At 43.7% G+C, this 57,671-nt stretch carries 41 protein-coding genes and 2 pseudogenes (2 of these 43 cut by a window edge); 23 read left to right on the top strand and 20 right to left on the bottom strand.

Going from position 1 to position 57,671, the window contains the following annotated elements:
• Both PHF18_RS02500 and PHF18_RS02495 read right to left on the bottom strand, forming a co-directional pair.
• Positions 1 to 567, bottom strand: the 5' portion of a protein-coding gene (locus tag PHF18_RS02500; protein ID WP_300097869.1) for a 2,3-diphosphoglycerate-dependent phosphoglycerate mutase. Its footprint begins 180 nt before the window's first position; the window shows 567 of its 747 coding nt (coding positions 1–567); its start codon is at positions 565 to 567; the stop codon falls past the left edge of the window.
• Between the two features lie 268 nt (positions 568 to 835).
• Positions 836 to 1,480, bottom strand: a complete 645-nt coding sequence (locus PHF18_RS02495) for an HD domain-containing protein (RefSeq protein WP_300097867.1) — start codon at positions 1,478 to 1,480, stop codon at positions 836 to 838.
• 410 nt (positions 1,481 to 1,890) lie between these two features.
• Here PHF18_RS02495 and PHF18_RS02490 point away from each other — a divergent pair, with 410 nt between their 5' ends.
• Both PHF18_RS02490 and PHF18_RS02485 read left to right on the top strand, forming a co-directional pair.
• Positions 1,891 to 3,300, top strand: a complete 1,410-nt coding sequence (locus PHF18_RS02490) for a DEAD/DEAH box helicase family protein (protein ID WP_300097864.1) — start codon at positions 1,891 to 1,893, stop codon at positions 3,298 to 3,300.
• Positions 3,287 to 5,203, top strand: a complete 1,917-nt coding sequence (locus PHF18_RS02485; protein WP_300097861.1) for a DUF790 family protein — start codon at positions 3,287 to 3,289, stop codon at positions 5,201 to 5,203. Before PHF18_RS02490 ends, PHF18_RS02485 begins: the two co-directional genes overlap by 14 nt.
• 249 nt (positions 5,204 to 5,452) lie before the next feature.
• On the opposite strand, the gene PHF18_RS02480 is transcribed toward PHF18_RS02485, so the two are convergent.
• The 3 genes from PHF18_RS02480 to PHF18_RS02470 all read right to left on the bottom strand — a co-directional run bounded on the left by PHF18_RS02480 (position 5,453) and on the right by PHF18_RS02470 (position 7,802).
• Positions 5,453 to 5,647, bottom strand: coding sequence for a hypothetical protein (locus PHF18_RS02480; protein WP_300097857.1), 195 nt, complete (start codon positions 5,645 to 5,647; stop codon positions 5,453 to 5,455).
• Positions 5,648 to 5,979: 332 nt separating this feature from the next.
• On the bottom strand, positions 5,980 to 6,171 hold the full coding sequence (locus tag PHF18_RS02475; RefSeq protein WP_300097854.1) for a hypothetical protein: 192 nt from the start codon (positions 6,169 to 6,171) through the stop codon (positions 5,980 to 5,982).
• Positions 6,172 to 6,995: 824 nt separating this feature from the next.
• Entirely contained in the window at positions 6,996 to 7,802 is an 807-nt protein-coding gene (locus tag PHF18_RS02470) for a hypothetical protein (RefSeq protein WP_300097851.1), read from the bottom strand.
• A 364-nt stretch (positions 7,803 to 8,166) separates the two neighbouring features.
• On the opposite strand from PHF18_RS02470, the gene PHF18_RS02465 reads away from it, so the two are divergent.
• The 17 genes and pseudogenes from PHF18_RS02465 to PHF18_RS02385 all read left to right on the top strand — a co-directional run bounded on the left by PHF18_RS02465 (position 8,167) and on the right by PHF18_RS02385 (position 32,863).
• Positions 8,167 to 9,252 (top strand): radical SAM protein, encoded by a 1,086-nt coding sequence (locus PHF18_RS02465; RefSeq protein ID WP_300097848.1) that lies wholly within the window; start codon positions 8,167 to 8,169, stop codon positions 9,250 to 9,252.
• Between the two features lie 150 nt (positions 9,253 to 9,402).
• Positions 9,403 to 11,076: a hypothetical protein gene (locus tag PHF18_RS02460; RefSeq protein ID WP_300097845.1), complete on the top strand. Its 1,674-nt coding sequence runs from the start codon at positions 9,403 to 9,405 to the stop codon at positions 11,074 to 11,076.
• Between the two features lie 989 nt (positions 11,077 to 12,065).
• A complete protein-coding gene (locus PHF18_RS02455; protein WP_300097842.1) occupies positions 12,066 to 13,505 on the top strand; it encodes a hypothetical protein in 1,440 nt (479 codons plus the stop codon).
• A gap of 686 nt (positions 13,506 to 14,191) precedes the next feature.
• A pseudogene (locus PHF18_RS02450) lies at positions 14,192 to 14,539 on the top strand (type I restriction-modification system subunit M N-terminal domain-containing protein); the annotation flags it as partial.
• Entirely contained in the window at positions 14,540 to 15,730 is a 1,191-nt protein-coding gene (locus tag PHF18_RS02445; protein WP_300098005.1) for a class I SAM-dependent DNA methyltransferase, read from the top strand.
• Entirely contained in the window at positions 15,727 to 16,920 is a 1,194-nt protein-coding gene (locus PHF18_RS02440; protein ID WP_300097839.1) for a restriction endonuclease subunit S, read from the top strand. The genes PHF18_RS02445 and PHF18_RS02440 overlap by 4 nt, the downstream gene beginning before the upstream one ends.
• Before the next feature lies 1 nt (position 16,921).
• Positions 16,922 to 17,725, top strand: a complete 804-nt coding sequence (locus tag PHF18_RS02435; protein ID WP_300097836.1) for a TIGR02391 family protein — start codon at positions 16,922 to 16,924, stop codon at positions 17,723 to 17,725.
• Between the two features lie 5 nt (positions 17,726 to 17,730).
• A complete protein-coding gene (locus tag PHF18_RS02430) occupies positions 17,731 to 19,839 on the top strand; it encodes a DUF262 domain-containing protein (protein ID WP_300097833.1) in 2,109 nt (702 codons plus the stop codon).
• The gene (locus PHF18_RS02425; protein ID WP_300097830.1) at positions 19,839 to 23,279 is read left to right on the top strand and encodes a DEAD/DEAH box helicase family protein; all 3,441 of its coding nucleotides are present in this window, start codon (positions 19,839 to 19,841) and stop codon (positions 23,277 to 23,279) included. The genes PHF18_RS02430 and PHF18_RS02425 overlap by 1 nt, the downstream gene beginning before the upstream one ends.
• A 628-nt stretch (positions 23,280 to 23,907) precedes the next feature.
• Positions 23,908 to 24,804 (top strand): hypothetical protein, encoded by an 897-nt coding sequence (locus tag PHF18_RS02420; protein ID WP_300097828.1) that lies wholly within the window; start codon positions 23,908 to 23,910, stop codon positions 24,802 to 24,804.
• The gene (locus PHF18_RS02415; protein ID WP_300097825.1) at positions 24,804 to 25,475 is read left to right on the top strand and encodes a nucleotidyltransferase; all 672 of its coding nucleotides are present in this window, start codon (positions 24,804 to 24,806) and stop codon (positions 25,473 to 25,475) included. The genes PHF18_RS02420 and PHF18_RS02415 overlap by 1 nt, the downstream gene beginning before the upstream one ends.
• An 861-nt stretch (positions 25,476 to 26,336) precedes the next feature.
• The gene (locus tag PHF18_RS02410; RefSeq protein ID WP_300097822.1) at positions 26,337 to 27,107 is read left to right on the top strand and encodes a hypothetical protein; all 771 of its coding nucleotides are present in this window, start codon (positions 26,337 to 26,339) and stop codon (positions 27,105 to 27,107) included.
• A gap of 178 nt (positions 27,108 to 27,285) precedes the next feature.
• Positions 27,286 to 28,653 (top strand): hypothetical protein, encoded by a 1,368-nt coding sequence (locus tag PHF18_RS02405; RefSeq protein WP_300097819.1) that lies wholly within the window; start codon positions 27,286 to 27,288, stop codon positions 28,651 to 28,653.
• Positions 28,654 to 28,986: 333 nt separating this feature from the next.
• Positions 28,987 to 29,631: a dimethylamine corrinoid protein MtbC gene (gene mtbC, locus PHF18_RS02400; protein ID WP_300097816.1), complete on the top strand. Its 645-nt coding sequence runs from the start codon at positions 28,987 to 28,989 to the stop codon at positions 29,629 to 29,631.
• A gap of 56 nt (positions 29,632 to 29,687) precedes the next feature.
• Positions 29,688 to 31,091: pseudogene (mtbB, locus tag PHF18_RS02395) on the top strand ([dimethylamine--corrinoid protein] Co-methyltransferase).
• 41 nt (positions 31,092 to 31,132) lie between these two features.
• Positions 31,133 to 32,665, top strand: coding sequence for an APC family permease (locus PHF18_RS02390; RefSeq protein WP_300097813.1), 1,533 nt, complete (start codon positions 31,133 to 31,135; stop codon positions 32,663 to 32,665).
• Between the two features lie 39 nt (positions 32,666 to 32,704).
• Entirely contained in the window at positions 32,705 to 32,863 is a 159-nt protein-coding gene (locus tag PHF18_RS02385) for a hypothetical protein (protein WP_300097810.1), read from the top strand.
• Between the two features lie 54 nt (positions 32,864 to 32,917).
• Here the strand turns inward: PHF18_RS02385 and PHF18_RS02380 are convergent, their stop codons facing one another.
• The 3 genes from PHF18_RS02380 to PHF18_RS02370 form a co-directional block, all read right to left on the bottom strand.
• Positions 32,918 to 33,079 carry a hypothetical protein gene (locus tag PHF18_RS02380; protein ID WP_300097806.1) on the bottom strand — a complete coding sequence of 54 codons (162 nt, stop codon included), beginning with the start codon at positions 33,077 to 33,079 and terminating at the stop codon, positions 32,918 to 32,920.
• A 967-nt stretch (positions 33,080 to 34,046) separates the two neighbouring features.
• Positions 34,047 to 35,375, bottom strand: coding sequence for an ATP-binding protein (locus tag PHF18_RS02375; RefSeq protein ID WP_300097803.1), 1,329 nt, complete (start codon positions 35,373 to 35,375; stop codon positions 34,047 to 34,049).
• Positions 35,376 to 36,260: 885 nt separating this feature from the next.
• The gene (locus PHF18_RS02370; protein ID WP_300097800.1) at positions 36,261 to 36,461 is read right to left on the bottom strand and encodes a hypothetical protein; all 201 of its coding nucleotides are present in this window, start codon (positions 36,459 to 36,461) and stop codon (positions 36,261 to 36,263) included.
• 708 nt (positions 36,462 to 37,169) lie between these two features.
• On the opposite strand from PHF18_RS02370, the gene PHF18_RS02365 reads away from it, so the two are divergent.
• Positions 37,170 to 37,637, top strand: coding sequence for a hypothetical protein (locus PHF18_RS02365; RefSeq protein WP_300097798.1), 468 nt, complete (start codon positions 37,170 to 37,172; stop codon positions 37,635 to 37,637).
• A gap of 3,422 nt (positions 37,638 to 41,059) precedes the next feature.
• On the opposite strand, the gene PHF18_RS02360 is transcribed toward PHF18_RS02365, so the two are convergent.
• The 4 genes from PHF18_RS02360 to PHF18_RS02345 all read right to left on the bottom strand — a co-directional run bounded on the left by PHF18_RS02360 (position 41,060) and on the right by PHF18_RS02345 (position 47,713).
• Entirely contained in the window at positions 41,060 to 41,710 is a 651-nt protein-coding gene (locus PHF18_RS02360; RefSeq protein ID WP_300097795.1) for a 6-hydroxymethylpterin diphosphokinase MptE-like protein, read from the bottom strand.
• Between the two features lie 70 nt (positions 41,711 to 41,780).
• Positions 41,781 to 44,957, bottom strand: coding sequence for an isoleucine--tRNA ligase (ileS, locus tag PHF18_RS02355; protein WP_300097793.1), 3,177 nt, complete (start codon positions 44,955 to 44,957; stop codon positions 41,781 to 41,783).
• A gap of 1,025 nt (positions 44,958 to 45,982) precedes the next feature.
• On the bottom strand, positions 45,983 to 46,177 hold the full coding sequence (locus tag PHF18_RS02350) for an MM0924 family protein (RefSeq protein WP_300097790.1): 195 nt from the start codon (positions 46,175 to 46,177) through the stop codon (positions 45,983 to 45,985).
• A 177-nt stretch (positions 46,178 to 46,354) separates the two neighbouring features.
• Complete coding sequence (locus PHF18_RS02345; protein ID WP_300097787.1) at positions 46,355 to 47,713, bottom strand: hypothetical protein; 1,359 nt, start codon at positions 47,711 to 47,713, stop codon at positions 46,355 to 46,357.
• Between the two features lie 453 nt (positions 47,714 to 48,166).
• Between PHF18_RS02345 and PHF18_RS02340 the strand changes: the two genes are divergently transcribed.
• From PHF18_RS02340 to PHF18_RS02330, 3 genes are read left to right on the top strand one after another with little or no spacing between them, the layout of a single operon-like run.
• On the top strand, positions 48,167 to 51,070 hold the full coding sequence (locus tag PHF18_RS02340; RefSeq protein ID WP_300097784.1) for a CHAT domain-containing protein: 2,904 nt from the start codon (positions 48,167 to 48,169) through the stop codon (positions 51,068 to 51,070).
• Positions 51,071 to 51,074: 4 nt separating this feature from the next.
• Positions 51,075 to 51,518: a hypothetical protein gene (locus PHF18_RS02335; protein ID WP_300097781.1), complete on the top strand. Its 444-nt coding sequence runs from the start codon at positions 51,075 to 51,077 to the stop codon at positions 51,516 to 51,518.
• Positions 51,519 to 51,546: 28 nt separating this feature from the next.
• Positions 51,547 to 52,167, top strand: coding sequence for an NUDIX domain-containing protein (locus PHF18_RS02330; protein WP_300097778.1), 621 nt, complete (start codon positions 51,547 to 51,549; stop codon positions 52,165 to 52,167).
• A gap of 127 nt (positions 52,168 to 52,294) precedes the next feature.
• Here PHF18_RS02330 and PHF18_RS02325 read toward each other — a convergent pair whose 3' ends face one another.
• The 8 genes in view from PHF18_RS02325 to PHF18_RS02290 are tightly spaced (at most 38 nt apart) and all read right to left on the bottom strand, a layout consistent with a single transcriptional unit that may run on beyond the window.
• Entirely contained in the window at positions 52,295 to 53,212 is a 918-nt protein-coding gene (locus PHF18_RS02325) for a F0F1 ATP synthase subunit gamma (RefSeq protein ID WP_300097775.1), read from the bottom strand.
• A gap of 9 nt (positions 53,213 to 53,221) precedes the next feature.
• Positions 53,222 to 54,778 (bottom strand): alternate F1F0 ATPase, F1 subunit alpha, encoded by a 1,557-nt coding sequence (locus tag PHF18_RS02320; protein WP_300097773.1) that lies wholly within the window; start codon positions 54,776 to 54,778, stop codon positions 53,222 to 53,224.
• A gap of 13 nt (positions 54,779 to 54,791) precedes the next feature.
• On the bottom strand, positions 54,792 to 55,760 hold the full coding sequence (locus PHF18_RS02315) for a F0F1 ATP synthase subunit B (protein ID WP_300097770.1): 969 nt from the start codon (positions 55,758 to 55,760) through the stop codon (positions 54,792 to 54,794).
• Between the two features lie 20 nt (positions 55,761 to 55,780).
• Complete coding sequence (locus PHF18_RS02310) at positions 55,781 to 56,056, bottom strand: F0F1 ATP synthase subunit C (protein ID WP_197074038.1); 276 nt, start codon at positions 56,054 to 56,056, stop codon at positions 55,781 to 55,783.
• 38 nt (positions 56,057 to 56,094) lie between these two features.
• The gene (locus PHF18_RS02305) at positions 56,095 to 56,784 is read right to left on the bottom strand and encodes a F0F1 ATP synthase subunit A (protein ID WP_300097758.1); all 690 of its coding nucleotides are present in this window, start codon (positions 56,782 to 56,784) and stop codon (positions 56,095 to 56,097) included.
• The gene (locus tag PHF18_RS02300; RefSeq protein WP_300097755.1) at positions 56,774 to 57,088 is read right to left on the bottom strand and encodes an ATP synthase subunit I; all 315 of its coding nucleotides are present in this window, start codon (positions 57,086 to 57,088) and stop codon (positions 56,774 to 56,776) included. The genes PHF18_RS02305 and PHF18_RS02300 overlap by 11 nt, the downstream gene beginning before the upstream one ends.
• Positions 57,081 to 57,419 (bottom strand): AtpZ/AtpI family protein, encoded by a 339-nt coding sequence (locus tag PHF18_RS02295; RefSeq protein ID WP_300097753.1) that lies wholly within the window; start codon positions 57,417 to 57,419, stop codon positions 57,081 to 57,083. The genes PHF18_RS02300 and PHF18_RS02295 overlap by 8 nt, the downstream gene beginning before the upstream one ends.
• A protein-coding gene (locus tag PHF18_RS02290) for a F0F1 ATP synthase subunit epsilon (protein ID WP_300097750.1) crosses the window boundary here: on the bottom strand, positions 57,412 to 57,671 show its 3' portion. Its footprint extends 145 nt past the window's final position; only the last 260 of its 405 coding nucleotides appear in the window; its start codon lies off the right edge, out of view; the stop codon is at positions 57,412 to 57,414. Before PHF18_RS02290 ends, PHF18_RS02295 begins: the two co-directional genes overlap by 8 nt.

Genomic DNA, 57,671 nt, shown 5'->3' with positions numbered 1-57,671 from the left:
TACATTTTTTCCATCCTGAAGAGCAGGGACAATCTCCTTTTCGAGATATGGAACTGAACGTCTATAAATATCTTTGAGGCTTTCCCCTTCAGGAGGCCCTTCGTCAAAGCTCCGACACCAGTGAAGAATCTGTTCTTCCCCGTATTTCTCTTTCATTTTGTCCTTTTTCCTGCCCTGCAATATCCCGTAATAGCGCTCGTTTAAGGCTTCACTGGAATAGATAGGGATAAGGCTCTTTTCGATTTTTGGGGGATATGAATACCGGTTTTCTTTATTGTCCGACCCGACTTCATCTCCGCTTTCGGTCCCGCTTTCCCCTGAACCGGCTGCTTCGTGGACAAAGACCCCTATCTTTTTCTGCTTAGAAAGGATCAGAAAAAGGGTTTCCTGCGCCCGGACTAGCTTTGAAGTAAAAGCAAGGTCCAACCCGATCCCCTCAAGTTCGGAAGCACAGAACAGGGCTTCTTCGACCCCCTTCCCAGTCAGCGGGACGTCCACCCAGCCTCCAAATCTGCCGTCAACGTTCCAGCCGGATTCCCCGTGTCGTACAAGTATCAGATAGCTCATCCAGATCTTCCAATCCCAAGCCTTAATGCTTGTTTTTTAAAAAGTGGTTTTAAAGTATGTTTAAATGATGGTTTATAAAGTGTGGGTTTAAAGTGTGGGTTTAAAGTGTAACTTCAAAGTATAACCATAAATTATGGCTTTAAGTATGGCTTTAAAACATGACTTTAAGTAACCATAAATTATGGCTTTAAAGTATGGCTTTAAGTATGGCTTTAAGTATGGCTTTAAGACATGACTTTAAGATATATTTTTTTGATTTAAACCTTCATTATTTTTGCAATTGCGGCTTAAACTCAAGTTCCGTATCGTAGAGCAGGTGCCAGAGGTCACCTTTTTTGTACATCCTTTCCGCATCAACTGCAGCCCCCTGCCCTATTATTTCAAACCTGATTTGCCGGGCTTTGAAAGTGACCTTTCCGAGCCTGCTTCCCATCCGGCTGTAGTCGAGGGCATCGGCAAGCCGGATAAGGGCAGCCACTTTCAGGGTTACATCCTGAAGGTCTTCGGGCATGTTCCCGAAAGCCTTTCCTTTAAGTCCCTCAATTTTCTTATTTCCTACCTTTTTTTTGTGCAGGAAAGCCGTCCAGGCAACAACCGGCCACAGCCTTTCAGGCAATTCGGAAGGCGGGTGGCGGAGCAGGATATCCCTCCCTGCTCTGTGGTGGTTCTCAAAGTCCGTAGCTACCCCGGCATCATGCACAAGGGCAGCCATTTCCACAAGTTGTTGGAACTCGGAGCCCAGCCCGTGGACAGGAGCAAGGATCTCAAAAAGTTCGAGGGCATTCCGGGCCACATTATCGGCATGGCTGCGTTCAATTCCGTATTTGTGGAAAAGGTCTTCAAGGGACAGAGGTTCGGGCGAGAAATCTCCCCCCGATCCGTCATCCCTCAATGGTCTGGCATTAGAGCTCATGCAAAATTTCCTTCTTTTAATTTCCTTTCTATTATTGAAATTGACCTGAAGTTATTTCCCAGTTTTCTTTCTGCTTTTTTCTTCTTTTATTGCAGGACCGCCAGAAAAACCGTTGGAGGCACTTATATTTACTTATTAATAGAAAATTGGTTTTCGAGGAAAAGGAAAGTATTCTCTCAGGGGGATATTTTTTCAGTTTATTGTCTCTCTCAATTGTGGTGTCGGTTTGAAAGTTAATTTTTCTTACATGACGGGGTGGCCCCGTTCTCGCGCGGCGCAGGGAGTGGAAACTGAAAAATTCCCCCCCTCGAGCGGAAAAGATATAAAAGAATTAACTCATGCAATAAACTCCAGCCTTAGTCTGCTGATAACTTAATTATTATATATCATGTCCCGACTCTTAGTAAACAATGATCAAAATCAGCTTCAAGCAGGGAACTCTCCTCATACAGGGCAACGTCCGGGTCCCCAATTCAACCTGGGACGAAAGAAGCGGGAGCTTCAGGGCCCTTGCCATGTATTACAGGGATATCATCAGTTACCTGGAAAATTCCGGAATTGAGTTTGAAGACAGCGTCCTTGACCTCCTTCCCTGTCCGGACCTTGCAGAAGCTTATGAGGCTTCGGGAAATAAGCTGAATTTAAGGGACTACCAGGCCGAAGCTCTTGTTTCCTGGAGTGAGAATGAAAAATGGGGAGTCCTGGTCCTGCCGACAGGAAGCGGAAAAACCCTTGCCGGTATCCGGGCAATTGCAGGGTGCAACATCCCGGCTCTTATAATTGTCCCGACCCTTGACCTGCTGGAACAGTGGAAAACCCAGCTTGAAGCAGCCTTTTCCATGGAAATAGGAAAGCTTGGGGGCGGCGAGAAAAAAATCCTTCCCATAACCGTTTCCACATATGACTCTGCCTATATTCATGCCGAAACCCTGGGGAACAGGTTCGAGCTCCTGATTTTTGACGAAGTGCACCACCTGCCTGCAGCAGGGTACAGGAGCATTGCCGAATTTTCCGCAGCCTCATGCAGGCTCGGACTGACTGCCACATACGAAAGGGAAGATGGGCTGCATACGGAACTCAACCGGCTTGTAGGGGGAAAAGTCTACGAGAAAAAGGTCTCGGAACTTGCCGGCGGGCACCTTGCCCCTTATACGATAAAACGGGTTTCTGTGACGCTCACTACCGGGGAGCAGAAAGAATACGACCAGAAATATTCTGTATTCCTTAATTACCTCAAAAAAACAGGGCTGGTAATGAGGGGAGCACAGGACTTCCAGAAACTGGTCATGAAAAGCGGCAGAGACCCTGAAGCCAGAAAAGCCCTCCTTGCAAGAAATGCAGCAAGAGACCTTGCCTTCAATAGTGATTCAAAAATTGAAAAACTGAGGGAAATCCTGGAGCAGCACAGAGGGGACAGGGTGTTCATCTTCACGGAACATAACCGGCTTGTGCACCGGATTTCCAATACATTCTTTATCCCGGCGATCACCTACAGAACTCCTTCAAAAGAAAGGAACTCCATCCTCGAAAAGTTCAGGGCAGGCAGTTACAGGGCTGTTGTTACCTCAAAGGTCCTGGATGAGGGAATTGACGTCCCTGAAGCAAACATAGGGATCATAGCAAGCGGGACAGGCAGCAAGCGGGCATATGTCCAGCGCCTTGGAAGGATCCTCAGGAAAAAAGAAGGAAAAGAAGCCGTGCTCTACGAAATCATAGCCTCGGAAACCTCGGAGACCGGAACCGCACAAAGGAGAAAAGGGGCTTTATCTTCCGAAAAAAACCCTGAAAACCAGAAAGGTGGTTCTCATGCTAACTTCTGACCTGCTTGTAACCCGCATTTCAAAGGGAAAGATCAAACCGGCATATGCAGCTTTTAATTCCGAAAACCTTGAGCTTGCAGGGCTACTTATAGAGACCTTCGAGCAGCATGTCGGAAAAACATACGGCGACCTCCTTTCCGAACTTGAAGGTTATGAAGAGATGAATTACCGCTTTATCCGGGGGCTTTCCCAGCTCCTTGGAAGACGGGCTGTGGTTGAAACCTCTTCGGCTGTTGACCCTTCTAAAGCAAGGGAAGCGGTTTTTGAAGCCTGTGCCGGGATGGCGCTTTCTCCTGCCGAAAGAAAAGAGGCACTTCAAAAAGCCGCAAAAAAACTCTCGAATTCAATTCCCGAGCTTGAAAAATCTCTCTGGGCAGACCTTGAGGAAAACCAGATCTTAAAAGAATTCAACCCCCTTTCCCCTGCAGAACTCCTCAGGCAGTACAACATATCCCTGACACAAACCCTCCTTTTCCGGGCTGTTGACCTGAACATATGGATAACAGGGGATTTCCAGCAAGTCCTCTGGAAGATTGTCAGATCCGGGCTTATGTATTCCCTGGAAGACACCGAGGAGAAAGCAGGCGAAAAAGAAGAAACTGAAGGGTTAAAAAGCGTTCACCTCCACCTTGATGGACCGGCATCTCTGTTCAGGATGTCGGAACGATATGGAAATTCTTTTGCAAAACTCTTCCCTATCCTCCTGAAATCAAAGGGCTGGAGCCTGAAGGCAGGAATTCTCCATAAAGGCTACCAGGGGAAACGCATCCTTGATTTTGCCCTTGACAGCTCGGAAGAGGCTTTCAAACCCATACCGGAAGCAGCCAGATATTCTGAAAGAATACCAGAAAGAGTCTCTTCCAACTTACAGCTTGCGGAAGGACAGGAAAGATACGGAACAGGAGCCGGGAATGAAACCGGGGTTGAGGGAGAGGAAAACGAAATTAAGGAAACTGGAATTAAGGAAACTGGAATTAAAGGAACTGGAATTAAGGAATCAGAAGCAGATACTGAAAGTGCAGCCTATGACAGCACTTATGAACAACAGTTTGCCAGCTTAAGTTTAGGAGGTTGGAAAGCAAAAAGAGAACCAACGATCCTGAAAGCAGGCAGGTACGCATTTATTCCGGATTTTTCCCTTCAGAAAGACGGAATGAAAGTGTACGTCGAGGTTGTCGGTTTCTGGACACCGGAATACCTTAAAAAGAAGACCGAGAAACTGAAGGAAGTAAAGGAACCTGTTATTCTCCTGATTAATAGGAAACTAAAGTGCTCAGAAAAAGATTTCCCTGCACAGGACGTGATTTTCTTTGACAGGAAGATTCCGGCAAATGAAGTAACGCAGGTGCTTAGAAAATATGAAAGAATAAGGCTTGAAGAAGACCTGTCAAAACTTCAGGAAACGGAGATTCCTCTTTCCGGGGAACTGATCAGCCTTGAAGAAATCGCAACTGAGAAGGGAGTCGTGCTTGATGCTTTAAAAAATGAGATTGCAGGCAGACTTACAAACTCAAGGGAAGCCGCAGAAGCCAAAAAATCCGGAGAATCTGGAGAATCTGAAAAATCCGGAGAATCTGAAAAATCCGGAGAATCTGAAGAATCCGGAAAATCTGGAGAATCTGAAGAATCCGGAAAATCTGGAGAATCTGAAGAATTCGAGAAGTACAGGAACTATGTGCTCCTTGAGAATTATGTGCTCCACAGGCAGTTCCTTGAGAGGATCGAACTTGAACTTGAAAAACCAGGAACTGCAGAGACATATGCAGACGCAGTAAAGGTGTTTGAAGGCTTTGGGCTTGACAGCAGCCTCTATTACCCTGTACTCGAACACCTTGGGTATAAAGTTAGCTGGACCGGGCTCAGTGAAGAGAACGCAAAGGTTAAAAAAATGAGCTTTGCCTAAAATATATTTTTACCCAAAAAAATACTCCCATACCCAACAAATATTCGTTTTTGGTCGATTTTTCAGGCAAAGCGTTCTGGTAGAAGTTTTATGGGAAGATATTGGTTTCTTGTTTCCATTGCTCGGGAGTTCAGACTTAAAATATGCAGCAAAATAACACAGGCAAAATTTAGGAATAATTAAATAACTTTCAATATCGAAATGGCTGATTTAGCTTCAAATTAATTATTCTTTGCCGAAGTTATTTCGTTACAAATACTTAGAGTCTACCCCAAGAGTTCTCGATTCTACATATCTTTTGTAATATCTTTTGTATATACCCGGATCTGTGATCGTAAGCCCGAGCAGAACTACCCAACCCACAGGAAACATTATCAACAGCAGGCAATAAACTGCGATGGCTGCTATCACAGATTCACCTACAAACTGTTTCATATTTTTCATTGGCATTCCACCCCTTGATGTGGTTGTCTGGTTTTGCTTGCGTTATTTTTACAATTTAACAATAATACCAGTCTGACCAATGTTTTTGAGATTGTGTATATTACACAATAGCATACAATAATATGCATTTAATAACTTATATAGCTATTCTGAAAATTCGCTTTGCCTGCAAAAAGATTTTCCTTTAAAAATACACTGTGAACCTGAAAAATAGAGGTATACCTAAGAGATCCATATTATATCCAAAAAATACACATTTTATCCATAAAATGGGCATCTATAAATAAAATTGAGAAGGTAATAAACCTTCCATATCTACAATTAAATAAACTTTATACTTCAATTCCATCCATTTTTACTATAAAGTTTATCTCAACTTTCGAAATATTAAGGTTAGATTCAAGATCCCTCTCATATTCTGCGAGTAAATTTTTAATGACTACTTCTAAAGAATGTTTAAAATCCGAAACGGTTTCATCCTTTAATATTGTTTTTTCAGCCTCAGTCAGGTTAGAAAAAATCATTTAGCACCACTCCCCAAAAATATATTTTTTTAGACTGATTTCAACGTTGTCTCAATCTCAACACTATTTTCAGCACTATTTTCAGCACTTTTTCAGCACTATTACATAGTCGCTCTTGTCTTAATTTAGACCGGATTTTTTATGAATTCGTTAGGAGATTCAAATATTTATCTCAATCATGAACAGGTATAAATTTCGTGACCTGCGACCTGTGTCCTTTTTCCCCATACGATCGTATCCAGTACTTGCTGCGAAAGCTGTACTATCAATTGAAATTTTCTTTTGATTCTAAATATCATATTACCCCACAATAACCATTGTTCCAGTTTTCCAATGGTATTATATTTTACCAATAGTATAACCGATATAATTGTATAAATAATTAATCTGTCTAAAAAAAGGAATCAAATGCCCTTATTTAAATAGAATTTGCGGTATATGTTTAAATATTAGTATTTTTTTGAAATTTATAATGTAATAAAAAATATAGATTAGTAGAGAGGTTCACTATTTTAAAAAAATGTGAATAAAAAATGGAAAACGGGGTATCTTAAAACTCAACAATTTTTTACTTTTGAATAAAATATTTTAGAAACTATTGGTTATGCTTTTAGATCCTGGAAATACTTCAAAAAGGTGTTCTGTGTGATTATACCGTAAAAAGAACCGAAAAACACAGGCTTCATTTGCCTGCCTTGCATGTGGACATACTGAAAATACCGATTTTAATACTGCAAAAAATGTTGCTTTTAGGGTAGTTGTCAACCTGCCTGTTGTGTGTTCTGCGAAGGAAAATATGACCTGGAAACGCAAGCTACGGTGCTTTAGCGAGGAGAGGTTGACTCCACGTATTCCACATTCCTTTTCACAGGCCGGAAGAGTTTCATGAACTCATGCACGTCTTCAGGAAACTCCGTGCTTACCGAAAGCCCGATCTCTTTAGCTTCTGCGGCTGAAAGGGGAGTGCTGTGGATCATTTCTCCACTGACCAGCTTTTCGACCACTTCATCGAGCCGGTCTTCACCGCCGGGCCCAGGTGCGATTTTGCCTTCTAGAAGTTCCTTTGCAACGTTTCTGGTAAGTTTGAGGGCTTTTCTGGAAATGTCGCTTATGACAAGAGTGACGTCTCCTGCATTTTCTTTTTTCGTTTCTGCAGCATAGATCCAGGAAGGGGCAGGGAAGAGCCCGCGCACGAAATCTCCTATCTGGGGGTCGATGGGCCCGATTACAGCATCTTTGTCCATAAAGATTTCATCTGCTGCAAGGGCGATAATTGTGCCTCCTGACATGGAGTAGTGGGGAATGAACACGCGGGTCTTTTTGGGGTGCTTCCTGAGGGCACGGGCGATCTGGATGCTGGCATGGAGCTGTCCGCCAGGCGTGTGCAGGATCAGATCAAGGGGATAGTCCCCGTATTTCCTTATCCAGCGCAAAATCTGTTCGGCATCCTCCTCGTCTATGAACTGGTAGGCAGGCAGCCCGAAAAGCGAAATTCCCTCCCGCCTGTGGATCATGGTGAGCACCTTGCAGCCCCGGCGCTTTTCCATAGCTTTCAGTTTTGCTATGCGCTTCATCCGGACCCTTTTAAGTTGCGACTGCGGGTAAATTACGGTGTAAAGAAAGAAAACCACGAAAAACAGAAAAGCAAAATCCCAGAGACTGATTGTTGTGCTGTCAACGGTAGCCAGAAAAACTGCCCCCTTAAACTTCCCGCGGGCACAGATAAATCTAACCAGAAGATGCGATTCAAACCCCCGGGATTAATCCCTTTATAACATTGTCCTGCCAGCTATTAATTATTAGCCCATTTGAAAGATTAGAAATAAAAATCAGAAGTAAAAATTAGAAGTAAAGATTAGAAGTAAAGGTTAGAAGTAAAGTTTAGAAGTAAAAATTAGAAGTAAAGGTTAGAAGTAAAGGTTAGAAGTAAAGATTAGAAGTAAAACCCACTCCAGTTAACATAAGCCTATAACCAATGCAGGCGAATAGTTCAATATGGCAGCCCCAAAGTACCTGAAACGCTATCTTATGGTGCAGGGAGATGAAATGCCTGCCCTCTCCAGGATAACAGAGAGAATTTCAGTAGAATTTAACCCGGAAATGGAACTTGAAGAGCTCCGGAATATCCATAAAACAAGCATTAAAGAATACAGGAAATTGCGGGAAAGCCTTGAAATCGAAGCTGCAGAAGCCCTTGCTTTCTCAGATAGTTCGGAAATTTTGAGGCTGTATACTGAAAGCTTCCTGGAAATCCCGAAAGCCAGCCCTTCCCTTCTTGACCTCAAAGTTGCAATTGTGGACCGGATACTTGAAAACTGCCACTGCTGCGAACGTCGATGCGGGATTAACCGAAAAGAAGGCGAGAAAGGTTTCTGCAAGCTGACCGACGTCTCACGTTATGCTTCGGAGTTCCTGCACATGGGAGAAGAGCCCGAACTCATCCCTTCCCATACAATCTTTTTTACGGGCTGTGTTTTTGCCTGCGTCTACTGCCAGAACTGGGACATCTCCTGCCCGGAAGGCGGCACTGAAGTCGATCCCCGAAAACTTGCAAAGCTTGTAGACATCAGGAGGCTCCACGGCGCAAAGAACGTAAACTTCGTAACTCCGACCCCGCACCCGCACACCGTCCTGAAAATCGTGCGGGAAATGTCGGTAAACACCCCTGTGGTCTGGAACTCGAACATGTATCACTCAAGGGAAATCGCCGAAATCCTGGAAGGCGTTGTTGACGTCTACCTTGGGGACTTCAAGTACGGAAACAACGAATGCGCCCTCAAGTACTCCAAAGTGGAAAACTACCTGGAAGTCGTTCAGCCCAATTTTGAATTCGCCTACGAGACCGCCGAAATCCTTCTCCGCCACCTCGTCCTCCCCGGCCACCTGGAGTGCTGCACACGTCCAATTGCCGAATGGGTTGCAGGACACATCCCGCAAATCAGGTTAAACCTGATGTTTCAGTACAGGCCCTGCTACCGGGCAATGGAATACCCTGACCTCGGCAGGCACCTGACTCTTGAAGAAGAGACTGATGCGATAGATATCGTGAGAAGGGCGGGGATTGAAGATTTGCTGATCTGAGTATTACACTGGTTTGAGTATTAAACGCAAAAAATGCAAAAGGACCGGGCTACTGCTGATAAGGTAGGGCAAAGAATTTTTTTAAAAATAATATTTAACCATTGATATATAAAATTGGGTTTATATAATATGGTCGCAAAATAATTATTTATGGGGAGGGTAAGCGGAGTCTGCAAATTTTTGGGAATGGTCTTTATTCTTAGCCTGCTAATTCAGGGGAGTTATGCAGCAGAAGAAAGTAATGAAACAGATGCGAATTTGAATTACACAATAAACGATACGCTAAACGGAACAATAATTGGAACCATAAACGGCACGATAAATGATGCCGATAATGGAACAGTGATTGGCACCATAAATAGCACATTGAATGGCACAGTAAATGGAACAATAAGCAGTACGAGAAGCAAAATAGATCCGTTTCAATGGGTTCTTTTGTTACCAGTTTTTATTGGATCTCTCCTTTTTTTATGCTGGATGTGCCGGTTTTTTGATAGAATGAACTTTTGTTTTGTTAGCTTGATACTTGCAACATTATTATTGTGGCTTCTCTCATTCGATTTGTTCCTGAAAGAAATCCGTTATCTGTTTGCTTTTGTATTATTTTCCATCCTAGTTTACATCATTTATTATGAGGTGTTTTCTAAAAGGAAAAAAGAGAATGAAAGCAATCCAATAATGAATCTTCACGATATAATAAGAAATTTTATTGTGATTTCTGCAATTTTAATCTGGCCCCTGATGCTCCTTTATTTTTATAAGAATGATATCGAAAGTGTTACATTTTATGGGATAGAGGAAGTGGAGTTTCCAGTTATAATAGCTGCATCGTCTATTGGAGTTCTTTCTTACCTCCTGTTAAGTATTGAAGAAATTTTTGGCCAGCTTATTCCTGAATATAAAAAGATGAGCATTGCCTGGTCATATATCAGGAGAATTCTTATTGCACCCTTTATCGCGTTAATAGTTGTTTATATTCTTCCATTCACTAATTCAGATACTCTGACATATGAAATTTCCGTCTTCTTTTTTTCCTTTATTGCGGGTTTCTTTACGAAAGCAACAGAAGAATGGGTTTACGTAGGGGTTCAAAAATTGTTACCCGATGCATCCAAGGAGGAGTTCAAATCCAGGAATGAAAAATATGGTGTTGAAAAAGCGTACTTTATCACAAAACTTGGGATGCATGAAGATCTGGCATATATGCTGTACAATGCAAAGATAAGGACAATAGAAGAACTGGCAGGCTGCAGTGCTGAGGAAATTAGAAAGAAAATAAACCTTGATACTCGAAACCTGGGAGAAGAAATGGGATGCCCGGTCAAAAAGCAGGAAGAAAGACTTGGTGACTATTCCATAGATCAAATTCAAAGATATATAAATAAAGCCCAGGAGTATTTGGGCATCGATAAATCCGAATTGATCACAATATTGAAAATGGACAAAGAGCTGGCCTCCAAAATTTACAATTTTGCCAATATAAGAACTATTGAAGATCTAAGTACCCGCAATGAGAAGTATATTCATAACAGATTGAAGACCTGCAATGAAGAGGTCGCAGAAAAAACAATTAAAGAGTTTATAGATATGGCCATGGAATACATGGACATTGATAAATCAGAACTGGTCACAAAACTCAATATGACCAGAGAGCTGGCATTCAAAATATTCCACTTTGCCGATATAAAATCGGTTAAAGATCTGAGTACCAGCGAGGTTGAGGATGTCTATAACAAATTGGGAGTCTGCAAAGAAGATGTTTCCAAAGATACAATTAAAAAATACATAGATGAAGCTAGGAAAATCGTGACAACTCCCTCATAAATTACTCTGTTTAATTTTACCACCCCAAATTTTTTTTGGATTGGATTTTCTTATTTTCCGGCACCTCGAGTTGTTTTTCACGTCATCGAAACCGGGGCTTCCACCGGGTGCGAAGCAGCCGGCCTTCCCAAAATGAAAAAGAAAAAGAGATAGGCTAAAAGCGAAAGCCGTATTAATATTTACATTATTCAATACTGTGATTCTGGGTTATGCATATTTAATTTATCACTTGTCTCTCACCAAAACGCTCTAATCTATCACCTCAGCTCCAACTTTCTTCGGATTTATTTTCTTAAATTTTATGATTCTTTTGATTTCCTTCCAGATCTTTTTGAGATCGGGAAAACCGATCTGCAAAAAAGACAGAAGTAGACATGAGGAATTAATCTATCACTTATCTATCACCCAAAACACCCTAATCTATCACTTCGGAGCCCCAGCCCCCAAAAGTTCAATTCCTGAAATCTTCCGATAATCTTCCGATTTCCCGCCAGAATCTTCCGATGAAATGGCTAATCGTTAAGAAATCGTAAACCGGAATCCATTAATCGTAAAGTCAAACCGTAAAGTCAAAGTTGCATTATGAAAACAAGGGACATCCTGTATTGGTCACTCCATGCCTTTAACATCCGAAAGTTCGATACCTGAAATCTTCCGATAATCTTCCAATTTTCCGTCGTAATATTCCGATTTTCCGCCGTAATATTCCTATTTCAGCAGAATCAATCCACAAAGAAAAGTTTCAACTTTTGTTTTTGAGAGGATTTACTCTTAAAGGCCGTGAATTTATTCCAGAACTCTTTCTGACACCCCGTTTTATTTTTCACTTCATAGAACCCCGGACTTCCACCGGGTGCCGAAGGTCGCAGGTCTTTTGAAAATATACAAAGAGTCTTCAAGGATCAGGATACATCCCCCACATTTAGAAAATATTATAAGTGTCGACTTCCTTAATTTATCCAACTATTCATTATCAAAGAGAGATTTTTATGGAACTGGCTAAAATGAAATGCATAAAAGTGAAATGCATAAAACACTTGATTTCAATTTTGTGCGTTGCAATAATTTTAACAGGTATCGCAGCTGCTGAAAACGGGTTCACACCCAGAGAACAGTGGAACAAAACATTTGGGGGAGAGCTTGATGATTCCGCAACCTCCGTTCTGCAGACTTCTGAAGGAGGATATATAATAGCAGCTACCGCCGATTTTGATACTATTCGGGTCAAAGGTAATGCAGTATTAATAAGAACCGACCCTGAAGGGAATGTGCTGTGGGAGAAAACCTTCAGTAAGCGCCATGAAGATAGATTTTACACAATTCAGGAGACCGGGGACGGCGGATATATACTAACAGGCACAACCGACTCTTTAACCGACGACAGATACTCAGCCTGGCTGGTTAAAACAGACTCGGAAGGAAACGAAGAATGGAACCGGACTTTTAGCCTGAATACGGCAACTCACGGAATCTTCGGGCAGCAGACCGATGACGGCGGATACATAATTTCAGGCTGTACCTATAACTACATAATTACAAACCCAAACGCATTTCTGCTTAAAACGGACTCTGAAGGAAACGAAGAGTGGAATAGAACTCTTGGCAATTATATTACATATGACAGCATACATTGCGTCCGGCAGACTGAGGACGGCGGATATATAGCCACAGGCGAGACGACCACCTACGGCATGGCAAATAAAGAAACTAGGGGTTCCAATTTCGAAGACATCTGGCTGATAAAAATGGACGGCGAAGGAAATGAGGAATGGAACAGGACTTTCGGAGGCGAAGGCTACGATTGGACAAATTCGGTCCGGCAGACGGCAGACGGGGGATACATTATTGGAGGCCAGAAAAAGAACCTGGACGGAATCGTTTTTAATGCCTGGCTGATAAAGACCGACCCCGAAGGAACTAAAGAATGGGACAGGGTATTTGAAGCGGAAAGCGACGATTACGTTAGATCTGTCCAGCAAACTCCGGATGGGGGATACATATTTGCCGGATACACCGGAGAAATCCCCGAAGACTCAACGATAAAAGCTTCTTTTGCCATAGATTCTTATGACGGTTTCCTCGTCAGGACCGATAAGGACGGAAACGAAATCTGGAAACTGACCTTCGGCGGAGAAGAAGATGACCGGGTGAATGACCTAAAACTTACCAGTGACGGCGGATACGCTGTCGTCGGTTCCACCAAATCATTCGGGGAAAAAGGCAAAAATGCCTGGCTGGTTAAGCTGGAAGGAAACGAGGTAACGGATGAGGCAAGCGAGGATAAATATGGAACTAAAGGGATAATCGAAGAAGAACAAAAAGAAGAACAAGAAGAACACCCTGAAAGTGAAAAATCCCCGCTAAATATTTCCATACCAGCCATTTCCATCTTTTCAGCTCTTTTTTTAACGACCCGGAGAACAAAATAACAGAAGAAACACACAGGAAATAAATGAATTTAGAACTGACCGGTAAAAACCCTCCCGGCCAATTTGTCCTTTTTTTAGTCCAGAGCTTTCGGAGACGCGATCCTCAAAACCAGGCCGGCCCTCTAACCCCTGCGACCTTGAACTTGTGCAGGAGCCTCTTGCACAAATCATAGGTCCCAGAAGTATATGCTCCCTAAAATAACAAACCGACCTTAGTATTCTTCACATAACAGGACCCAGGGCTCTCACCGGGTGCGAAGCAGCCGGCTTTTCCGCAAAAATGCATAGACAGAAGTATAAAGATCGAGCCATAAAGACCGAGCCGTTTAACTTCAGGTCTCAGAAAATAATCGCCCGGATGCAGCTTTTATTTTAAAGAGCTGTTATTACGATTTTCGATATTTTACCTCAAAAAGGAAACTGAAAAGAAAAAGATGATTTATGATAGTGGAATATATCCTTAAATTTGAAAAAATTGTGAAAAAGAGCAAGAGTTAAAAAGATTAACGGATATACCAAAACAGAAAAATCCTCAAAGAAGAACAATCGAAGCTAATCGAAACCCTCATTATTGATACTAATTGTGAACAGATGTCAGGATAAAAAATGAGTGAAAACAACGTTAATTTGACCGTAATTGATGAGCAGTATACAAGACTGCAAACTGGGATTATAGAGGAATAAAAATGATCAATGGTGAACTGAAAAACAAAATTGATGGCATCTGGAACGTTTTCTGGTCTGGAGGAATCTCCAACCCTCTCGAAGTTATCGAGCAAATTACCTACCTGCTGTTTTTAAGGCGATTGGATGACCTGCACACGCTGGAAGAGAACAAATCCGCACGGCTCAAGCACCCTATGGAACGCCGTGTTTTCCCTGAAGGCAATGACCCAAAGGGCCGTCCCTATGAGGATCTGCGCTGGTCTCACTTCAAAAACTTCACCCCTGCCGAGATGTTCACAGTTGTCGATGAGCACGTCTTCCCCTTCCTGCGCACCCTGGGCGGTGACGATTCTACCTACGCAAAGCACATGGAGGGTGCTCGTTTCACTATTCCCACGCCTTCGATGCTATCAAAGGCAGTTGACCTTCTGGACAGCGTGCCCATGGAAAACCGCGATACCAAGGGAGACCTATACGAATATATGCTTGGCAAGATCGCAAGCGCCGGCCAGAACGGCCAGTTCCGTACCCCGCGCCACATTATCCGCCTGATGGTGGAACTAACCGCCCCACAGCCAACAGACATTATATGCGATCCTGCATGCGGGACAGCCGGATTTCTCGTAGCTGCGGGCGAATACCTTCGAGAGTACCATCCGAACATCCTGCACGATGAGAGGCTGAAACAGCACTTCCACTACGGGATGTTCCACGGCTTTGATTTTGATAACGTCATGCTCCGCATAGGCAGTATGAACATGCTCTTGCACGGCGTGGAAAACCCGGACATCCGCTACCGTGACTCTCTGGCCCAGGAAAACTCCAGTGACGAAGAAGCCTATACTCTGGTGCTGGCTAATCCTCCATTTGCAGGTTCGCTGGACTATGAAAATACTGCAAAAGACCTTCTGCAGATCGTCAAGACCAAGAAAACAGAACTGCTTTTCGTTGCTCTTTTCATGCGCCTGTTGAAGCCAGGTGGACGGGCGGCTGTTATCGTTCCAGATGGTGTGCTCTTCGGCTCCAGCAAAGCCCACAAGGAACTTCGCCGCATGCTTGTCGAGGAGCAGAAGCTTGATGCAATTGTTTCACTACCAGGCGGCGTTTTCAAGCCCTATGCCGGAGTTTCCACTGCCATCCTCCTTTTCACCAAAACAAATTCAGGAGGCACTGACAATGTCTGGTTCTATGACATGCAGGCCGACGGCTGGAGCCTTGATGACAAACGCAGCCCGCTCCTGGACGAGGAAAAACTTGGTCCTGTACCTTCGACCGAACTTACTGAGGAAGAGCACGCCAAAAACAACCTGCCTGATGTGCTGGCCCGCTGGCAGGAACGCAATAAGAACGAACTCAAACGCTCCCGAACCGAACAGAGCTTCTGCGTACCAAAAGGCGACATCGCCGCCCAGGGCTATGACCTTTCCCTCAACCGCTACAAGGAAGTGGTGCATGAAGAAGTGGAACACCGATCACCAAAGGAAATCTTTGAAAACCTCTCCAAACTGGAGGCGGAGATTGAGAAGGGAATGAAGGAGCTAGAGGAGATGTTGGGATGAGTGTCGCATCATCCAAACTTCAAAATGATTGGCCTGTTTTCCCACTAGGAAAATTATGTGGGATCAACATAGGGAGGACACCATCCAGAGACCGTTCAGAGTATTGGGGATTGGGTTATCCGTGGCTATCAATTGCCGACATGAATCAAGGTCGCTATCTTGAAATCACGAAGGAAAATATCACAGACTTGGCAGTGAGGGAATGTAACTGTCGGCTTGTCCCAGTAGGTACTGTCTTGTTGAGTTTCAAACTAAGTATAGGTAAAGTTGGAATATCGCGTATTCCACTATTCACTAACGAAGCTATTGCCGCCTTGCCCATAAGCGACAGCAACAAACTGTCTAGTGATTATCTCTATTGGGCACTTCAATCTATTGATCTCAAATGTGGTCTTGATCGTGCAGCAAAGGGGCTGACTCTCAACAAAGCCAAGCTAGTTGATATTGAAATTCCCCTTCCTCCTCTACCAGAACAAAAAAGAATTGCAGATATTCTTGACCGTGCGGAGGCTCTCCGAGCCAAACGCCGAGCTGCCCTTGCCCAGCTCGAGGAGCTCACTCAAGCTATTTTCATTGATATGTTTGGCGACCCCGCAGTGAATCCAAAAGAATGGCTACGCACCAAGCTTGGGGACGTAATATTCAGTGCCTCGGATGGTCCTCATGTCAGCCCAAAATATACAGAAAATGGAGTGCCGTTCCTTTCAACGCGACATGTGCGAGCGGGAGAAATTACTTGGGAGGATTTGAAATTTATTAGTAAAGAGGACGCCGAAATTCAGTGGAGAAAGTGTAAACCTGAAAGAGGTGACATCCTCTACACGAAGGGTGGAACTACAGGACTTGCAGCGACTGTAAAGACGGATCAACCATTCGCCATCTGGGTCCACGTATCACTCTTGAAGCCTGACCCGGAGAAGGTCGATTCTATATGGTTAGAATCAATGCTCAATAACGAGTTCTGCTACCGACAGTCACAGGTGCTGACACACGGAATTGCGAATCGAGATCTGGGCTTGACAAGGATGGTAAAAATCAAAATCTTCCACCCACCTCTTCCCCTTCAACAAGAATTTTCCCGCCGCGTCACAGCCGTGGAAAAGCTGAAAGCTGTGCATAAAGCCTCACTAGCAGAACTGGACGAGCTTTTTGCCTCTCTCCAGTACCGGGCTTTCGGAGGGGAACTGTAAGATGATTGCCGTTCCACCATTCTCAGAAGGCCAAATCGAAGCAATTGCACGATTGCTTGGAGAATGCGGCAGTGGTGATGATATTTCCCGAGTTCTAAGCAATCGGGGTTTGGTGGATAAATCACGTCAATCTACAAAATGGAAACGTCTTTATTGGGTCTTTCTTGATTGTCAGCAACAGAATAACTGTGCAAATCAGATAATTAACTTTATTCAATCTTTTTTGGCTCCTGCTCGTTTCGCTGAACGCAATGACGAGTTCGAAGCGAATCGCCAGCATCTAAACACTATTCTTTCTTTTTCAGGTTTGGAATACGGTAAGGATGGAAAGTTCCGGCAGTGTAAGATTGCAAAAACTCTTGATGAGGCTGAAAAAAAGGCACGAACTATCCGAGCAAAGTTTCAGGGAAGACAAATACATCCAGAAGTCTTGAAGTATTGCCGACCCGAGCTTCTGCAGGATAATTATTTCCATGCTGTATTCGAGGCTTCCAAGGGTCTGGCTCAGCGGATACGTGATCTTTCTGGAGTGCAGGCAGATGGAGCTGCTCTCATCGATAAGGTTTTTTCAATAGAGAAGCCGATCCTGGCGATTAATTCACTGCAAACTGAGACCGAGAGGTCAGAACATAAGGGTTTTGCTTTACTTTTGAAAGGCTGCTTTGCAGCTGTCCGCAATCCGTTAGCTCACGGACCAAAGATACTCTGGCAGGGTGAAGATGATGCAGCGGATTACCTATCCCTAATTTCACTTCTGCATAGAAAGCTGGACGAGTGTACCGTGACAGGACTCAGAGGAGACTGATTTTTATGAAAGCTACTGAAGCTAAATTACTTGATTTCCTTAGGAAATCCCCCCAGTTTGTAATTCCGATATACCAGCGCACCTACTCATGGACTGAGAAAGAGTGTTGGCAGTTGTGGGATGATATTCTGCGGACAGGCAGCAACGATGATATCTCAGCTCACTTCGTCGGCTCTATCGTTTACATAGAAAAAGGGATTTATCAGGTATCCAGCCAGTCTCCCCTGCTCGTAATCGACGGACAACAGCGTCTGACCACAGTAACCCTGCTGATAGCTGCCCTTTCCAGAACACTTGACCAATTAGATGAAGAAAAACGTGAGCCTCTGGATGGTTTTTCTCCGCGCAAACTGCGCAATTATTATCTGCTTAACCCGGAGGAAGAAGGAGAAAAGTATTACAAACTTATCCTTTCGCAGACGGATAAGGATTCGCTTACCTCTATTGTCGGCAACAGAGAGCAGCCAAAAGAATATTCTCTACGGGTGATGGAGAATTTCAAACTTTTTGAATCGTGGATTGCTGGGTATAAAGACAATCTCATGCCTCTGTGTAAAGGGTTGGCCAAACTTATAGTGGTTGATATTGCACTCAATCGCGATCAGGACAACCCTCAGCTCATTTTTGAAAGCATGAACTCAACCGGCAAAGAACTCAGCCAGGCCGACCTGATTCGCAACTACATCCTGATGGGGCTGGAGCCTAAGTTACAGACAAGGCTTTATGAACAGTTCTGGCGGCCAATGGAAGTGGATTTCGGGCAGGAAGCCTACAGTGAGCAGTTCGATGGATTCATGCGCCATTATTTGACTGTAAAAACCGGGGAGATTCCCAGAATTGGGGAAGTCTATGATGCGTTTAAGGTTCACGCCAGTTCCCAAAAAACAGCACAGGCAGGAGTAGAAGCACTTGTAGCCGATATCCGGACATATTCTCGATACTTCTGCGCTATGGCACTGGGAACAGAGACAGATCCCGGTCTGAAACTGGCCTTCCATGACTTACGCGAGCTTAGGGTAGATGTGGCCTATCCATTCCTGCTCGAACTGTATCACGACTACGCAACCGGAGTGCTGTCCAGGGAAGATTTTGTTGCAGCAGTTCGGCTGGTGGAAGCCTACGTGTTCCGGCGCGCTATCTGCTCTATCCCCACAAATTCAATGAACAAGACCTTTGCAACCTTTTCCAGAGCACTCAAAAAGGATCGTTACCTCAAAAGCATCCAGGTATACCTTCTTCAGTTGCCTTCGTATCGCCGCTTCCCAAATGACGAGGAATTCCGGCGTGAATTGCAAATCCGTGACCTCTACAACTTCCGAAGCCGTAGTTATTGGATAAGACGATTGGAAAACTACGGACATAAAGAACGTGTGCTGGTAGATGAGTACACCATCGAGCATATCATGCCACAGAATGAGAATCTCTCCACAGCCTGGAAAACGGAACTTGGCTTGGAGTGGAAACGAATTCATGAGACATGGCTGCATACTCTTGGAAACCTCACACTCACTGGCTACAACTCTGAGTACAGTGACCGATCTTTCACTGAGAAATGTGATATGCCGGGCGGCTTCAAGGAAAGTCCGCTCAAACTCAATAGAGGACTTGGTCAGCTCGACCAGTGGAACGAAGACACTATCAAAGAAAGGGCAGGTAGGCTGGCAGAAATAGCTCTTGATGTATGGACAATGCCAAAGCTGGCTACCGATATCATTGAGGCGTACAAGCCAAAGGCTGCCGCATCTGGTTACACAATTGAAAACCATCCACACCTGCTAACTGGAACCATGCATGAGCTGTTCGAGGCCTTCCGTAAGCAAGTGTTAGCCCTCGATCCCTGTGTAACTGAGGAGTTTCTCAAGCTTTATGTCGCCTACAAAGCTGAGACTAACTTTGTGGATGTGGTGCCACAAGCTAAGCGGCTGATCCTGTCACTCAATCTGCCTTTTTCTGGCATAAACGATCCCAAAGGACTCTGCAAGGACGTTTCAGACATCGGGTGTTGGGGCAACGGCGATGTAAAAGTAGGCTTGAGATCGCTGGATGAGCTACCCTATGTTATGGGTCTGGTGCGACAATCCTTCGAGAGACAAATGGGGAACGGAGGAAATTAATGACCAATTTTGCCTTTCTCGAAGCCGAGTGGCCTTCTCTGTATGAGGCTGCCATAAAAACCTCAAATGCAGTTTATCCTGACCCGCGCACTGCCTGTTTTTACGCTCGCAGGGCTCTGGAACTGGCTGTGCAGTGGATGTATAAGCACGATTATTCCCTGCTCCTGCCGTATCAGGATAATTTGAGTGCTCTTATTCATGAGCCTACATTCAAGAAAGCTGCGGGAGAGGCAATCTTCAACAAAGCACGGGTCATTATCCGGCTTGGAAATCAGGCTGTGCACAGCAACAGTTCAGTCCTGGTGGACGATTCAATAACAGCAGTGCGTGAACTTTTCCACATCAGCTACTGGCTGGCACGCACCTATGCAAGAGAAGGAAAACCTGAACCGGGACTGAGCTTTAACCCCGAAAACCTTCCAAAAACAACCATCCCGAAGCAGACGATAGAACAGCTCCAGAACCTTGAAGCCAGTCTGCGGGAAAAGGACGAAAAACTCTCTGAACTTCTGGCCGACAAATCCTCACTGGACGAAGAACTCAAACGTCTGCGGGCCGAGGTTGCAAAGGCAAAAGAAGCTTCAGCTTTACTGCCGGATACCCACGATTATTCCGAAGCCGAGACCCGGGACTTCTTCATTGATCTGCTGCTTAAAGAGGCTGGCTGGGCTCTGGACAAAGCCCGGGACAGGGAATTTGAAGTCTCAGGCATGCCCAACGAGAGCGGGGTCGGCTTTGTAGATTATGTGCTCTGGGGCGACGACGGAAAACCCCTTGCCCTGGTGGAAGCAAAAAGAACCAAACGCGACCCTCGGGTTGGCCAGCAGCAGGCAAAACTCTACGCCGACTGCCTGGATAAACAATTCGGGCAGAGACCGGTGATCTTCTATTCAAACGGGTATGAACACTGGATCTGGGATGATTCCAGCTATCCCCCGAGGCAGGTGCAGGGCTTCTATAAAAAACCTGAACTTGAACTGCTAATCCAGCGGCGCAGCAGCCGCAGACCTCTCGCCACGGCAGAGATAAATTCCGCCATTGTCGAACGCTACTATCAGACCCGGGCCATCCGTCGCATCGGAGAAGCTTTTGAACAGGACAATGACCGAAAAGCTCTGGTAGTAATGGCAACAGGCGCCGGCAAGACCCGCACGGTCATCGCACTCTCCGATCTGCTTATGCGCTGTAACTGGGTCAAACGTGTGCTGTTCCTGGCCGACCGGGTAGCGCTGGTCAATCAAGCGGTAAATGCCTTCAAGCAGTACCTTCCCGACTCCGTCCCTGTGAACCTTGTCACGGAAAAGGATACAGAAGGGCGAGTGTTCGTTTCGACCTATCCGACGATGATGAAACAGATAGAAGAGATGAGTAACGGACAGCGCCGCTTTGGAGTTGGGCATTTCGACCTTGTGATTATTGATGAAGCTCACCGCTCGGTCTTCAAGAAATACAAAGCAATTTTCGACTACTTTGATTCACTGCTTGTGGGCCTTACAGCAACGCCCAAAAATGAAATTGAACGTAATACATACAGCCTCTTTGACCTTGAAACCGGTGTTCCCACCGATGCCTACCATCTGGAAGAAGCTGTAAAAGACGGTTTTTTAGTCCCTCCAAAAGCAGTTTCAGTGCCCCTGAAATTCCAGCGCCAGGGGATCAATTATAACGAGCTCTCAGATGAAGATAAAGAACAGTGGGACACTCTTGAGTGGGACGACGAGGACGGCGAAATCCCTGACAGGGTAGAAGCTGAAGCTGTCAATAAGTGGCTGTTTAACAAAGATACCGTAGACAAAGTGCTAGCACACCTGATGACCCGGGGGTTGAAAGTCGCTGGCGGTGACCGCCTGGGAAAGACCATACTCTTTGCCAAAAACCAGGCGCATGCAGAGTTTATTGCCGAACGGTTCAATGCCAACTATCCACATTTCAAGGGTGAGTTTGCCTGTGCCATCACTTTCAAGGTCGAGTACGCCCAGAGCCTGATAGACACTTTCTCGACCAAAGAAAAAGCCCCGCATATTGCTCTCTCAGTGGACATGCTTGACACCGGAATTGATGTACCAGAGGTCGTGAATCTGGTCTTCTTTAAAATGGTACGTTCCAAGACAAAGTTCTGGCAGATGGTGGGACGCGGTACCAGGCTGTGTCCGGACCTTTTTGAACCGGGAAAGGACAAACAATTCTTTTATCTTTTCGATTACTGCCAGAACCTGGAGTTCTTCAGCCAGAACCCAGAAACCACCGATGGTTCACTGGGGGACTCGCTGGGTACACGGCTGTTCAAATCACGGCTTGAATTAATCTCCGAGCTGGACGGGAAACTTGAAGCGGACAGCGATTGTGAAGCCAGCGCGGAGACATCGGAAATATATGGTGAACCAAAAACAGAAGCTGAAGTTCGCCACTCGATTGCCAAAATGCTGCACAGCGAAATTGCCTCGATGAACCTGGATAACTTCGTCGTGCGCCCCAGGCGGCGGCTGGTAGAGAAATACTCCAGGCCCGAAACCTGGGTAAAGTTATCCAGTGAGGGGCTCTCCGAGCTTTCCCATGAAGTCGCAGGTCTGCCCTCGGAGTTGCCACCGGAAGCAGAAGAGGCAAAGCGCTTTGACCTCCTGGTCCTGAACCTGCAGCTGGCTTTACTGCGTGCCGAGCCCGCCTTTGAACGTTTGCGTAACCAGGCGAGAGACATTGCAGGTCTCCTTGAAGAAAAATCAGCCATCCCGATGGTACGCGACCAGATGGCTCTGATTCTGGATGTGCAGACTGATGAATGGTGGGAGAATGTCACAACTCCCATGCTGGAAACGCTTCGGCGGCGCCTCCGTGATCTCGTAAAACTAATAGAAAAACACCGCAGAAAGCCGATTTATACCGACTTCGAAGACGAAATGGGCAGTGAAAACAATGTTGAATTGCCGGGCTTTGCTGCAGCCGGAGATTTCGAAAAGTTTCGTGCCAAGACCCGGGCTTTCCTCCTGGAACATCAGGACCAGACCGTCATCCATAAGCTCAGGATGAACGAGCCATTGACCGCATCTGACCTTGATGAGCTGGAGAAGATACTCTCTGAAAGCGGGCTTGGAGGCCCGGCAGTAATTGCCCGTGCCAGAGAAGAATCGCATGGTCTCGGCCTTTTCGTACGTTCACTGGTGGGGTTGGATAGGGAGGCTGCAAAACAGGCGCTTGCCACATTCCTCTTAGGCAAGACTTTTAGCGCAAACCAGATCGAATTCATAAACCTGGTCATAAACCATCTTGCAGAACACGGCGTGATGGATGCTGCCCTGCTTTACGAATCACCATTCACCGACCTTACGACGCAAGGGCCTGACGGACTCTTCACCTCAACCCAGATAGATGAGCTGATATCCGCACTGGAGCAGATCAAGGCAACAGCACTGGCATCTCCGGTTTCGCAACAAATCATTGCTTGAGGGTTTTTGAACTGCTTAAGAGAATTCATAAAGGAATTGTCGCCGCAGTGAGGCGACAATTGAGTTGAAACTCCTGCTTATTGGCCGCATATGAAAATTACAAGATGAAGCTTGAAGAAAAAGGGGTAATCCGGGCAGGAAATTGTCGTATCACTGATACGACAATTCGATGAGCTAATTGTCTACGCACTGCGTAGACAATTGATCTAAAAGTTTACCCGATGACGAAAATTGATAGGGAAAACTCAAGGAAAAAAGTTGCAATACAAACAAGAAATTGTCTCCGCACTGCGGAGACAATTGGTCCTGCTATACTTCCGGAAGCTCATATGCTAGAAATACTCAAAAAATCTAGGGTCTTTGGTCTGGCTGAGAGAGAATTGTGCAAGAACCTCTTGCACAAACTCTGTTTACACCTGCGAAGGAGGATCAATTTCTCCGAAGTGCTCCCGGAAGAAGAGATTGTCGTGACACTGTCACGACAATTGAGCTGGTTCAATCTCTGACTTTTTTCCCTCAATTATTAACGAACTGATTTTCTAACCTGGAGAACAAACTCTACCCTCTACTCTAATATTTTCCATCTAAACGCGAAAATTTATATTCTATTCGCATATTATTGGAATTAATGCATTTTTCCAGAACTGAACTTCAAACAATCGCAGAACTCGCAAAAGGCAACACCTCAATAAGCACCATAGCCGAAGCTCTCAATAAAAGCGAAAAGCACGTCTACCGAATTGTGCAAAAACTTGAAGAAAAAGACCTTGCAACCCTCTCCTCTGGAGAAATTGTCCCCAGGAAAAGCACCTTGATGGTCAGGTTGACCCGGATTCTCGATTCGTACCCGAATTTGATATCTGTTCTGGCAGATTCCGGAATCTCTATACTCGTCTCTCTGCTTGAAGCAAAAACTGTGGATGAAATCACTGAAGAGACGGATGTGAAAAAGAGTACAGCCTATGCTTTTCTGAAAAAAGCCTTAAAGATAAGCCTGATAAAAAGAGACGGGGAACGTTATGTACTCAATGAAAGGATCTGGAGAGAGGTGCCAGACCTGCTTAGGGAAATAAGGGATATCAAAAGGTTGCTTGACCCGCGAGTGCCCTATAATTCGGTAATATACTACCGGGACCAGGGGGAGGTCATTTATTCCAATAAGTATGGCGGGGATTCTGGAGAAAAGACTGGGTTTTCGGTCTTCGAAAAAGAAGGGATCAAACTCCTTTTGCCAACCACCTATTACTATTATTCGGATAAAGAACCGGAAAAAGAGCTTACAAAAGAAGATATTTTCCGGCATGCGCTTTATGTTGCAGAGAAAGAAGCTTCTGTCAGACATTTCATATTCCTTGCACTTTTCTACTGTAAGTTCGAGGACGAATTGAAAGGTGTGAGACACAACATAGTTGAGAACCTGAAGCTTGTTTTGCAGGGAGAAAGGATCAGGGGGTATCCTGCTTTTGAAGAAATTAAGGAAAAGGCGGATATGTATGGGATTGAGATAAAGGAAGGTCAGCAATAATGATAGAGAGTGTAGTGGAAGTCCAGAGACTTTTTAAAGAAATTGGTGATTTATTGGCCGGTACTCCAGAACCTGAAAAACTTGAAATTTTTGTTATCGGTGGGACCGTGCTTCTGGAACAGGGCCTTAAGCCTGCAACAAAGGATATAGACCTCGTAGTCCTAAATTTGCATGACTTTAAACTGTTTGAAAATACTCTCAACACCCTTGGTTTCAAAAGTACAAAACCAACCCCCGGATACGTTCATATGAATATCAGCCAGGTCCTGGAGAGAGAAGACTTCAGAGTAGACCTTTTCCATACAAGTGTCTGCGGGAAGTTTTCAGTCACAGATTCAATGGTCGAAAGGGGTAGAGAATACTTAATCCTGGACAGCCTTGCTGTTTATCTTTGCTCCAACGAGGATGTTTTCCTGTTCAAGACAATGACCGAAAGGAGTGGAGACATTGAAGACTGCATTTCTCTTGCAAAAAGAGGCGTTGAATGGGAAATAATTCTTGACGAACTTAAAAACCAGATCAAATTAAGTGGACAGAATGTCTGGATAACGTGGGTAGGAGAAAGGCTTGGCATACTTGCAGACGAAGGACTCTATATCCCAATACTTGAAGAAGTGGAAAAGTTGAGCGAAGAATATTATGAGAACGAATTAAGAAAATACCCGAGTTAAAAAGAAATATCAGTCGGCTTCGGCATTATGTGGAAAAATGTTCACATGATATATATATTATGTGGCGAAAATTCCACATAAACCAATAAAACAGATTTATGGCACCCAGCATTTCCAGCGAAATGAGAAAAACATTAAAGGATTCGCATTTTACTGGAAAATACACCTTATCAAAGGGTCCGGCCTGGATCGTGGCTCAAAGTACTTTAAGTGGAGCACGTATTTTTCAAGCTTATCGATGTTTTAGCCGTGGGCTTGGATAAAAACAATTGAGCCCCTGGCGCAGGCGAGGCTCTCTTTTTCGATGTCCGATTCGGAATTGCCGTCAATGTAAGTCTTTTTGACTTAACCAAGTGAACAGCAAACTGTCTTAACATATCTCTGCCGGGGAAAGAATACGCCCAAAATTGTGCAGCAGCCTGCTGCACAATCTACCTGTCTTCTGCCTGAACGTGGTAGAAACGATATGTCAGAAACATTAGAGCCTTCTTCGCCGCTCTCTCCGCTGAAAAAGTCTCAACACTGTTTAGAGAGTCTAAAAGGTAGAATATGGGACGGAGATTTCACCGTTTTTATTTATATCTTTTTTTCCAGAAAACAGCAGACAGAAAAGATGTTCCTTTCTGAAAAACATCTGCTTAAGACAGGTTTCACGACGCAGGATTCATAATTACACAATTGTCTTCATGGCAGATGTGAAAAGTAAAAAGGGACAACATCAGTTTAGTTTCGAAATATATATTCTCTGGTAATTTTATATATGAAAATTATATTTGATGTTATTAAATAATAATTTTATGAGGAACCAAATTTACAAAAAAATGAATAGGGGAATGAAAATTTTTTAGTTAAGAGGGAAATTTGGTAAAAAATGGAGAAAAATCCATGTTCAAGGGAATAAAATCTTTAAAAGAATTTATTTATGGGAAAGGATTACGGCTAAATCTTATTGAAATAATCCTGGAAAAAATGGTGCTGGCACCAATGGTTGCGACAGCGGAAAAACCAAATTCGGGTGTCTTGCCGATGGAATCCACGCCTTTTGGGAAGACGTATAAGGAATGGAGTGAAGAATGGTGGAAGTGGATACTTTCAATACCTTCCGACAGGAACCCTCTCTCAGATGACGGATCAGGAGAATTCTGTGCCGAAGGACAGTCGGGAAAAGTATGGTTCCTGGCTGGTAGCTGGGTAGGAACCGAGGAACTCAAATGCGAAGTGCCTGCCGGAAAAGCACTCTTTTTCCCAATAATTAATACCGAGTGCTCAAAAATAGAAGGGTATGGAAAAACTGAACAAGATTTCTGTAGTAGTGCTAAAAGCCAGATGGATACTATAACGGAAACAAAGGTGACCGTTGATGGCAAAGAGTTGAAGTGCTATAGGGTAGAATCAAAGCTCTTTGTATTTAAACTTCCGAGTGATAACGTTCTTGAGGAATTCGATTATATTATACCAGACTTTAGAGGGACCAGATCCAGTCCAACAGTATCTGATGGCTACTGGATAATGCTGGCACCCCTTTCTAAAGGAAAACACGTGGTTTGCATTTACGACAAGGTGGAAGGAGTGATGCCGGACGGCTCTGACTTCGAAACTGAAATGACTTACAATCTGGACGTACACCCTTAAAGTAAAATGAAGCCGTAAATCTATGTATGGCAAGCGTTATTTCTGAAGTGCCTCTATCATCGGCTTTTAGGGTAGATAATAGTATACTTTTTTAAGAGATGTATTTTTCAAGCTTATCGATGTTGTAGCCGTGGCCACGAATAATAATATTTATAATCCCATCAAGAGTATCCACTCGATGATGGTAGATAACCTGGCTTCAGATGAAAACACTGTACTTCTTGAGCGTATTTTCCAGGTCCACAAATCCCCCTGCAAAGTAGTTCTGGCAATAACCGGCGGTGGGGCTGAGATCATCGGGGAATTGCTTCGCCACGGCAGTGGTTCTGCAACAGTGCTGGATGCAGTTGTTCCATATGGTATGGCTGCAATGGACCGGTTCCTCGGCAGGAAACCTGAGAAGTACTGCTCGGAAAAAACCGCAAGGCTGATGGCGATGGTTGCTTACCAGCGAGCCCTGGGACTGTCGACAGGCTCTGGCGGGCTTGCAGACCCGGACGTAATCGGAATCGGAGCAACCTGCAAGCTTAAGGCTGCAAATGAGCGGGAAGGCAGGAAACACGAAATCCACGTTGCCATTCAGGCAGCCCGTGAAACCGGGGTCTGCACCCTTGAACTGGCAGCGGACAGGACAAGGGAAAAAGAAGAAAAGATTGCTGCACTCCTTATTTTCAATGTACTCTCCCGTCACTGCGGCGTTCCTGAAATCGATTTGCCGGACGGGATCGGGGCCGCGGAAGAGAGAAGGAAAAGGATAGGAAAAGAGGGAGAAGAGGAAAGAGAAGAAGTTATTGAAAAATATGCTTCTGTTTCCGGGGTGGTAGGAAATCTCCTGAAACAGCAGAGCTGCACCCCGGAGAGTTCCTGCAAAACGGCTGGAATGGCAAGGATCAATCTTAATGAAGTAAAAGCTCCCGAAGAGATAAAACCTGAAGAGACTAAACCCGAAAAACCTGAAGAAATAAAACCCAAAAAACCTGAAGAGACAAAACCCAAAAAACCTGAAGAAATAAAACTCGTATTTTCAGGCTCTTTTGACCCCTGCCACAAGAACCATGTCTTTATGGCGATGTGTGCTTCGAAGGAATATAATTCGCCCGTCCACTTCGAAATCTCTTTGACGAACGTTGACAAGCCCCCCATAGATTTTATCTCACTGAGCCAAAGGCTTGATTCATTGAGGAAATACAAAGACGAAGCCTTCATGGGCGGGGTTTGCCTGACCAACGCACCGCTCTTCCTGCAAAAAGCCGACCTTTTTCCGAACAGCACCTTCATCATTGGGGCAGATACCTTCAACAGGCTATTTGACGCAAAATACTATGACGGCACAGTAGATACACCCGCCATTTTAAGGCACTTTAAGGAAAAGAATATCCGGTTCATGGTGTTTCACAGGAAATCCGTCGAAATGTCCATCAAACCTGAGGTCCTTGATTTTTGCGAGATAATCCCGGTTGACGAATACGAAGACGATGGGACTTCGTCGAGGGAAATCAGAAAAAGATACAGGGAAGAACAGGAAGAAACCGGAAACGTGAAGTGAATAAAGGGGAGCAGCTTGCTGCATAAATCCTTTTTTCCATAAATGCTGCGCCTGGGTAGTATAGAGAACCCTGATCGGAGAAACCTGATCGGAGAAACCTGATAGCTTCCCTAAATTCTAACCGGGTTCCTCCTTTATAGCTGTAAAATTTTCTCCTTCTCGGGGAGAACTAAGAACTGTCTTACTTTTCTAAACCACTCCTAACATTATAATATTATTATTTATATAAGGGAAAATTTTAAATATATTAAATAGGAAACAACTTACCGTCTTCCGATAAAAGCCGAGAGACCATTCACATTTATTTTGAGATGAAAAAAAGGACAGAATAAAATGGCAGATTTTGAAGGATCGCTCCACGAAGTTGCCGATGCGGTAATCTCCTGTAAAAAGGAAAAAGTGCTCGAAGCGGTTGAAAAAGCAAAGGCTGAGCTTCCGCCTGAAGAAATCATTGATAAAGGGCTTTCAGCAGGCATGAACCAGGTAGGAGTTCTTTTTGAGAGAGGAAAACTCTTCCTGCCGCATGTGATGATGGCAGCTGATGCAATGACTGCAGGCGTGAAACTGCTTGAAGAGGGCATGCCGGCAGGTTCCCGGGAAAAGAAGCTCGGAACCATTGTAAACGGGACTGTCGAAGGCGATGTTCACGACATAGGCAAGTCAATAGTCTCAACCATGCTGCAGTCTGCTGGTTTTGAAGTCCACGACATAGGCAGAGACGTTCCTATCCGGAATTTTGTCCAGAAGGCAAAGGAAACTGACGCCGATATGATAGGGATCTCTGCCCTTATGACCACAACTCTCCAGGGGCAGAGAGAGGTTATCGAACTCCTGAAAGAGGAGGGGCTGCGCAGCCGCGTCAAGATAATGGTAGGAGGGGCTCCCGCAACCCAGGCCTGGGCTGACAAAATAGGAGCGGACTGCTACGCAGAAAATGCAAGCGAAGCCGTTTCCAAGGCAAAGGAACTCCTGCTCTGAACCCCTAATTTTCAGTTTAAATTTAACAGGTTTTATTCAAAAAAGGAGGATAAAAAATGGTAACTGAATATGCTCTGAGGATGGGAGATGGGAAACGTGTCTTCCTTACCAGAGAAAAAATTCTAAGCGAGATCGAAGCCGGCTCTGGAAACGCTGCAGACCTTGGAGAAATCCCCGATCTCAGTGCTGATGAAATCGACAGGCTTGCAGAAATCCTGATGATGCCCGGAAAAGCCGTAAGTGTGGAGCAGGGTATGGAAGTGCCTGTTACCCACGATATAGGTACAATCAGGCTTGATGGGGACCAGGGCAACAGTGGAGTTGGAATTCCTTCCAGTCGGCTTGTCAGCTGCATGACGCATGAGAGGGCTTTTGGAGCTGACACAATGGAACTCGGACACATCGATTACAGTTTCAAGCCGGTCAAGCCCGTAGTCGCAAACGAGTGCCAGGCAATGGAAGTCTGCCAGCAGAACATGATCATCCCGCTTTTTTATGGGGCAATGCCGAACATGGGGCTTTATTATACTCCTGACGGACCCTTCGAAAACCCCGGGGACCTCATGAAGGCCTTCAAAATCGATAAGGCAAAAGATTCCATGGAACATGCAGCCGAACACCTGACAAGAGATACGGTTTGGGTTATGCAGAAGCTCTTTGCCTCAGGGGCAGACGGGGTCAACTTTGATACAACTGCAGCAGCCGGAGATGCGGATATGTACGGCACACTCAACGCCGTAAAAACCCTGAGAGCCCTGTACCCGGAAATGTATATCGAAATGGGCATGGCAGGAGAAATGGTGCTCGGGATGCACGGGGAACTGGAGTACGATGGAGTGCGTCTTGCCGGACTCTGGCCGCATGAACAGGCACCTCTGGCAGCAACAGCCGGAGCAAACGTCTTTGGCCCCGTGGTCAACACCAACACAAGCAAGACCTCAGCCTGGAACCTGGCACGGGCTGTCACATTCATAAAGGCGGCAGTAGAAGCGTCTTCAATTCCCTGTCACGTGAACATGGGTATGGGTGTAGGCGGAATCCCCATGCTTGAAACTCCCCCGGTAGATGCGGTTACAAGAGCAAGCAAGGCAATGGTTGAGATTGCCGGCGTAGACGGCATATAGATCGGGGTCGGCGACCCGCTGGGTATGCCGATTTCCCACATCATGGCGTCGGGGATGACCGGGATCAGGGCTGCAGGCGATCTCGTTGCAAGGATGGAGTTCTCAAAGAACATGCGAATCGGGGAGGCAAAAGAGTACGTGGCAAAAAAGCTCAATGTCGATACAATGGACCTCTCAGACGAACATATCATGAGAGAACTCCGTGAAGAACTTGACATTGGTGTCATCACCTCCGTGCCAGGAGCTGCAAAGGGCATTGCTGCAAAGATGAACATCGAAAAACTGCTCGATATAAAGATCAACTCCTGCGAAACTTTCAGGGCACAGATTGCCTGAAACGGGTCCTTAAAGAGAATTTTTGAAAAAAGGTGAATCTTATGACAGATAATACCCCTCCATCTAAATCTCAAATCGACTGGCAGTATGCAGAGGAATGCGACAGAGCAAGCTGTGACTTTAAAGGACTTGAAAGGTCCATTGACTGGAAACAGGGACTTGCAATTGCCCTCGGTGTCCCTTTACTGATCCTACCCTCAATAGGCTATTTTACAGGTTACGTCTGGGCTTTTTCAATAGCTGTATGGGGCCTGACCATTTTCCTGGGCTTCTTCCAGAACCTTGCATTCGGAGAGCTTGCAACGGTCTTTCCGAAGGCTTCAGGCCTGCCCGGCTACACACAGACCGTTTTTGGCTCGAATTCAAACAAAAACAATAAAGGAAAGTTTAAGCTAGGGAAATTCATTGGCGGTTTCAGTGCCTGGAGTTACTGGTTCGGCTGGAGCCCGGTGCTCGCAATCTATGCAATCCTTATCGGAAGTTACCTAAAAGGCCTTATCCCTGCCTTTTCAGCCATCCCCGAGACCCTGCTCTCCTTAATGGTCGGAGCCGTGATTTTCGGGTCTCTTGCCGTTATAAACGCAAAAGGGCTCAAGAACGGAGCAAGAGCCGGATATATTCTAGCTGTTGTTTCCCTGATTCCTCTTATCGTTATTACCATTGCCCCATTCATTACGGGGGACTTCCACCTTGTTAACATCACAGGCTCCTGGTTCCCAACGGACTGGACCTGGGATCTGAAACACATCCTTATCCTCTTCGGGATTTTCGCAATGGCTGAATGGAGCGCCTGTGCCTGGGAAACTGCAGCCATCTACGGGCCCGAATATAAGAACCCAAACACTGACACTCCAAAAGCGCTGATGGTCTGTGGAGGAATCTGCCTTGTGCTCTATGTGCTTGTACAGACCTCGGTTATAGGCACGCTCGGAGTTGAAGGTGTGCTTTCCGAACCCGTATCTCCAATGCTTCCTATTGCCAACCTCACGCTTGGCACACTTGGAGCCTCAATTGCAATTATCATGCTTGTAGGGGCAATGCTCCTTATCATCCAGACTGCCTTCCTCTCCTCGGCAAGGTCAATCTACTCGATGTCAGTTGAAGGCAACCTGCCCGCATTCCTGAGCAAATTGAACTCCCACGGGCACCCTATGAACGCAATGATTGCCGATGCCCTGTTTAACATGGGCCTTATCCTGCTCGGGACTCCGACAGCAATCCTGGCAGCCTCTGCTATAGGTTATATAGTCGCAAACGGGATAAGCCTCTATACCTACGTAAAGGTAAGAAATGACCCGGAACTCTCAAAACTGGACAGGCCCTTTAAAGCCCCGAACGGCTGGAAAAACATAGCAATGGCAACTGCCATTTTGAATATCCCCTTCTTCCTTGTAGGCATCATATACCTCAACAGCCTCGAACTCGGATGGGCTACAACCGGAATCGGCTTTTCCGTGCTCTGTCTCTATGTCCCGCTCTGGTTCTATTCCCAGAGAGAGGCAAAAAAATCAACTGAAGCAAAAGAAACAAAAACTGCAGAAAAGGAAGCGGTTTTAGCCGAAAGTTCTGCATGAAAACTGAAACTTCAACATGAAAATATCCGGGACTGTTCCATGGAGATTTCGCGATCCCAGGTAGCAGTTTCGGACCGCAAATTCAACCGGAACATTCCTGTTCCGGGTTCTCTTATTTTCAGGTGCTCTTATTTTCAGGTTCTCTTATTTTCAGGTACTCTTATTTTCAGGTTCTCCCTGATTAATGGTGTTCTTTGATTACTCGGTTGATATTATTCAGAATATCCAAAGCTGGAATCTTTTGTTTTTTTCTTACGAGCTTTTTGGAGCTGAAACCATCTCTTTTGCCCCACAAGAAAAATAGTAACAGGTTAATTCATGCTGGAATTTAAAGAGAAACTGAATGCAGAAAAGTATTCCTGACCCGAAAATGCGTCCCTTGACCCCAAAACCACATTTTAATCCACTTTTCATAGGGAGCCTCCGCCAGCTTGTCTGGCGGCCCTTCCCAAAAAGAAGAAAGACGTAGAATAGAAGAAAGAAGAAAGAAGGGAAGATGTTTGAGGAAGTAGTAAAAATCGATAGAATCAGATGTGTAATGGATTATTTTCAGGTATAATTTAATTCTGTTTTGATTGCGTTTTCACAGACTTTTTACTTCAATTTTACTTTATAAATTTTAGTAATGGTCTTTTTCGTTCTCTTTTTTGTCTGAAAGCCGCTCTCCTGCGTCGAGCGTGACAAGAACGACCCTGTATAGCTAATAATGTTGTACTGGTCAGATACATCTACAAAGTAGTCCTCTTGAGCGTAGCGAAAAGGACCGCGTACTCCCGAGGCGCAATTCGGGCAGCGAAAAGGACCGCAAGCTCCCGAATCGCAACTCGGGTGGTAGAGCAAATGACGATGTGCAGGTCAGAGTTCTAAATTTCGAGCTGGCATTATTTTCTTTTTATTCGAAAATATCAACCTTTTAATGGTGGATGACCTGATTAATTGGTTGGTATTACTCCAAAATGACCGCAAATAGCATCTCTTGTTCTTTATTTTCACGCGCCGCGCTTCGCTTGAACCCGCCTTCGTACGTAAATATAAACGAACTCAATAGCCGGGATGGGGTTTCTAGTACCAAAATATCAACCATGGAGCCGGAGGAAATCTATTTTCAGCTCCTGATTTTATTTATTCTACCAGTAGTCAGTCCTGAATAACAGAGAATAGAAACTAAAGAAAAATAAGAGTAGCAGAAAATAAAGCAGCAGAAAAGTAAGAATTGAAGAAAAGTAAGAATCGAAGAAAAGTAAGAATCGAAGAAAAGTAAGAATCGAAGAAAAGTAAGAATCGAAGGAAAGTAAGAATCGAAGGAAAGTAAGAATCGAAGAAAAGTAAGAATCGAAGAAAAGTAAGGAGTGAAAAATCAGGACGAAGGAGAATATAATGATTATTCCAGCATCCACTTCCATACCGAGTTAACGATTATTTTTCTCTTTTCCCCATCCCTGTCTGCTATCTCCATGACTTCTTCATCGTCCAGGGTAAGGATAAGCCCCTCATTAAGCCCGTATTCTTCCATCGCTGCCATAAGCCCGAGGACCTCCCGTTCCCTTGCTGCCGGGCTTCCGAAGTAGACTGAGACCTGAACCGCAGCCGTGACAGCCTGGCTATCTTTTTCGGTTATAATAAAATCACATTCTTTCCTGTCCCGGAAGTATGAGACCTGCTTGCCCTGCCTGAGCAGTTCAAGAAACACAAGGTTTTCAAATCTTAATCCCAGGCTGTCCGGATAATTGGGATATACCGTCTTGAAGAAACCCGTATCTCCGGCGTAAACTTTACATGGGGCATCTTTTTCTTTTCCGTTTTCGGATACGTTGTTAAACATAGGGGTCCGGTACAGCAAAAAAGCTTCTTCCAGATAGTCAAGGTAGTCGCGGATAATATCCTCGTTATTGATCCCACTCACTTTTTTCAGGGTATCAATTGAGTATTCCGATGCCATGTTCGAGATGAGAAAAACTGCAAGTCTCTTCAGCCCTTCAGCGTCCTGAATATCGTGCCTGGCAATAACCTCTGTCTGCAGAGTTTCCTCAAAATACTTCCGGGAGAGCATGGAATTTCCATTTTTTATTACGCCGGGAAAGCCTCCGTTATCAAAATAATGTAGAAAAAGGCACAGCATTTCATCGCATCGGGAAGGTGTGAGTAAGTTAGGCCTTGGGACCCTGAGCTTTCTCAGAGTTAGATATTCTTTAAAGGAAAATGGCAAAAGTTTGAGAACCCTGGTCCTGTCTGCAAAGAGTGAAGAAACGTCCGGACTCAGGAGACTTGTGGAAGAAGAGGTTATAAAAACTCCTGCTCCTTCTCTGTTAAGCCTGTCAACCCAGTTCTCCCAGCCGGGGACATTATGAATCTCATCAAGGAAATAGTGGACAGCTCCTTCTGCATCCGGGTCTTCATCAGGTATTTCTTCATTTTCATTCTCTTTTATGTAAACTTCAGCCGCAATTTTCTCAATTTCCTGAAAATCTTCGGGTTCTAATTCTTTAAACCTGCTGTCTTCAAAATTAATGTAAACCTTTGTACCCTGCAGAAGGCTTGCGACCTGCTTCAGGAAGGACGTCTTGCCTGCATGGAGTGGGCCATAGATCAAATTGATCTCATGTCCATCCAGACAGGGGGGGACTGGGATGTTACGTGGGATTATATCAAAGGGGCTCTGGAAGAAGGTTTTGTGGTCAAGAACCAGAGGGAGAAGTTCGGGTCTTTGCATGTGATCACGATACTTTTGGACGTAAAACTATATAGTTATTCTGGCACAGACCTTCTCTTTTAAAAAAAATGAATACTTACTGATTCTTAAAAAGGAGAAAATAAAGTAGTATTTCTAATTTAACGGGTGCTGTCATGTGATTTCATTGTGCATATACTGGAAAATGAGTTATTGGCTTCAAACCAATTGAAATTACTCCAAATTACTGCTTATTTTCAAATTATCAGTTCTATTAACGTCCCTCTGGAAAACAAGTTTTAATTTAATGTCTTAAAGCTAGAGAAAGGATCTTGCATCATAAGAACAAAAAGTTAGGTGTCAGAGGATAAATATAAATATTTTTTAATAGAGTACCTGGCCAGACCAGTTCGATCGAAGGTGATTAAACTTCAATATAATACACACGATGTCGTTATGGGGAAAAATATATAGTTTTATAAATTTATCCAACACCTATCCGGGACTGTCAATCCTTTTTAGGCTCATAGATCGTTTTCTGTCTACCACATCTTGTACACACAAAATACTTTTCTCTTACATTTGAAGCATAGATACTCAAACCTCCACTTCTTTTCCATTTATGAAACCCTATAAAACACAAAATGCTCCGCTGTAGAGGTTTTCCGGAAACTCTGGATGGAGCCCTGTAAGCCAAGTAATCACTCCTGCATTATCAATGAAACTCTAATCAATGAAACTCTATTACCTGAAAGTTCAAACCCATGCATGAAAAATTATCTTTGTAAATATCTTAACTAATAGCGGTTTTTTATAAATTTTTATATTCTTTATCATTCAGATTTATTTTGTGTTATAATAATTATTCCAGTTTATTTGGAAGAATGGACAACTTATGCTATCCACAACAAGCGTTGATATTTTTGTTCAATTTTCAACATTGTCTCGATTTTCTACATCCAAATACAATTCAGTATACCCACAATCTAAACAAACATGCACTTTAAATTCGCGCATCGGGCCAGAAAAATAGCATTCGCTATCAGATTCATAACCGATACGTTCTCCAATTATGTGACCTGCATCGAGATTTTCGCTGCCACATTTTGGACATTTTCTCTTTTTCATTTTGTATTAACCCCACTTCATCATTGAGATTCTGGCCTTGTAGAAATCCTCGAAGTACTTTTTACGAAAAAGGATACAAAAATCTGATTGTGAACTACCCATCATTTTTTGCCCCCACAAAAATGATTGAGCATTTCATAATGTCATCGAATAAGTATATTAAATTTGTTGAGATCAGTCTGACATAGCCAAAAATTGGGTTTCAATCCAGTTTTTTGCAGCTTTTCTTCAGGCTTATAGCTTTTCATCAGGCTACTTCTTCCTCCATACTCCATGTTTTTTTAGACCCCTCAGCTACAACTCTAAAATGCATCCGATCCCATTCCATTAGCATCCCCAGACAATTCTGGAAGCTGAAAAGCAGCTTCTTTCAACCCTTTTAGTCTTTGCTTACTCCTCAGGCCATCTTCCCGATTCTTGCAGAGCCTGTTCTTTCCTTTAATGGTTCAAATAGAGCAAATAAAAGGTTCAAATGAATCCGCAGCTTAAACAAACCATAAATACAATCAAAATCAAAAAAGTAAATAAGTAAGACGAGAACTCTAGATAATCCCTAAAGCAAGGAATGAGAATTCGATGAAACTAATGTATTCGCCTTTGATACTATTTGCATTAATCCTGCTCTTTTTGGCTCCAGGTCCTGCAGCAGCAGAATTGATTCAAGAGTCTGCTGAAATTCCATATCAAATAAGCAATTCTGATCGTATAGTGATTGGCACGGTTAGTGACATCCAAGAGCACTATGACCATACAATCTTTACAATTACAGTTGAGGAATGGCTGTATAACTCCCTGCCCACCGAAACCATAAAGGTAAGAACCGAGACCGGCAGAAATGTCTGGACTGAAGACCAGGCAGAGTTCACCCTGAAAGAGTCCGTGCTCCTCATGCTGAGGGACGAAGAACCCGATAAGCAGCTTTTCAGCGTGTCTGTAGGCTTTCCCGGAAAACACCCTGTATCAGACAGGGATGCGGTAATTGAGGAACTGAAAGTTCAGGAAAAATGGCAGGAAAAAAAACAGACCGAAAACGAGACAAATAAGACCGGAACAACAGGTAAACAGCCAGTAGATTCAAACTCACCCTCAGATCCGGAAAGCACTCCTTTCACAGGCATTCTATGGGTAGTTGTGGCAGTGATAGGAGCATTTGTGTGCACAGGGAAGAAAAAGTAATATTATCCGGTAATATTATCCACTTTATTCAGATTACCCATAATAAGCCCGGAAGTGCCGGAATGAAGAAAAAATGAATAGTGTGGGAAAAATACCATCTGGTCCAAGAAATAGTTCCATTGGACATGAAAACTGATTTTCAAAAATAATAAAGATAATAGTCATCAATTCAAAAAAAGGACGAATTCTCATAAGTTGTCCTTTACACCTTGAAGAGATGACTATGGATTCTGTTTCTTTTAAGGTTCAGTAGTTATTTCAGGCTCAATAGTTATCATTATCAGCAGCCACAGCCACAGCCACGACCATGACCATGACTACAAACTATCTTGTAATAAATCTTCATATAGCAAATTCTATAGTTGAAGTTAAAGAAAGTAAAACATCCACACATTATATGTTCCTCCATTCTTAGTTTATTCTTATTACGTTTGCTTTTATACATTGGAGAATATGAACCCTTTAAAATTAGGCGCATCTTCTTCTAATGGTGTGTACTTTTCAAGCATTAGGTGCATTTCCTTCTAATGATGTGTACATTTCAGGTTAAACCCTTTATCAACCCCCAAAGTATTATACTCACGGCAATTAATTTTTGAAACGTTTCTTGATACTGATTTCACTTGGAGAGGAGCAGATGTTATTTAATTGCCAGAAAGTATAAATTAAATAATAATATGAAATTATATAAAATTGATAGAATTAATGATTCGAATCATTTAATAGTCTTTGAAAATCCTGACAAATATCCGGCTGAAATTATATGTTTGCTTTTTTTCTTAACTTATAAGTTATAATTCTTAAAAACTCTAAATCGTGCAGGAATATGTTTGCTTTTTTTCTTAACTTATAAGTTATAATTCTTAAAAACTCTAAATAGTGCAGGATATTTAGTATTTAATCCCAACTTCCGCAGAAGTACACAAAAATGCCACAAGTTTTCTCAATACGGCGGTAGTTTAAATGTTCATCCCGCCTTTAAGGAATGATACTGGGCAAATCGGCAAGTAAATTTATCCATATGTTAGAAACGTTTCTGAAAAAGTTGAAAGGCTGTATCCCACCACTAAAGAGACTGTCCGACAATTACCGCGGATAATTAGAGTTTCCTGTTTGGATATATTTTCAGTCGGCAGATAAATGAATTACTTACCGATAAATCCAGATTCGGTTCTAAAAAACTAGACTATGGATAAAGCCTCTCCTCATATTATGTGCTACTGAACGTGATTTCATATTGTATCCATAAGACATTATTAGGTCGTCCACTGTTATATGGTTGATATTTTTGAAAAAACCGAATTGCGATTAGGGAGCCCGCGGTTCTTTTCGCTGCCCGAATTGCGCCTCGCCCGAATTGCGCCTCGGGAGTACGCGGTCCTTTTCGCTGCGCTCAAGAGGACGACTTAAATATTTATAGCCCGTGCAACCTTATTTGCCGTATTGTGTCATTTTTGTCACGCTCGATGCAGGAGAGCGGCTTTCAGACAAAAAAGAGAACGAAAAAGACCATAAATAAATTTATAAATTAAAATTGAAGTAAAAAGTGAGTAAAAAGTGAAGTAAAAAGTAGGGGGATGTCGTCCGAACAGGATAAAAATATACCTGAAAAATACTCTTTTCCATGTCTGTTTTTATTGATTTTTACTGGCGATTTCAGCCTCTTTATTTTTTCCTTCTCTTATTATATTTCTTCTTTTTTCTTCTTTTTTTGAAGGGCCGCCAGGCAAGCTGGCGGATACGTCCGATATTACCTGTGAATTAAAAAGCGGTTTTCGGGGTCAAAGGAAGGGGTCAAGGGAAGTATTCTTCGAACCAGGAAGGCATTTCACTATAATTCTCGTTTTTTCTCAATACCAGCAGGAATTTGCCTGTTATTTTTTTGCGGGCAGGCGAGACGGTTTCAACCCTATAAGGCGCAGAAGAGAAAAAAGATTTCATCTCAGGATATTCTGAATAATACCAACCGATTAAGTAGGAACCACCTATTAATATCCATTAGGTATAATATAAACGGAAATATAGTTAAGAAATTGATATTAGATCGTGCCCGTGAGTTTTGATTGAGTTATAGATTAAATCTGGAAAAACAGGACGAAAAACGGAAAATAAAGGTTCAAAGTATCCTCTTCGGGATCGAAATATGAATTCCACGAATTTGAGTGAAATTTAATTAATTTTATGAGTGGAGGAATCACACCCATAGAATCACACCCATAGAATCACACCCATAGAATCACACCCATAGAATCACACCCATAGAATCACACCCATAGAATCACACCCATAGAATCACACCCATAGAATCACACCCATAGAATCACACCCATACGACCTATTCAAGTTACAAACTTCATGAATGTAACGTTTAAGTGTCGCCTTGCTGGAAAATTTACCGTTTATTTTGAAGAGAATACGGTTCAAGCTACAGTGTATACCCAGATTACCCAGATAATCACATTGGGAGCCCTGAAAAAGAATCTGTAGCTGCTAAATCATAAAAAAGTAAGGATCAATAGCCATCAATTCAAGATAAAACGAATTTAGAGAATGTCTCCATTATATCTCGAAAAGATGGCTATGGAAACAATTTTTTATCAGTTTAAATGGTTATTATCAATCTGCTTAAAGAGTTATCAGAAGCAGAACTTGATTTTGAAAATTGTTTCCTGATAAAAGCATATTACGTTTTTGTAATAAAAGCTAAAGTATCCCATTATATTTTCCTCCAGATGTTAATGTGTTCTTCTTTATTTAGTTTAGACATTTTTCTTGTATATTCGGTGCATTATTTGAAAAGAATGAAGTTTTTTTGAAATTTGATTAACTTTCTAATGGTGTATACAACTTCAGTCAAACTCTCTATCAACCCCCAACATCAAGATTATACTCATAGCAATTATTTTTAGAAACTAGCCTGGCGGCTAATTCCTATTTGAAGGCTAACAGACTGAATTTTAATTGCTTAAGAGTATAAATAAAAATATATTCATAAAATATATAAAATCAACAGAATTAACAATACTTACCATTAAATAGTGCTTGAAAAACTGGAAGAATCCCGTAGGAATAAAGGGGTCAACTTATAAATTTAAATTATAGGTTATAAATTTGTAAGTGTACCGGTAGAATAAAGCTTTTATCCCTCTTTTCTGCAAATAAGGGAAAAGTAAGACAGTTCAGGAAAAATGAAGGGCAAAAGGCATAATAAAAATTAATATAAAGCTTTAAAGCCTGCGAATATGAATGAAAATACGAATAACACTTTCTATTTATAAACTATATAAATTACAGATTTTTCATTATAAGTATGCTTGTTTTATGCTTGTTTTCCAGGAAAAAAATTTAAATTATTATATTAGACGAAATATTTTAATTAGTCAATTCCCTGCACTCTGACCATTCACATGTCCGTTTAGCCCTCAATTCCCGCACATCCCGATTAATTCTTTCGCCCAATTAAGCTTCTTTTTCTTAATCGGATTCACTAAGGGGTCTTCAAAGTCAAATCCTGCGAGCCTGATACTTTTAGCCTCGAATTCCCTGGCTACAAAAACGCAGCGGTCTCCATCACTGAATCCGCCGAAGTTGTATACTTGATCAAAAGGCCGGGCCTGGGTAGTTGCAATAAAGCGCCTGAATCGGGGCACATATTTTTCCAGCTTATCCATGTTGTCCCCGTGGGCATGGATGAGGACTATTGAGCCCCTCGAACAGGCAAGGATCTCTTTTTCGATGTCAGTTTCGGAATTGCCGTCAAGGTCGGTACAGATAACTTCAGGCACGCGGCCAATATCCATAAGGACGGCAGCGGCTCCATCGGCTGCAATTATCACAAAAGTAGAAAGGTCGATTTTCAAAAGCTCGTTTCTGAGTCCGGGAGCATTTCCGCAGACCAGGACAGGCTTTCCTGAGACCGTATCTTTGAGTTCGGAAAGACTGGCAGTGTTTTTCTCAGTCAGTTTTTGGGAAAGGAGGCGAGCTGCCTCTTCATCACCTGTGCGGTCGAACCCGAAGTCTTCAAGAATTCGTTCGTAGATAGGCTCCCAGGCAGCAAAATTCGTATAAATCACTCCTTTCCTGTTTTTCGTTTATGAACTTAGATTTTCTTATCGAGTTTCATTCTTAAACTTAATTACAGAGTTATTTCTTCGCAATTCCCATCTTCATGGCAATGCCTTCGACATCCCAGTCCTTTACAAGGGCTCCGGAAACCTCGGTACCGCTGCCTATGTTAAAGACATCGGCTCTAACCTCTTCTGCAATAAGATCCTTCAGAGTTTCAACAAGCGCTAAGACCCTTTTGTCTTCGATCCAGACAGAGGCGCGGATGTTTTCATCCACAATAAGGTCGAGTTCCTTCCGCATGTCCTGCAGCCTGCGGATTACTTCCCTTGAGTATCCTTCAGCTTCGAGTTCAGGAGTAAGGTTCGCATCCACATAAACAAGGCCTGCATCGGACTCTGCGCTGGCTGTGCCTTCGGGCAGAGTTTCTTTGTAGTTTGCCATACCCGGAGTGACTGTGACAGTGGTCCCGTCGGCAAGGAGGAGCTCGAATTCCCCGTTTTCAGCAAAGGCTTTCTTTAAAGCAAAACCCTCGACTTTCTGCAGGGCAGGGATAACTTTTCCGGCATCCTTCTTGAAGACAGGCCCGATCTTTCCCGGGTCAGGGATAACCTCAAGCCCGAGTTCGTCCCAGCTCTGGCCAACCCCGGTAAGCACAATGGCTTTGGAATTGGTCTGGTCCATAAGTACGGAACGCAGCCTGTCAACTGCCTTTGCTGCGGCTTCGCTTTCAGGGGAGACAACAATTCTGGAAATGGGCCACCTGAGTTTTCTTCCTGCCTTCTGGCGAGCGTTTGAGGCAGCTTCCACGATGGAACGGGCGGTACTCATGGCTGCTTCAAGCTCAGGGTCAAGATAGGTCTCGTTAACCTTCGGCCAGTCGCTCATGTGCACGGATTCGTTAGCTTTTGGGTCCACGTTCCGGATCAGGTTCTGGTACATCTCCTCAGCCAGGTAAGGCATGAAGGGGGAGATCAGTTTTGTGATGGTTACGTAGACCTCGTAAAGCACACAGTAAGCTGCAAGCTTGTCCGGATCGTCAGCTTCGGTCCAGGTCCTTGGGCGGATAAGCTGGATATACCAGCGCGAGAGGTCTTCGAGGGCAAACTCCAGGATCTCACGGACTGCTTTATGCAGCAGGTACCCGCTCATGGCTTCATCTACAGCTTTTACCACGGACTGGGCTCTTGAAAGAATCCACCTGTCTTCTTCCCGCAGAGCATCTTTAACAGAGTCCAGGCTGACCTTCATCGGGTCAAATTTGTCAAGCGCCATATACGGAAGCGGGAACCTGAAAACGTTCCAGAGGATGTTAATTGAGCGGTGGACAGTTTCTATCTCTTCTAAGTTGAACTTCAGGTCATCCCAGGGCGCACTTGCGGAAAGCACGTAGGCACGCAGGGTATCTGCCCCGAACCTGTCGATGATTTCCAGCGGGGAAATTACATTTCCAAGGCTCTTTGACATCTTCTTTCCGCCGGCATCAAGAGTAAAGCCGTGCATGAGCACACTCTTATAAGGCGCCCGTCCAAAGCCAACCATGCTTGCTCCGAGCTGGGAATAGAACCAGCCGCGGGTCTGGTCATGCCCTTCGGTAATGAAGTCGGCAGGCCACCATTCATCAAACTGGTCCTGCGTCTGCGGGTACTTCAGGGTTGCCCAGGAAGCAACAGCCGAGTCAAACCAGACGTCAAAAACGTCTTCTACACGCTTTTTCTCCCCTCCGCACTCACATGGAATAGTGACTTTATCCACGTAGGGGCGGTGCAGTTCGATATCGTTTTCTATTCCAGCCTTTTCCAGCAGTTCGGCTTTTGTCCCTATTACCTCAAGCTTTCCACACTTCCGGCATTTCCAAACAGGGATAGGAATTCCCCAGTAACGCTGCCTGGAGATACACCAGTCCCTTGCGCCTTCCACCCAGGTCCTGAAGCGGGCTGAGCCTGCCCAATCAGGGTACCAGTCGACTGAATCGATTTCCTCGAGCATTTTTTCTTTGAGATCGGTAATTTTGAGGAACCACTGTTCGGTTGCCAGGTAGATGATGGGGGTCTTGCAGCGCCAGCAGTGCCCGTAACGGTGGGTCACGGTCCCCTCGGCAAGGAGCCTGTCGCGCTCCAGGAGGTCCTCGATGACAACAGCGTTTGCGTCCCTTATGTTCATGCCTGCATACTTGCCGGCTTCCTCGGTGTAGGAACCGTTAGGGCCTACGGGACAGAAAATCGGCAGGCTGTTTTTGACTCCTACATTAAAGTCGTCCATCCCGTGCCCCGGGGCAATGTGCACACAGCCGGTGTTTTCTGCGGTTACGTATTCGGCCTCGTAGACATTGTGCTTGAATTCAGCCTGGCGTGGGATAAGGTCCGCAAGGGGGCTCTCGTATTCCAGGCCTGCGACGTCTTCCCCGAGCATGGTCTCAAGAATTTCGTAGTTCGTGTACCTGCCCTTCCGGATCACGTTCTCAATGAGGGTTGTGGCTGCGATCAGGATTTCTTCTTTTCCGTCCTGACGAATTGCCCTGAACTTCGCATATTCGAAGGACGGGTGGACCGCAACGGCGATGTTTGAGGGGATGGTCCAGGGGGTTGTGGTCCAGATCACTATGAAGGTGTTTTCCTCTCCCTTAACCTTGAACTTGACATAGATGGACGGATCGGTCCTGTCTGCGTACTCGACTTCGGAGTCGGCAATCGCGGTTTCACAGCGGGGACACCAGTTGACTACACGCTTGCCCACGTCAAGCAGGTCCTTTTCCTGAGCCTGTTTGAGGGTCCACCAGGCAGCCTCGATGTAGTCATCTTTTAGGGTCATATAGGGTTCTTCCCACTGCATCCAGACCCCAAGCTTCTGGAACTGCTCAGTCATTGCCTGTTTCTGCGTGAGGGCAAATTCTTTGCATTTCTCAATGAAATTCTCTACTCCGAAACTCTCGATATCCTTCTTGGACTTGAAACCAAGCAAGCCTTCGACCCTGACCTCGATAGGCAGACCGTGCATATCCCAGCCAGGACGCTCAAGGATGTTGCGGTTATTCATGGAGTAATAGCGGAGAATAGAATCTTTAATGATCTTATTCCAGGCAGTCCCCAGGTGGATATGGCCTGTAGTGTATGGGGGCCCGTCAACAAAAAAAAGCCTTTTTCCGGTTTTGCGGTGCTCCCGGGTTTTCCGGTAGGCATCGCTGTCTTCCCAGAACTGCGTTACTTTTTTTTCTATTTGTTCTGCATTGTATTTGGCAGTGATTTCCTTTATCATATGGGAGTCTCCCTGATGAAAAATAAACTAAAGTAAAGGTCGTCGATTCAAGCCCTTTCCTGCGGCTGACAGACAACTCTTAATAAATTGCTATCCAGTAAGTGGTGACAATACTACTACTAATACTGACAAGACTAATACTGACTATGTTAATACTAACAAGCTGCTGCTGGCACGGATAACCAGTAAGCGCTGATTTCAGGATAAATTACTGGTCAACATACTATAACAAACCTCTGACCGGCAAGGTACCGAATTTACGGTAAAGTATATAATGCCCTTTACCGACCGTTTATATACTGTACTTCAGACAAATATCTTACGTACAAAATATCCTTACCCGGGAAAGCAGATATGCACCTTTCCGACGGATAAAAGGATCTACTGCATGCCAATCAGTTTATTCAGTAATTACTGTACTTAATTTAAGCTTTATTGTAACAGCAGAAAAACCAGTCCATTGTTTTCTTAGCAGAGTTGCGCCACCCGAATTGCGCCTCGGGAGTACGCGGTCCTTTTCGCTGCGCTCAAGAGGACTACTTGATGGATTTTAGCAGTGAACTTTGCTCAGGGGACTAAATTATGGATGTTTATGGATGTTAATACTAAAGACTGCGTTCAAGAGGACGAAATTAGATAGTTCTGACCCGTACAACGTCATTCGCCTTATCATGCCGTTCCTGTCACGCTCGACGCAGGAGAGCGGCTTTAAGACAAAAAATACAAAAAAGAGAAAGAGAAGAACGATAAGCGACAGACAAAAGGCAGAAATTAAAAGAGATACAAAAAAAGAAACTACTTGAAGATTGAAAAAAACGTGGGACAAAAAAGGAGAGGGTTCTTTCCCCTCCTTAAAGGCCTAAATGTAGAAATAAAGCTTAGCCTTAGAGGAAGTAAAAAGACTTACTACCCCTACTGCGAAGTGAATTCTTAGCATACAAAGCAAATTTTAAAGTATATTATTTTACTGCGCCTGTTACAATACCATTTTACGACACAGTTTTCCTGTATCATCTTTTTTTCTTTTACTTCAGGGTTCTCCACATTGCGGCAATTCTCTCTATATCAATATGCGTGTATCCTTCTTCTTTTATGGTCCATTTAAGGCTCAGGACTCCGTCATTACATTCTGCAACAACTCCCCTGTATGTGGTACCTCCTCCAATATCAATTTCTACGTCTTTGCCCATGTAGTACTTTTCAATGAATTCCTGTTTCACGATTATCAACTCCCATATTTTTACCCTTCCGGATACAGAAAAACCCGCAGGTGTTTGCTAGATTATAGTTAATATCTAATTAGTATCAGGAAAGTATATTATAACTTGAAAAACAGAGATTCTGAACATAGATCAGGATTACGTAAAAAAAGGTTGAAATCCAGCTCATGCAGCCGGTTATGATCTATCTGGGTCCGATCTGTTTTTTTCCAATTCGCCCTGTTCTGATACATCCTGTTCTGATGCACTCTTTTCTGATACATCCTGTTCTGATGCGTTCTGTTCTGATGCACTCTGTTCTGATGCACTCTGTTCTGATACATCCTGTTCTGATGCACTCTTTTCTGATACATCCTGTTCTGATGCACTCTGTTCTGATGCATTCTGTTCTGATACATCCTGTTCTGATGCACTCTGTTCCGATACATCCTGTTCTGATGCACTCTGTTCCGATCCACTCAATTCTGTCCCGAACCCTATTTCCGGTTCTCCGGAAAGCTTATCGAAGAAGGGAATGTCTGCCCCGGCAAACCAGGCTTCAAGGAAACTCAGCAAATGGTACTTCAGGAAAACTGCAAGAGGCACGCTCAGCAACAACAGAGTTCCGAAGATCAGCAGCAGTTCTATAATGACGAAGGGAATCAGGAGTATCCAGACCAGGGACTCTGATACGGAAGTCGAGAAGAGGAAATAAAGAACCACATCAATAATAAGAAAAACAATTCCTAGCGCCAGCATCAGCAACCCGAATAGGACCACTGCAAGGATAGCTATCCCGATTCCCAGCAGGAACCTGATAAGCCAGTAAACCAGGACTTCTTTCCAGCTTTTCCTGAAATTCCTGTAGACCGTGCGGAAAGCCGAAAGAATTCCTGATTCTCTGTAAATGGCAAGGGGAATTGCAAGGCTTAAGAAGGAGCTTACGACTGCCCCGAGCAGGGCAAGCATAATAATTACGCCAAAAAACCAGAACACTCCGCCTATGATGGCAGGAAAGGAAAAATCAGGGGACTCTTTAAGGAATACCGGGATAAAAGGCAGAAAAGCCAGTACAAAGAGTACAAAAAAAACAATCCCCAGGGCTAAACGTATCAGCAGGAGGTTGAACCCCTTTCCCAGAAATTTTTTTGAATAAGCCCAGAAATGAACCTTGTTCCTTACCAGGGCTTCTACAAAAACAAACTCCATGACGCTGGAGATGTAGGAAAAAATCAAAGCTAAAAGAAAAAGAAAGGCTATTATTGCAGCTATAATTGCCATGGGTGGTATAGACTGAATATGGTCAAAGCCAATCCAGGATACGCCAGAAAGAAAGTCAGGCATCCTGCCCGGTTCGATGTTTGGGAAATTGTTCCCGAAATCTTCGGAGTCCATCCGATAGTTGGTGCCCGAGCCTCCGTAATTGGACCCGATACCCCCAAGCAAAAAGATGATGATTGCGAGTTTTACCCATTTCCAGAAATCAAAAGGCTCGAAAAGGGCTGTTTTTGTCCTTGAAACAGCTTTATCTATTGCATCTATTCCGTACCAGCTCATAATACTGAATTTTACTCAGATGATAAATAAGTATCCAGAGAGTAAAATATGTGCGTGAATATGAACCTCTCCTGCATCCAGTTCAACAGCTTTTCCCGAAGTCTCTTACCACAGGTTTGCCGACCTGCTTTCCCCTGCATTTTTTCAGGAAGGAAATCCTTCCATAAACCGGATTGTTCTCTTTTAAAAACCCGCATGTGGCCAACAAACTGACACATTTAGATATGATTACGTGATGAGCTTTTAGACTCACCCAGCTTTAAAGTATAGAGCTTTTTGCCTCAAGATACAAGGTAATAACCCAATATCATTCTGAAAGCTAAATCTGTATGATTATAGCTAAATAAATTATAATTTCAGTTGAAATATATTTTTATGTAATAATTTAAACATATTTTTATATAACCCCTCAAAATTTAGATAAGTTTGAAATATTTTACGGAGAACTTCTTCATGGTTGAAATTGACTTGACTGATCAAAATCAAAAAGTACAAAAATTGATTGACTATTTTGACCAAAACCTTGAGCGTAATCTGGATTTTGATAAAAGTATTTGTTTTCATGGCCCTGACCAAAATTACGAAGAAGAAAAAAATCTGAAGGACTTATTAGGCGAGTTAATACTAAATGAAAGTGGGTGGGATAGAATTTCGGCTTCTTGCCGACGGATGATTATTTGTGACAGAGAACTAGATTTGGAAGAAGGACTAAAAGTTTTTGCAGAATCTTTTAATTTATTCAAAGAGTTATTAAGTCATAATGATGATCAGTTAACTGACCCCAAAAAAGTCGCTCAAAATATTGTCAAATATCATCAAAACAAAATTTATGAAGTTATTAGATATGTTAACACATGCGGCCTAATATCTTATAGATCTGGCGATTATTCAAAAGCACTATATTTTTTCAAATTAGCAGAATACATTGCTCGTAATCCAAATTCGTCCTCATCTTATTTTATTCCTGATACAACGAGTAATCGCATAAGAACTGAATTTGAGTTTTTCTCACAAGTCCTTCCGGGTCAAATCCCCGAGGACTACGTTTCAATTTATGGGAAAAACCTCATTGACTTTATAGATTCTTATCAAAAAGAAATAAATAAACGGAAAGACTGCAACTTTGAGCAAGATGGAGAAATAGTAAATTGGATCTATGGGCATGGAATGGCAAGTTTGTATCATAATCTTGCTGAAGCCTATAGCTTTGTGGTCAACAAAGGTGTCAATGATTCTCCTTCATTGAAGGTTATTTTTAAAGAATATGCAAAAAATGTAGGTGATGTTTCATTAGAAAACCGTCTAGATACTGACAATTTAATAGTAATTTTTAAAGATTATGCTATAAGAGCAAATGAGACTTCACTGAATGGTTATGGCTATGTGGAAAAATATATGGATATATACCGTCAACTCCAATCAAAAAATGCATTGAGAAGGCTTGGTTGCAATGTGAAAGAATATGAAAACGACATTTTAGAAGGTGGATGGGAAAGAGGTAAATTGATGGTTTACCAAGACAAAATAAAGGCGGAACAATATATAGATGATGCTCAAGAAAGAATTAATGAAGGGATTACAAAAAAATATTTCAGAATAGAAGGATCGGCCGACAAAATCGGTATACTGCACAATTTAAATTCTATACAAGCAGTTTTGAAAAAGAAGTCGAAAAAGGAGTCGTATCAAACTGTTAGTAATGGAAATGATTCTACACCTTTAGGCATTTCTCGCCCTACGATAAATATCGGTGGAAAGGAATTTACGCCTTTAGATGTTTCTTGTGCTAAAATAAAAATTGCTAATGAATTAAGAGTTGTTTTTTCCTCTATTTTATACAAAAGACAAGTTATGAAGCAAATTCGTGAAGATATATCGCTTGTGATTAATGAGTGTATTGAAAAGAAAGAGTATTCAAAAGCTTTGAATTTTAATGATTTTTACACAAACCGTGGTTTAATTGATATTTCTACAATTAGAAAAAATGATGAGTTAATAAGATTTAACCAGAAAAGAAGAAGTATCGAGGAATTAAAGCGTGATGTAAATATCTTGTTGGAAAAAGAAGTGGCCGAAAAGAAAGATATTGGAGATATAATTTTAGGAGAAACAAGTAACACTAATGAAGTTTTCCTGAAGCTAGTGCTTGAATATGAAGATATTATAAAAGCTGTAGAAATAAACCGCGATGAAATAAAAACAAAAAATTATAACAGTGAATTCCCCTTAGACTTCATTAAAGGAATTTACTTTGAAGATGTTAAAAAATATCTTGTGAAAAGACTTGGTAATATTCCAGAAAGTGAGGATACAGTAGTTGTTAAGTTTTTAATTCACAATTTTGAAGAAAATGTTATCATAAGGATGTTTTTGTTAGACCGAGGGGGTATAAGAGGTAAGCCAGTTGAAGTAAAGTATCCAAAAGAAATTTATAATGACTGGATCTCCAAAGTGAATGTTGCTCTTGAGATTTACAAAAAAAAGAGTTCAGAAGTTGAGTATTTAAAATCTGAAGTTCCATATACGATGGCTGAGCTAGCTGAAGCATTTAAGTTGTATGATAAATTAAATGGCGTTAAGAACATTTTTTTTGTACCGGATGGAGAATTATTTCAAGTTCCTCTTCATCTGTTAGGTAATGAAGGAACTGATTTAAGAGCTAATTACTCTGTGTATTATGCTCCGACTTTGACTCATTTAATGAGATTGGGTATCAACAAGCAACCTTTCTCAAAAAAGGAAAATAATTATTTATGGATATGTTCCCCAACAAAAGACCTATACACAACTCAAAATATTCCATGTCTTTATAAACCAAGAGATGAGGGTAAAAAAATCACGCTTCTCGAATGCGCTGACGGAACCCTTGAAGAATTCTATAGGGCATTTAAACCTCCTACTAAATACACAAACATTGGTTTTTCCACACATTCAGCTTTTCACAATAATGTTGTTACTGCTTATGTATCCCTCCTTCGATTTCATGATTCATTTTTGACTACTTATGATATTCTGTTATTTTTGGATTTAAAAGATGTTGAAACTATTTTCATAGGTGCCTGCTGTGGTGGTTTAACTAAAATCACAGATGATAATGAGGCGGTTGGACTTGTTACCGCGTTTCTATCAAAAGGCGCTGATTCGGTAATTGCTCCTTTATGTTCTATATCTGGATATATACATAATTCATTTATTGAGCTAATAAATAAGAGTAATACGCTGTATACTTCGCAAAGTTGGAACTTGAATACAGATAACATATTTGAAGTCCTAAAAAAGAAAAAGAACAAATTTGTTTATTTTGTTCCTTTTATTCAATACGCTAGTTTAGATATTGTAGAGAAAAAGAGAAGATGATTTCATGGACAAGGAAGAAAAATTGAAGAAAAAGATGCTTTTTTATCAAAGAAAGCTCAAAGAAGGAAAAATAGAAGCGGATCCGGAAATTAAGGATGCAATAAAGTGTATTAAAGATATAGCCGCTATAGAAGAAATAAATATTAACAAAAATATCTCATCTGAAGATTTATACACTATTTGGAATGAATTCTACAGGAGAAACACTGAGTTACAAGTACTGGATGTAGAAAGTGGTAACCATAAGGCAAGTACCGTCGATCTCATTATATTCTGTCTTTCTCTCATCTTTGCATTATATCCTGATGAGCTAATCAGGATGAAAATCATTAATATGCTTTTTGATCTAGGGATTGTGCAGATAATTGCAACTCATCCAGATGCGTTAGAAGCAATAGATGATGTATTAGAGATAATAGAGAAGGCATTAGATGAAATTTTCCTATGAATTCAAAAAATAGTTCAGGTGACGAAACTTGAAAAGTAAAGTTTTGCTAGATTCAAGACAAAGACGAAAATTAAAGAATAAACAGATTAAACTTGATTGGAAAAGCGATCTTAGTAAGGGCTCAGTTTTTGAAAACGAAAAATTGGGTGTAACTTTAAGATATTATGCTGTCCTTGACGATGATCGGAATTATCTATATGATACTTTTGGTATTGAGGAAAGAGAGGAAAACTGCGTTTCAGTCGTTCTGAATCAAAATGACGAAATTTGCCTATTGACTGAATATCGTTTAATGCCAGAAAAATATTTCCAAAGTTGTCCAAGAGGTTTTTCGGAGATAAACGAAGATAGATTACAATGCTCTTTGAGAGAAATTGCAGAAGAAGTCGGAGACTTCGAAGTTATAGAAACAATCGATCTGGAGCAATTGTACCAAAATACAACTTTTTTTATAACTCCTATAGGAGTCAAACTTGTAAAGATCAAAGTTGACAATGTGGAAATAGGTAAGAATCAGGAATCTGAGGATATTTGTGGCATAAGATTTTATGAACCTGACGCAGTAAAGCAAATGATCAAAGAAGGAAAAATAGAGTGCCTCATAACTTTAGGGGCTCTTATGAAATATTTTGCTTTCGTTGAATCTTAAACTCTTGAGTATTTACCAAGATTTAAAATACTCAGTATACTATTTTTAAAAATTTCATGAACTTTTTCCCTTTTTAGGCCTCATGGAACTCATTTTGTCTAGTTTCTCGATCTGCCTGAAGCCGATTCTAAGCCTTGCTATCTTCACTGTGACCTGGGCTGCGAGACCTGGAAAGCGCTTCAAAACCGGCGATGATTTCAAACAGTTCTTCATCGATGCCACTCTGGCGTAAACGGTAGAATGTTCCATTGAGGTCCTCCAGCAATTCATCGATGTTCTTGTCGGCGTGCTGCATCGCTACCAGACGGCTTGTATTTTCACTCGCGAGGGATTCAGCACATGCCCGGAAAAGCGAAACGAAAAGATATTCGCGGATGAGTGCCCTCAATGTCTCTGTGATATTGCCCATTACCTCAGGCAAATTCCTGGTTGGCCAGGGAAGTTTGGTAAGATCACGCTGCCAGGTTTCGTCCAGTGGCAGCAGCCGCTGACTGACAGGCTCATAAGTAGCTCTGGTTTTGTGGCGGTTGTAAAAGAGATAAAGTTCAGCATTCTCGTCCTGGCTGCGGAACTTTTCGCTTTCCACAAGAATCTGCCCTATAAGCGGAGTAATGGCTTTGACGGAATTTGGTACTGTGAAGAGTCCGATCAACGGCAAATCCGCATCTTCCAGGCGCGAAGAAACACGCTCACCGACAGCCCAGACCTGGGGTTTGCCCGGCAAAGCTGCCAGTTTCTTGACCGCATAATCGGCTACAATATCATTAAACTGACCCACAAGGCCCTGATCCGAACCGAACACGACCGCACTAATAGATCCGGCATTTTTTTGCTTTGTCCGCTCTGCAGGAGCAGAGGGTTCAATTTCCCGAAAGCAGATTTCCAATCCCAGTTCCACTGTGCGATAGTAGTCAGACAACGCACTCACTGATTTCTCGTATTGTCCTATGCTCGAAGCCGCCAGGTTCTTCATCGTGCGGACGACAGATTGAAGCTCGTTTGCTCTATCAATCTTTTTGCGCAGACTTTCCGTGGTTTCGCTCATAACTTCTCCTTATTTTCCCGCGGATTTTACTTCGGTTTTGGACTCGGGCCGGAAACTTTCCAGTGCTCTGCGTGCAATCTTGAGAATTGTTTCCCGGTCCTTTTCGCTCAATTCCGCATCGGCATTGAACCGTTCGCGCACCTCTGTTGGGATATCCTTTACTGCCTCACGCAGGGAATGCTCAGCTTCTGCCATCTTGTCAAGCGGCACACTGTCAAAGAGTTTAGCGTCCAGCGCAAGCAGAATGAAGATTTGTTCAGGTACGGGTACAGGAGAGAATTCCGGTTGATTAAGAATGTCGCGGATCCGCCTTCCATGCTCGATAATCTGGAGGGTGTTTTCGTCCAGTCTGGCGCCAAACCGGGTAAATGCTTCGAGTTCTTCAAACTGTGAGTAGGCGAGCTTCAGGTCCCCAGCCACCCCGCGGTAGACAGCAAGTTGGGCTTTACCGCCTACACGAGAAACGGATTTGCCGACATCAACCGCAGGCAAAACTCCCAATTCAAAAAATGAAGGCGAAAGATAGATCTGCCCGTCTGTGATAGAAATCAGGTTAGTTGGAATATAGGCGGAAATGTTCTGGGCTTCGGTTTCGATAATAGGAAGGGCAGTAAGCGAGCCACCCCCGAGTTCCTTGAGCAGGTGGGTAGCTCGCTCCAGTAACCGTGAGTGAATATAAAAGATATCCCCGGGATATGCTTCGCGCCCCGGAGGACGGCGAAGCAGGAGGGAGAGTTCGCGATAGGCACGCGCATGATTGGTTAAATCGTCGTAAACAATCAGCACATCCCGGCCCGATTCCATAAAATACTCCGCAATGCTGGTTGCAGCGTAAGGAGCAATATAGGTCAGACCGGACGGATCATTACCTTCAGTCACGACGACAACGGTATACTCCATTGCGCCCTTTTCTCGCAAGGTTGCTACTGTCTTAGCAACTGCTGATGCGCGCTGGCCTATGGCACAATAAACACACAGGACATTGTAATCGCGCTGGTTAAGAATGGTATCGATCGCAATTGCAGTCTTGCCAGTCTGGCGGTCTCCCAGAATTAACTCTCTCTGGCCGCGTCCGATTGGTATTAACGCATCGATAACTTTGATGCCGGTCTGGAGAGGCACTTTAACCGGAGCGCGGTCCATAATGTGCGCGCTGGGGCGTTCGATAGGCAAACGCTTGCCGGAGACTACAGGCCCTTTACCATCCAATGGCCGACCGAGAGGGTCGATGACGCGCCCAAGCAATTCATCCCCTACAACCACGTCCATAACCCGGCCAGTGCGTTCGACTTCATCTCCTGCATGCAGATGTGAGTATTCGCCCAGTAAAACGACGCCGATTTCTTTTTCATCCACGTTAAACGCGATCCCAAACACCTCGCCGGGAAACTTAACCAGCTCCTCGTAACCCACACTGGGAAGGCCGGAGACAGTGGCGATGTCTGTGGAAACTGTCATGATAGTGCCCACCTCCCGCGGAGTGAGCTTCGGAGTGGATGATTCACGCACCTGGCTTATTTCATTAAAAGCATTGTCAAAAACATCCTTTAGACTTTCAGGTTCCATGTTCATCGGCTCTTTATTTTGGCTTTAGTTCGGGATTGACTATTTTATTCTCAGATTCTTGTTTAGTCTCAGATCCCTGTTCCTGATCAGATTCTTGTTTAGTCTCAGATCCCTGTTCAGTCGCGGATTCATCGGTTGACTCAGGCCTGGTTTTGGCTTCAGGTTCGGTTTTCGACTCAGGTCCATCAGATTTAAGTTCAGGTTCAGTTTTGGTTTCACTTTTGGGTTGCTCTTTCAGGAGCTCATCTACGCTTTTTTCCAGCGATGAGAGATAATCCGCGATGCTCCACGCCACTTTTTGTCCATTTGCGGTTAACTCAATCCCGCTGACCAGGTCTGGCACTATCTCGAACCTGGCTTGAATCTCGATTCCAAGCATTTCTTTAATCGTCTTTTTGACCAGGTCACGCTGTGCCTGTGGAAGCTCGAAGGCAGTACGAACGAGCACCGGGCTTGAAGACACACCAAGCGCAGAGGTCACCTGTTCCTTCTCTGCACCTTCCAGTTCGAGCAGCCTTTGAGCAAACGCATCAACTGTGCGCTCTTCCAGACTCGTTCCAGCCAGATCCTGCAGCGCTTTTCGGGCAATGGCAAAGACTTCCTGTTGAGCCCGGCGGCTGATTGCCTGATTTAAATTCTGTTTGTCATTCCTTAACGCTTCCTGCTGTTTTGATCTCAAATCGGAGGCTTCCTTCCGTACTTCTTCGAGAAGCCGCTGACGTTCGGCTTTCGCTTCATCTTTTGCCCTGCTCAAGAGCGCAGTATGTTGCTGGTCAAACTCCTCGTTCTTACGCCTGAACTCTTCTTTCTCTTTTTGCGCTTCTGCCTCTTTAGCATCGGCATCTGCAAGTTCATCTGCTACCTTCTTCTCCCGCGCGTCGATGGCATTGAGAATAGGTTTGTAAAGGAAGCGCTTCAGCAACCAAACCAGTATTAGGAAGTTGAGCACCTGCGCAATGACGGTAAACCAATCGATCAACATAGGCTATTTACCTCTGCAGCTCAGGCAATTGCCTTACTCCAGAACGGGTTGGCGAAGATCAGAATCATCGAAACCACGAAACAATAGATAGACAGGGACTCGATCATAGCCAGGCCCACGAATAGGGTCCGGGTAATGGTCGCGGAAGCGTCGGGTTGCTGTGCTAACGAACTCAGCGCCGTTGCAACAGCCCTCCCTTCCCCAATTGCGGGCCCGATAACTCCAATGCCTATAGTGATGCCAGAGGTGGCAATTGATGCCACCGCGATTGTAGTCGTATAAATATCCAGAGCCATAGTGTTTCCTTCTGTTGTTAGATTTGTTGTTTCAATTCTTATTCTCCGGTTTCACTTCTGGACTTACCGGTTCGCGTGGCGGCAGTAATGTAAACCGTAGCCAGAATACTGAAGATATAGGCCTGCACCATGCCAATTAGCAGGCCGAGAGCTGTCATAATTATCGGAAAAATGAATGGCGTTATTGTCAGCAGTATGCCGACAATCATAGACCCGCTCATAATGTTCCCGAACAGCCGGATTGCCAGAGCCAGCGTGCGGGATACTTCACTGATAATATTAAATGGCAGCATGATGATCGTCGGTTCTGTGTAAGACTTGAGATAGCTCCCAAGCCCCTGCTCTTCTATGCCAAAAATTGGCACGGCCACAAATACACATAACGCGAGCGCAGCCGTGGTTGAGAGAGAGCCGGTTGGGGGCTCATAGCCCGGGAAGATGATAGAGAGGTTGGATATGGCGATGAACAGAAAGAGCGTGCCCAGAAAGCCCAGGTACTTCTGCGGTCGATTCAGGCCAACATCTTCAATTTGTTTTAAAATGCCCATGACAATGATTTCCAGAATATTCTGCCATCGGGAACGTTTCAGATCAGTGGAAAGTTTGCTTGTAACGATTTTTGAACCGACTACCATTACCAGCATTAGCCCCCAGGTGTACACAATCGTAGCGTTGAGCTTGATAAAACCGTACTGCCAGAAAACCAGCTCATCAGGACTAAGTCGCATGACTTGCCTCCTTTGTCAGTTGATTCGGGTCTTCCTCCGGGAGTCTGGTTAGTCTGAGAACGATACGGCGCACAATGAAAAATCCAAGTAAGCACATGAGCAGCCTCTCCCAATGGCCGCCCGAGGCAAAGAAAAATCCAGCCACAGCAGTGCCAGTCCGCAGCAGCAAGCTGCCGAAGAATAAAAGCGCCGGTTGCTTAGACGAAAGTCCCTTCTGAACCGTCCACCAGAGGCCGCCGAAGAAAAAAGCTCCGAGCAAAAAGCCAGCTACCAGCGCCGAGATGAGATTCAAAACTTCATTCATTGTTATCCTCCTGTTCCGCCTGCATTTCCTCATGCTCTCTGGCTATCCAATGCCATGCATTCAAACAGCCGACAACCAGGCCTATAATAAGCAGCGTGAGAGTCCAGGAAAAGCTCACTGGATATTGCCTGTCCAGCCAGAGCCCAAGAGCCGCACCAAGCAGCGTTGGAATTGCCACCGACCAGCCGATAAGCCCCATCATGCCTAAACCAAGCCAGACAGTCCGATTCACATGACGTTGTGCTCTGAGTTTGCGTTCAGCTTTTGTCCCAACCTGGCGGGCCAGGGGATGCGCGTCCTTCGAGGGTTTATCTGTCGGTCTGTCAGCCATTCTTAAACCCCGCTAAGCGACGCATAAGCCCGATTTCCAATTTTGTCATCACTGAACGCATTTTTTGCTCGCTCTCGTCCAGGGTCAAAAACTCTCTTTCTACCTCCTCCCTTAACTGATGAAGGTCTGTTCCGGCAATGGCGCTGCGCACTGAGACCAGCACGTCCTGCCCGGCCTTGATCAGGACGCCTTCATCGACAGCCACATAAACCTCGCCATCTGCTTCGGTTTCATAGATCAAAATCCCGGGTT

The sequence above is a fragment of the Methanosarcina sp. genome (genome assembly GCF_028693135.1).
Lineage (GTDB): Archaea > Halobacteriota > Methanosarcinia > Methanosarcinales > Methanosarcinaceae > Methanosarcina.
This window is presented reverse-complemented; position numbering and strand designations above follow the sequence as displayed.

Coding starts and splice junctions, on each gene's coding strand:
- PHF18_RS02415 (WP_300097825.1), top strand. CDS start 24,804: ATGATAGAGAGTGTAGTGGAAGTCCAGAGACTTTTTAAAGAAATTGGT.
- PHF18_RS02495 (WP_300097867.1), bottom strand. CDS start 1,480: ATGAGCTCTAATGCCAGACCATTGAGGGATGACGGATCGGGGGGAGAT.
- PHF18_RS02340 (WP_300097784.1), top strand. CDS start 48,167: ATGGTTGAAATTGACTTGACTGATCAAAATCAAAAAGTACAAAAATTG.
- PHF18_RS02320 (WP_300097773.1), bottom strand. CDS start 54,778: ATGGAACCTGAAAGTCTAAAGGATGTTTTTGACAATGCTTTTAATGAA.
- PHF18_RS02480 (WP_300097857.1), bottom strand. CDS start 5,647: ATGAAAAATATGAAACAGTTTGTAGGTGAATCTGTGATAGCAGCCATC.
- PHF18_RS02460 (WP_300097845.1), top strand. CDS start 9,403: ATGGGGAGGGTAAGCGGAGTCTGCAAATTTTTGGGAATGGTCTTTATT.
- PHF18_RS02385 (WP_300097810.1), top strand. CDS start 32,705: ATGGAGATTTCGCGATCCCAGGTAGCAGTTTCGGACCGCAAATTCAAC.
- PHF18_RS02295 (WP_300097753.1), bottom strand. CDS start 57,419: ATGGCTGACAGACCGACAGATAAACCCTCGAAGGACGCGCATCCCCTG.
- PHF18_RS02380 (WP_300097806.1), bottom strand. CDS start 33,079: ATGAAAAGTGGATTAAAATGTGGTTTTGGGGTCAAGGGACGCATTTTC.
- PHF18_RS02430 (WP_300097833.1), top strand. CDS start 17,731: ATGAAAGCTACTGAAGCTAAATTACTTGATTTCCTTAGGAAATCCCCC.
- PHF18_RS02420 (WP_300097828.1), top strand. CDS start 23,908: ATGCATTTTTCCAGAACTGAACTTCAAACAATCGCAGAACTCGCAAAA.
- PHF18_RS02465 (WP_300097848.1), top strand. CDS start 8,167: ATGGCAGCCCCAAAGTACCTGAAACGCTATCTTATGGTGCAGGGAGAT.
- PHF18_RS02405 (WP_300097819.1), top strand. CDS start 27,286: ATGATGGTAGATAACCTGGCTTCAGATGAAAACACTGTACTTCTTGAG.
- PHF18_RS02335 (WP_300097781.1), top strand. CDS start 51,075: ATGGACAAGGAAGAAAAATTGAAGAAAAAGATGCTTTTTTATCAAAGA.
- mtbC (WP_300097816.1), top strand. CDS start 28,987: ATGGCAGATTTTGAAGGATCGCTCCACGAAGTTGCCGATGCGGTAATC.
- PHF18_RS02485 (WP_300097861.1), top strand. CDS start 3,287: ATGCTAACTTCTGACCTGCTTGTAACCCGCATTTCAAAGGGAAAGATC.
- PHF18_RS02345 (WP_300097787.1), bottom strand. CDS start 47,713: ATGAGCTGGTACGGAATAGATGCAATAGATAAAGCTGTTTCAAGGACA.
- PHF18_RS02305 (WP_300097758.1), bottom strand. CDS start 56,784: ATGCGACTTAGTCCTGATGAGCTGGTTTTCTGGCAGTACGGTTTTATC.
- PHF18_RS02445 (WP_300098005.1), top strand. CDS start 14,540: ATGGAGGGTGCTCGTTTCACTATTCCCACGCCTTCGATGCTATCAAAG.
- PHF18_RS02390 (WP_300097813.1), top strand. CDS start 31,133: ATGACAGATAATACCCCTCCATCTAAATCTCAAATCGACTGGCAGTAT.
- PHF18_RS02375 (WP_300097803.1), bottom strand. CDS start 35,375: ATGCAAAGACCCGAACTTCTCCCTCTGGTTCTTGACCACAAAACCTTC.
- PHF18_RS02435 (WP_300097836.1), top strand. CDS start 16,922: ATGATTGCCGTTCCACCATTCTCAGAAGGCCAAATCGAAGCAATTGCA.
- ileS (WP_300097793.1), bottom strand. CDS start 44,957: ATGATAAAGGAAATCACTGCCAAATACAATGCAGAACAAATAGAAAAA.
- PHF18_RS02370 (WP_300097800.1), bottom strand. CDS start 36,461: ATGAAAAAGAGAAAATGTCCAAAATGTGGCAGCGAAAATCTCGATGCA.
- PHF18_RS02475 (WP_300097854.1), bottom strand. CDS start 6,171: ATGATTTTTTCTAACCTGACTGAGGCTGAAAAAACAATATTAAAGGAT.
- PHF18_RS02310 (WP_197074038.1), bottom strand. CDS start 56,056: ATGGCTCTGGATATTTATACGACTACAATCGCGGTGGCATCAATTGCC.
- PHF18_RS02300 (WP_300097755.1), bottom strand. CDS start 57,088: ATGAATGAAGTTTTGAATCTCATCTCGGCGCTGGTAGCTGGCTTTTTG.
- PHF18_RS02315 (WP_300097770.1), bottom strand. CDS start 55,760: ATGTTGATCGATTGGTTTACCGTCATTGCGCAGGTGCTCAACTTCCTA.
- PHF18_RS02455 (WP_300097842.1), top strand. CDS start 12,066: ATGGAACTGGCTAAAATGAAATGCATAAAAGTGAAATGCATAAAACAC.
- PHF18_RS02440 (WP_300097839.1), top strand. CDS start 15,727: ATGAGTGTCGCATCATCCAAACTTCAAAATGATTGGCCTGTTTTCCCA.
- PHF18_RS02425 (WP_300097830.1), top strand. CDS start 19,839: ATGACCAATTTTGCCTTTCTCGAAGCCGAGTGGCCTTCTCTGTATGAG.
- PHF18_RS02325 (WP_300097775.1), bottom strand. CDS start 53,212: ATGAGCGAAACCACGGAAAGTCTGCGCAAAAAGATTGATAGAGCAAAC.
- PHF18_RS02490 (WP_300097864.1), top strand. CDS start 1,891: ATGATCAAAATCAGCTTCAAGCAGGGAACTCTCCTCATACAGGGCAAC.